Source organism: Stenotrophomonas maltophilia complex sp. Om-AH-Sm3, assembly GCF_059337855.1.
The window spans coordinates 1-56,532 of record NZ_JBYBLQ010000016.1; the positions used below are offsets into that span (position 1 = coordinate 1).

General features: G+C 66.0%; 53 protein-coding genes and 1 pseudogene (1 of these 54 only partly in view). 19 read left to right on the forward strand and 35 right to left on the reverse strand.

The genetic code is table 11. The annotated features are described in order from the left end of the window. Positions 1-194 precede the first annotated feature (194 nt). Positions 195-659 (reverse strand): Lrp/AsnC family transcriptional regulator, encoded by a 465-nt coding sequence (locus tag AC10QF_RS16605; protein ID WP_005413654.1) that lies wholly within the window; start codon positions 657-659, stop codon positions 195-197. A gap of 127 nt (positions 660-786) precedes the next feature. On the opposite strand from AC10QF_RS16605, the gene AC10QF_RS16610 reads away from it, so the two are divergent. Next, complete coding sequence (locus tag AC10QF_RS16610) at positions 787-1,518, forward strand: AzlC family ABC transporter permease (protein ID WP_494542529.1); 732 nt, start codon at positions 787-789, stop codon at positions 1,516-1,518. After that, positions 1,515-1,829 carry an AzlD family protein gene (locus AC10QF_RS16615; protein ID WP_069138383.1) on the forward strand — a complete coding sequence of 105 codons (315 nt, stop codon included), beginning with the start codon at positions 1,515-1,517 and terminating at the stop codon, positions 1,827-1,829. The genes AC10QF_RS16610 and AC10QF_RS16615 overlap by 4 nt, the downstream gene beginning before the upstream one ends. A gap of 52 nt (positions 1,830-1,881) precedes the next feature. On the opposite strand, the gene glgX is transcribed toward AC10QF_RS16615, so the two are convergent. The 7 genes from glgX to glgA are packed head-to-tail and all read right to left on the reverse strand — an operon-like array spanning position 1,882 to position 14,011. Continuing rightward, positions 1,882-4,002 carry a glycogen debranching protein GlgX gene (gene glgX, locus AC10QF_RS16620; RefSeq protein WP_329846680.1) on the reverse strand — a complete coding sequence of 707 codons (2,121 nt, stop codon included), beginning with the start codon at positions 4,000-4,002 and terminating at the stop codon, positions 1,882-1,884. Beyond that, on the reverse strand, positions 3,989-4,159 hold the full coding sequence (locus tag AC10QF_RS16625) for a DUF2934 domain-containing protein (RefSeq protein ID WP_072167575.1): 171 nt from the start codon (positions 4,157-4,159) through the stop codon (positions 3,989-3,991). The genes glgX and AC10QF_RS16625 overlap by 14 nt, the downstream gene beginning before the upstream one ends. Next, the gene (gene treY, locus AC10QF_RS16630) at positions 4,128-6,701 is read right to left on the reverse strand and encodes a malto-oligosyltrehalose synthase (RefSeq protein ID WP_494542530.1); all 2,574 of its coding nucleotides are present in this window, start codon (positions 6,699-6,701) and stop codon (positions 4,128-4,130) included. Before treY ends, AC10QF_RS16625 begins: the two co-directional genes overlap by 32 nt. Continuing rightward, complete coding sequence (locus AC10QF_RS16635; RefSeq protein ID WP_494542531.1) at positions 6,698-8,542, reverse strand: 4-alpha-glucanotransferase; 1,845 nt, start codon at positions 8,540-8,542, stop codon at positions 6,698-6,700. Before AC10QF_RS16635 ends, treY begins: the two co-directional genes overlap by 4 nt. After that, complete coding sequence (treZ, locus tag AC10QF_RS16640; RefSeq protein ID WP_494542532.1) at positions 8,539-10,257, reverse strand: malto-oligosyltrehalose trehalohydrolase; 1,719 nt, start codon at positions 10,255-10,257, stop codon at positions 8,539-8,541. The genes AC10QF_RS16635 and treZ overlap by 4 nt, the downstream gene beginning before the upstream one ends. Beyond that, entirely contained in the window at positions 10,254-12,488 is a 2,235-nt protein-coding gene (locus AC10QF_RS16645; RefSeq protein WP_494542533.1) for a 1,4-alpha-glucan branching enzyme, read from the reverse strand. The genes treZ and AC10QF_RS16645 overlap by 4 nt, the downstream gene beginning before the upstream one ends. Next, positions 12,485-14,011 carry a glycogen synthase GlgA gene (glgA, locus tag AC10QF_RS16650; protein WP_222523785.1) on the reverse strand — a complete coding sequence of 509 codons (1,527 nt, stop codon included), beginning with the start codon at positions 14,009-14,011 and terminating at the stop codon, positions 12,485-12,487. The genes AC10QF_RS16645 and glgA overlap by 4 nt, the downstream gene beginning before the upstream one ends. Positions 14,012-14,452: 441 nt before the next feature. Between glgA and AC10QF_RS16655 the strand changes: the two genes are divergently transcribed. Both AC10QF_RS16655 and AC10QF_RS16660 read left to right on the forward strand, forming a co-directional pair. Next, positions 14,453-14,881 carry a PAS domain-containing protein gene (locus AC10QF_RS16655; protein WP_069138376.1) on the forward strand — a complete coding sequence of 143 codons (429 nt, stop codon included), beginning with the start codon at positions 14,453-14,455 and terminating at the stop codon, positions 14,879-14,881. Then, a complete protein-coding gene (locus tag AC10QF_RS16660) occupies positions 14,878-16,407 on the forward strand; it encodes a diflavin oxidoreductase (protein WP_494542534.1) in 1,530 nt (509 codons plus the stop codon). Before AC10QF_RS16655 ends, AC10QF_RS16660 begins: the two co-directional genes overlap by 4 nt. 138 nt (positions 16,408-16,545) lie before the next feature. On the opposite strand, the gene AC10QF_RS16665 is transcribed toward AC10QF_RS16660, so the two are convergent. The 19 genes from AC10QF_RS16665 to moaA form a co-directional block, all read right to left on the reverse strand. Further along, the gene (locus tag AC10QF_RS16665) at positions 16,546-17,214 is read right to left on the reverse strand and encodes a sulfate/molybdate ABC transporter ATP-binding protein (protein WP_494542535.1); all 669 of its coding nucleotides are present in this window, start codon (positions 17,212-17,214) and stop codon (positions 16,546-16,548) included. After that, complete coding sequence (gene modB / locus AC10QF_RS16670; protein ID WP_494542536.1) at positions 17,204-17,887, reverse strand: molybdate ABC transporter permease subunit; 684 nt, start codon at positions 17,885-17,887, stop codon at positions 17,204-17,206. The genes AC10QF_RS16665 and modB overlap by 11 nt, the downstream gene beginning before the upstream one ends. 3 nt (positions 17,888-17,890) lie before the next feature. Beyond that, on the reverse strand, positions 17,891-18,634 hold the full coding sequence (gene modA, locus AC10QF_RS16675; protein WP_494542537.1) for a molybdate ABC transporter substrate-binding protein: 744 nt from the start codon (positions 18,632-18,634) through the stop codon (positions 17,891-17,893). A gap of 19 nt (positions 18,635-18,653) precedes the next feature. Then, entirely contained in the window at positions 18,654-19,430 is a 777-nt protein-coding gene (locus AC10QF_RS16680; RefSeq protein ID WP_005416832.1) for a helix-turn-helix domain-containing protein, read from the reverse strand. 11 nt (positions 19,431-19,441) lie between these two features. Next, positions 19,442-20,656, reverse strand: coding sequence for an oxygen-independent coproporphyrinogen III oxidase (locus AC10QF_RS16685; RefSeq protein WP_069138372.1), 1,215 nt, complete (start codon positions 20,654-20,656; stop codon positions 19,442-19,444). 195 nt (positions 20,657-20,851) lie between these two features. After that, a complete protein-coding gene (locus AC10QF_RS16690; RefSeq protein ID WP_005416836.1) occupies positions 20,852-22,183 on the reverse strand; it encodes an MFS transporter in 1,332 nt (443 codons plus the stop codon). 23 nt (positions 22,184-22,206) lie between these two features. Beyond that, positions 22,207-23,106, reverse strand: coding sequence for a peptidylprolyl isomerase (locus AC10QF_RS16695; RefSeq protein ID WP_065177653.1), 900 nt, complete (start codon positions 23,104-23,106; stop codon positions 22,207-22,209). A gap of 3 nt (positions 23,107-23,109) precedes the next feature. After that, positions 23,110-23,817, reverse strand: a complete 708-nt coding sequence (gene narI / locus AC10QF_RS16700) for a respiratory nitrate reductase subunit gamma (RefSeq protein WP_069138371.1) — start codon at positions 23,815-23,817, stop codon at positions 23,110-23,112. Continuing rightward, positions 23,814-24,494, reverse strand: a complete 681-nt coding sequence (gene narJ, locus AC10QF_RS16705; protein WP_005416842.1) for a nitrate reductase molybdenum cofactor assembly chaperone — start codon at positions 24,492-24,494, stop codon at positions 23,814-23,816. Before narJ ends, narI begins: the two co-directional genes overlap by 4 nt. Next, entirely contained in the window at positions 24,494-26,038 is a 1,545-nt protein-coding gene (gene narH / locus AC10QF_RS16710; RefSeq protein ID WP_111177115.1) for a nitrate reductase subunit beta, read from the reverse strand. Before narH ends, narJ begins: the two co-directional genes overlap by 1 nt. Continuing rightward, positions 26,038-29,781: a nitrate reductase subunit alpha gene (locus tag AC10QF_RS16715; protein ID WP_494542538.1), complete on the reverse strand. Its 3,744-nt coding sequence runs from the start codon at positions 29,779-29,781 to the stop codon at positions 26,038-26,040. The genes narH and AC10QF_RS16715 overlap by 1 nt, the downstream gene beginning before the upstream one ends. A 72-nt stretch (positions 29,782-29,853) precedes the next feature. After that, positions 29,854-31,272, reverse strand: a complete 1,419-nt coding sequence (locus AC10QF_RS16720; RefSeq protein ID WP_494542539.1) for a NarK family nitrate/nitrite MFS transporter — start codon at positions 31,270-31,272, stop codon at positions 29,854-29,856. 145 nt (positions 31,273-31,417) lie between these two features. Next, positions 31,418-31,783 (reverse strand): DUF7009 family protein, encoded by a 366-nt coding sequence (locus tag AC10QF_RS16725; protein WP_138951616.1) that lies wholly within the window; start codon positions 31,781-31,783, stop codon positions 31,418-31,420. Continuing rightward, positions 31,780-32,322 (reverse strand): molybdenum cofactor guanylyltransferase, encoded by a 543-nt coding sequence (mobA, locus tag AC10QF_RS16730; protein WP_069138367.1) that lies wholly within the window; start codon positions 32,320-32,322, stop codon positions 31,780-31,782. Before mobA ends, AC10QF_RS16725 begins: the two co-directional genes overlap by 4 nt. Before the next feature lie 36 nt (positions 32,323-32,358). After that, complete coding sequence (locus tag AC10QF_RS16735) at positions 32,359-32,859, reverse strand: molybdenum cofactor biosynthesis protein MoaE (protein WP_005416853.1); 501 nt, start codon at positions 32,857-32,859, stop codon at positions 32,359-32,361. Between the two features lie 3 nt (positions 32,860-32,862). After that, a complete protein-coding gene (locus AC10QF_RS16740) occupies positions 32,863-33,123 on the reverse strand; it encodes a MoaD/ThiS family protein (RefSeq protein ID WP_005416856.1) in 261 nt (86 codons plus the stop codon). Continuing rightward, positions 33,123-34,376, reverse strand: a complete 1,254-nt coding sequence (locus tag AC10QF_RS16745) for a molybdopterin molybdotransferase MoeA (RefSeq protein ID WP_494542540.1) — start codon at positions 34,374-34,376, stop codon at positions 33,123-33,125. The genes AC10QF_RS16740 and AC10QF_RS16745 overlap by 1 nt, the downstream gene beginning before the upstream one ends. Then, positions 34,376-35,371 carry a bifunctional molybdenum cofactor biosynthesis protein MoaC/MoaB gene (moaCB, locus tag AC10QF_RS16750; RefSeq protein ID WP_065177645.1) on the reverse strand — a complete coding sequence of 332 codons (996 nt, stop codon included), beginning with the start codon at positions 35,369-35,371 and terminating at the stop codon, positions 34,376-34,378. The genes AC10QF_RS16745 and moaCB overlap by 1 nt, the downstream gene beginning before the upstream one ends. A gap of 8 nt (positions 35,372-35,379) precedes the next feature. Next, positions 35,380-36,360 (reverse strand): GTP 3',8-cyclase MoaA, encoded by a 981-nt coding sequence (gene moaA / locus AC10QF_RS16755; RefSeq protein ID WP_494542541.1) that lies wholly within the window; start codon positions 36,358-36,360, stop codon positions 35,380-35,382. A gap of 194 nt (positions 36,361-36,554) precedes the next feature. On the opposite strand from moaA, the gene AC10QF_RS16760 reads away from it, so the two are divergent. Continuing rightward, positions 36,555-36,959: a ribonucleotide reductase subunit alpha gene (locus AC10QF_RS16760; protein WP_494542542.1), complete on the forward strand. Its 405-nt coding sequence runs from the start codon at positions 36,555-36,557 to the stop codon at positions 36,957-36,959. Here the strand turns inward: AC10QF_RS16760 and AC10QF_RS16765 are convergent. Beyond that, complete coding sequence (locus tag AC10QF_RS16765; protein WP_005416862.1) at positions 36,953-37,282, reverse strand: hypothetical protein; 330 nt, start codon at positions 37,280-37,282, stop codon at positions 36,953-36,955. The genes AC10QF_RS16760 and AC10QF_RS16765 overlap by 7 nt on opposite strands. A gap of 573 nt (positions 37,283-37,855) precedes the next feature. Between AC10QF_RS16765 and AC10QF_RS16770 the strand changes: the two genes are divergently transcribed. From AC10QF_RS16770 to AC10QF_RS16780, 3 genes are all read left to right on the forward strand, one after another. Beyond that, entirely contained in the window at positions 37,856-38,233 is a 378-nt protein-coding gene (locus AC10QF_RS16770; RefSeq protein WP_494542543.1) for a hypothetical protein, read from the forward strand. A 208-nt stretch (positions 38,234-38,441) separates the two neighbouring features. Then, a complete protein-coding gene (locus AC10QF_RS16775) occupies positions 38,442-38,939 on the forward strand; it encodes a hypothetical protein (RefSeq protein WP_069138362.1) in 498 nt (165 codons plus the stop codon). Further along, positions 38,936-39,751 (forward strand): hypothetical protein, encoded by an 816-nt coding sequence (locus tag AC10QF_RS16780; RefSeq protein ID WP_069138683.1) that lies wholly within the window; start codon positions 38,936-38,938, stop codon positions 39,749-39,751. Before AC10QF_RS16775 ends, AC10QF_RS16780 begins: the two co-directional genes overlap by 4 nt. A gap of 45 nt (positions 39,752-39,796) precedes the next feature. On the opposite strand, the gene AC10QF_RS16785 is transcribed toward AC10QF_RS16780, so the two are convergent. The 6 genes and pseudogenes from AC10QF_RS16785 to AC10QF_RS16810 form a co-directional block, all read right to left on the reverse strand. Further along, positions 39,797-40,132, reverse strand: a complete 336-nt coding sequence (locus AC10QF_RS16785) for a DUF6984 family protein (protein WP_069138361.1) — start codon at positions 40,130-40,132, stop codon at positions 39,797-39,799. A 364-nt stretch (positions 40,133-40,496) separates the two neighbouring features. After that, positions 40,497-41,126: a hypothetical protein gene (locus AC10QF_RS16790; protein WP_494542544.1), complete on the reverse strand. Its 630-nt coding sequence runs from the start codon at positions 41,124-41,126 to the stop codon at positions 40,497-40,499. A gap of 844 nt (positions 41,127-41,970) precedes the next feature. Continuing rightward, positions 41,971-43,041, reverse strand: a complete 1,071-nt coding sequence (locus AC10QF_RS16795) for a chymotrypsin family serine protease (RefSeq protein WP_494542545.1) — start codon at positions 43,039-43,041, stop codon at positions 41,971-41,973. Between the two features lie 784 nt (positions 43,042-43,825). Then, the gene (locus AC10QF_RS16800; RefSeq protein WP_494542546.1) at positions 43,826-44,176 is read right to left on the reverse strand and encodes a YbbD-related protein; all 351 of its coding nucleotides are present in this window, start codon (positions 44,174-44,176) and stop codon (positions 43,826-43,828) included. 157 nt (positions 44,177-44,333) lie between these two features. Then, a pseudogene (locus tag AC10QF_RS16805) lies at positions 44,334-45,323 on the reverse strand (RHS repeat-associated core domain-containing protein); the annotation flags it as partial. Positions 45,324-45,341: 18 nt separating this feature from the next. Beyond that, the gene (locus AC10QF_RS16810; protein ID WP_138952208.1) at positions 45,342-46,136 is read right to left on the reverse strand and encodes an AraC family transcriptional regulator; all 795 of its coding nucleotides are present in this window, start codon (positions 46,134-46,136) and stop codon (positions 45,342-45,344) included. 70 nt (positions 46,137-46,206) lie between these two features. Between AC10QF_RS16810 and AC10QF_RS16815 the strand changes: the two genes are divergently transcribed. From AC10QF_RS16815 to AC10QF_RS16835, 5 genes are all read left to right on the forward strand, one after another. Further along, the gene (locus AC10QF_RS16815) at positions 46,207-48,177 is read left to right on the forward strand and encodes an FUSC family protein (RefSeq protein WP_494542547.1); all 1,971 of its coding nucleotides are present in this window, start codon (positions 46,207-46,209) and stop codon (positions 48,175-48,177) included. Positions 48,178-48,181: 4 nt separating this feature from the next. Next, on the forward strand, positions 48,182-48,391 hold the full coding sequence (locus AC10QF_RS16820) for a DUF1656 domain-containing protein (RefSeq protein WP_005416886.1): 210 nt from the start codon (positions 48,182-48,184) through the stop codon (positions 48,389-48,391). Position 48,392: 1 nt separating this feature from the next. Beyond that, positions 48,393-49,277, forward strand: a complete 885-nt coding sequence (locus AC10QF_RS16825; protein WP_069138356.1) for an HlyD family secretion protein — start codon at positions 48,393-48,395, stop codon at positions 49,275-49,277. After that, on the forward strand, positions 49,274-50,710 hold the full coding sequence (locus AC10QF_RS16830; RefSeq protein WP_494542548.1) for an efflux transporter outer membrane subunit: 1,437 nt from the start codon (positions 49,274-49,276) through the stop codon (positions 50,708-50,710). Before AC10QF_RS16825 ends, AC10QF_RS16830 begins: the two co-directional genes overlap by 4 nt. 134 nt (positions 50,711-50,844) lie before the next feature. Next, the gene (locus AC10QF_RS16835; RefSeq protein ID WP_494542549.1) at positions 50,845-51,192 is read left to right on the forward strand and encodes an RcnB family protein; all 348 of its coding nucleotides are present in this window, start codon (positions 50,845-50,847) and stop codon (positions 51,190-51,192) included. A 49-nt stretch (positions 51,193-51,241) separates the two neighbouring features. On the opposite strand, the gene AC10QF_RS16840 is transcribed toward AC10QF_RS16835, so the two are convergent. Beyond that, a complete protein-coding gene (locus tag AC10QF_RS16840) occupies positions 51,242-51,559 on the reverse strand; it encodes a hypothetical protein (RefSeq protein WP_329915552.1) in 318 nt (105 codons plus the stop codon). 348 nt (positions 51,560-51,907) lie between these two features. Here AC10QF_RS16840 and AC10QF_RS16845 point away from each other — a divergent pair, with 348 nt between their 5' ends. The 6 genes from AC10QF_RS16845 to AC10QF_RS16870 form a co-directional block, all read left to right on the forward strand. Continuing rightward, the gene (locus AC10QF_RS16845; RefSeq protein ID WP_494542550.1) at positions 51,908-52,540 is read left to right on the forward strand and encodes a YbbD-related protein; all 633 of its coding nucleotides are present in this window, start codon (positions 51,908-51,910) and stop codon (positions 52,538-52,540) included. A gap of 36 nt (positions 52,541-52,576) precedes the next feature. Beyond that, entirely contained in the window at positions 52,577-53,107 is a 531-nt protein-coding gene (locus AC10QF_RS16850; RefSeq protein WP_494542551.1) for a nuclear transport factor 2 family protein, read from the forward strand. 100 nt (positions 53,108-53,207) lie between these two features. After that, complete coding sequence (locus tag AC10QF_RS16855; protein ID WP_005416896.1) at positions 53,208-53,882, forward strand: response regulator transcription factor; 675 nt, start codon at positions 53,208-53,210, stop codon at positions 53,880-53,882. Further along, complete coding sequence (locus AC10QF_RS16860; RefSeq protein WP_494542552.1) at positions 53,879-55,120, forward strand: sensor histidine kinase; 1,242 nt, start codon at positions 53,879-53,881, stop codon at positions 55,118-55,120. Before AC10QF_RS16855 ends, AC10QF_RS16860 begins: the two co-directional genes overlap by 4 nt. A 56-nt stretch (positions 55,121-55,176) precedes the next feature. Continuing rightward, on the forward strand, positions 55,177-55,563 hold the full coding sequence (locus tag AC10QF_RS16865) for a diacylglycerol kinase (RefSeq protein WP_005416899.1): 387 nt from the start codon (positions 55,177-55,179) through the stop codon (positions 55,561-55,563). A gap of 73 nt (positions 55,564-55,636) precedes the next feature. Then, on the forward strand, positions 55,637-56,532 hold the beginning of the coding sequence (locus AC10QF_RS16870; RefSeq protein ID WP_494542553.1) for a phosphoethanolamine transferase. The gene runs 916 nt beyond the window's last position; only the first 896 of its 1,812 coding nucleotides appear in the window; its start codon is at positions 55,637-55,639; the stop codon falls past the right edge of the window.

Genomic DNA, 56,532 nt, shown 5'->3' on the forward strand with positions numbered 1-56,532 from the left:
GTCCGGTTGCGGGGGCGTGAGCCGCATGGATGCGGCGACCGAGCTTACATGGACGTACTTGCAGCGTCCCCCGCAACCGGACCCACCCCGCCATCCCTCAGCAGGCCCGCTGTTGCCGTTGCTGTTGAGGTTGCCGGCCAGCGGCCGGCACTACCGGCGGGTGCCGGGTGCAACCCGGCCGCAAACCCCATCCCTCAAAGCGGCAGCTGGGTCGTCTGCTTGATCCGCTGCATCGGAATCTCGGTCTTGGTGTTCTGCACTCCGGCGATCCGGTTCAGGTGCTGCATCTGGAACTGCCGGTAGGCGTCGAGGTCGGCCACCGCCACCCGCAGCAGGAAATCGCAGTCACCGGCCATCAGATGGCATTCCAGCACTTCCGGGAAAGACTTGATGCTGTTGATGAAGTGATTGGTGGTGTCCTCGTCCTGCCCGCGCAGCCACACCCGCACGAACACGGTGAAGCCGCGGCCCACCTTGGCCTCGTTCAACAGCGCCACGTAGCGGTCGATGTAACCGCCCTCCTCCAGCAGCCGCACCCGGCGCAGGCAGGCCGACGGCGACAGCCCGACCAGACGGGCCAGCTCCAGGTTCTGCAGGCGGCCGTCGCGCTGCAGGGCGTCGAGGATGCGGCGATCAAGGTTGTCGAGCTGGTACTGCATGAAATTTCGTCCTGGTCGACTCTGGCCGCATGGAATATCAATCATCCAGAATCCAGTGGCATCAACGCAACCCGATTTCGTGATCGGACCGCTAGCATGGGCCACCCCCACCTCGTCGTGCCGTTCCATGGACGCCCGTACCACCCTCCCCCTGCCCGACACCTGCGATACCGCGCCGCGTGCCGAATTCCTGCGCGGCCTGCGCGCCGCCGTACCGGTGATGATCGGCTTCATTCCGTTCGCCCTGGTGCTCGGCGCGCAGGCGGCCCAGAAGGGCCTGAGCGCACTGGAAGTACCGCTGATGACCGGCCTCAACTTCGCTGGCGGTTCGGAGTTCGCCGCCGTCGAACTGTGGACCTCGCCACCGCACATCGCACTGATCGTGGCGATCACCGCGCTGGTCAACAGCCGCCACCTGCTGATGGGCGCCAGCCTGGCCCCGCTGCTGCAACACCTGCCGCGCCGCCGGGTGCTGCCAGCGCTGTTCTTCATGTGCGACGAAAGCTGGGCGATGGGCGTGGCTGATGCGCGCCGACGCGCACTTGGCTTCAGCCTGGCCTACTACCTGGGCGTATCGGCAGGCCTGTGCACGGTCTGGGTAGCCTGTACGGCACTCGGCGCGATCGTTGGCCCGATGCTGGGCGACATCCACGCCTATGGCTTCGACATGGCCTTCCCCGCCGTGTTCCTGGTGCTGCTGCGCGGCATGTGGCAAGGCATGAAGGCGGCGCGGCCGTGGCTGGTCAGCTTGGTGGTGGCCGCCGCCACCTACCTGCTGATCCCGGGCGCGTGGTACGTGGCCAGCGGCGCACTGGCCGGCCTGGCCGCAGCCTGGCTGCTGGCGGAGGACGCCGCATGACCTTCAACGGCCTGATCCACTGGACCTCGGTGCTGACCATCGTGCTGATGGCTGCCGCCACCTACCTGACCCGCATCGTCGGCTTCCTCGCGCTGCGCAACCGCACGTTGAGCAAACGCGCCGTGACGGTGATGGAAGCCGCGCCGGGCTGCGTGCTGATCTCGGTGATCGCCCCGGACTTCGTCGCCGACAAGCCGGCCGACCTGGCCGCACTGGCGATCACCCTGCTGGCCGCCACGCGGCTGTCGATGCTGCCGACGGTGCTGATCGGCGTGGTCTCGGCGGGTGTGCTGCGCTATCTGATGGGGTAGCTACCGGTACGCCGGGCAACGCCCGGCGCACTGTAGTGGTGCCGCAGTGCAATCACGCGCTGCTGCTTGCCGCCAGCAGGCACAGGCTGCGCGGCGGCAGCGTCCAGGCGCCTTCCTCATCCGGTTCCAGCGACGTTTCCTCTGTCTGCAGGAGTACGCGGCGGAACGACAACGCTTCATCCGATGCGCAGAACCGCTGCGGCTGGTCCCCGGCGTTCAACAGCAGGGCCAGGCTGACATGCCGCCCGGGCTCGCGCAGGCCGCTGTCCGGACTGCGACCGTCCAGCACGATCAGCAGCGCACGCAGTGCCGGGTCATGCCAGTCCGCCTCTTCCATGCTGCGGCCGTCAGGATGCCGCCAGTCGATATCGCGCAGACCCAGCGCTTCATCGTATTCACCGCGCAGGAACCGGTTCCGGCGCAGCAGGCCATAACGACGGCGCAGCGACAGCGCCCGCCGCACGAACGCCACCTGCGCCTGGGCTGCCGGCTGCGCCGCACGCTCCCAGTCGATCCAGCTCAGCGGGTTGTCCTGGCAGTAGGCGTTATTGTTGCCCTGCTGCGAATGGCCGAACTCATCGCCAGCAAGCAGCATGGGGGTGCCCTGCGCCAGCAGCAGCGTGGCCAGCAGGTTGCGCATCTGCCGCGCACGTACGGAGAGGATCGCCGGATCATCGGTGTCACCCTCCACCCCGTGGTTGCTGGAGAGGTTGTGCGAATGGCCATCACGGTTGTCTTCGCCGTTGGCCTCGTTGTGGCGGTCGTTGTAGCTCACCAGATCATGCAGCGTGAACCCATCATGCGCCGTCACCAGATTGATGCTGGCCGACGGACGCCGGCCGTGGTGTTCGAACAGGTCGGCCGAGCCGGTGAAGCGCGTGGCAAACTCCGCCAGCTGCCCGCCATCGCCGCGCCACAGCGCGCGCACCGTATCGCGGAAGCGGTCGTTCCATTCGGCCCAGCCCGGCGGAAACTGGCCCAGCTGATAGCCGCCCGGGCCGATGTCCCAGGGCTCGGCAATCAGCTTCACCTGGCTCAGGATCGGGTCCTGGCGTACCGCATCGAGGAAGCTGCCCGAAGCGTCGAAGCCATGCCGTTCGCGGCCGAGGATGGTTGCCAGGTCGAAGCGGAACCCATCCACCCGCATCTCGGTCACCCAGTAGCGCAGCGAGTCCATGACCATGCGCAGCGCACCGGCATTGGTCAGGTCGAACGTGTTTCCGGTGCCGGTATCGTTGATGTAGTAGCGGCGATCATCGGCCAGGCGGTAGTAGCTGGCGTTGTCGATGCCCTTGAAGGACAGCGTAGGGCCCAGCTCGTTGCCTTCGGCCGTGTGGTTGTAGACCACGTCCAGGATGACCTCGATGCCCGCGTTGTGCAGGCGCGCGACCATCTGCTTGAACTCGGCTACGGTGCCCAGCGACAGATAGCGTGCCTGCGGCGCGAAGAAGCCGATGGTGTTGTACCCCCAGTAGTTGCGCAGCCCGCGCTCGAGCAGCTGCTGGTCATCCACGTAGGCATGCACCGGCAGCAGCTCGATGGCGGTCACGCCCAGATGGCTGAGGTGGTCGACCACTGCGTCATGGCGCAGGGCAGACAAGGTGCCACGCTCGGCCTGCGGAACATCGGGGTGTTGCATGGTCAGCCCGCGCACGTGCGCTTCGTAGATCACGGTCCGGTCCCAGGGCGTGGCAGGTGCCCGCTCGGCACCCCAGCTGAAGGCCGGGTCGATCACGGCACAGCGCGGCATGTAGCTGGCGCTGTCGCGGCGGTCGAAGCTCAGGTCGCCATCGCGGTGGCCCAAGGTGTAGCCGAACAGGTGGGGGGCCCACTTCAGTTCGCCCACAATCTGCTTGGCGTAGGGGTCCAGCAGCAGCTTGTTGGGATTGAAGCGATGGCCTTCCTCCGGCGCATAGGGGCCATGCACCCGGTAGCCATAGCGCTGGCCGGGCCTCACGTCCGGCAGGTAGCCATGCCAGATCTCGTTGGTGTACTCGGGCAGCGCGATGCGTTCCACTTCGCGGTTGCGTGCATCGAACAGGCAGAGTTCCACCCGGGTGGCATGCCGCGAGTACAGCGCGAAGTTCACGCCCAGCCCGTCCCAGGTCGCCCCCAGCGGGAAGGGCCGGCCTTCGCGCACGCGCGAGGTCTGCGTCCACTTACGGCTCGCCATCGGTGCCCTCCTCCTCGCGCGCGGCGGCAATCTCGGCCTCCACCAGCCGCTCGGCCATGTGCCAGTGCCGTTGCTGCTGATCATCCGGGCGCCCTTCTGCCTCCCAGATCTGGTGGGCCAGTGCCTCAATCCGCTGCCGTCGTTCCCTGCTGTCCATCCCTACCTGCCTCCTCGTTGATCCATATCGCCAACGGGCTGCCAGCCAGAAGCCTGGCCACGTCCGTGGTTGCGTTGAAATGTTCGATACGCCCGTCAAGGACGTTGCGCATGGGGCCTGTCGGCACCCCACGCAGCGTCACATCGCTGCCGACGTCGCGCGGCGCATGCAGGCTTGGGCCAGGCACGGCGGTGGGCGAACCACGCCGCACGACCACCAGCAGCATCTGCGCCTGATGCCTGCGCGTGAACGCCAGCCACGGTGAGCGCACCGGCGCCGACAGCGGCTGCAGCGCGCCGTGCAGGAACAGGTCCGGGTGCCTGCGGCGGCACTCCAGCAAGCGCCTGAGCAGGAATGCCTTGATGCCACCGTCCCGCCAGTCCTCCAGCAGGGCGGACCAACCGCGCGTATCGCGCAGCCACGCCTGCCGCACTGGATAGTCCACGGCACGCCGGTTGTCCGGGTCCACCAGGCTCAGGTCCCAGCCTTCACCGCCCTGGTAGAGGTCGGGCACGCCGGGCAGGCAGTGCTGCAGGCACAGCTGTGCCAGGCCGTTGCAGGCGCCCGCCGGCGCAATGCGCGCCACGAACGTCGCCAGCGCCTCCCGCACCGGCTGCAACGGCGCTCCATCCAGCAGCGCGTGCAGCCACTGCGCGGTGGCCTCCTCCACCGCCAAGTCGGGATCGGACCAGCTGCTGACCCGTTTGCCCTCGCGCAACGCCTTGGTCATCCATTGCACCATCCTCGATGCGAAGCCTGCGCCGGGGGTACCGTGCATCGGCCACGCGGCGACGAGCGCCTGCCATAGCGCATAGGCCTCGGCACCCGGCAATGGCATTGGCGCGCCGGCGCGGGTCGCCATCCGGCCCCAGCGCCGCACCGCGTCCCGCCACTCGACCGTGCAGGTACTGAGAACCGCCAGCCGTGCCCGGCTGTCGGCCCCGCGCTTGTGATCGTGGGTGGCCAGCGCAAGCAGCGCTCTGGGATGGCGCCGCAGGCGCCCGGCTGCATGTTCCAGCAGCTCGCGCCCTTCCATGCCCAGCCGCTGCGGATCACTGCCGACTTCGTTGCGCGACAGCAGCCTGAAATAGCGATAGAACCCGGTATCTTCCACCGACTTGGCATTCAGCGGCGCGGCCAGCTGCCCGAACCATACACGCAGCTCGGTTTCAGCCGGCGCCTGGCCGGGAAGTGCCTGCAGCAGCAGATCCAGCGCGGCGCGTGCCGCACCGTCCAGCGCCTCGCGCGCAGCAGCTGCAGCGTCCACCAGCGCCTTTCGTTCACCCGCCCCCTGCAGCGAATAGGGCCGGTAGGTGCGGTAATGCCGCAGCAATGAAGCCAATGCGCGTGCCAGCGCAGCCACTCCGATATCGGCCTCGGCCAGCCGGGGCTGCAGGACCTGCTGCGCACTGCGCAGCAGCCGCTGGAAGTCTGCGTGAAGGCCCTGGCGCAACATCATGCCGCGAGCGTCCTGCTGAATCCGGTCAAAGCTGCGCGAGTCACCGCCCAGCGCCTGCCACGTGCGCGAGAGCGCGGGGGCAGCCGCCGGATCGTGCAACCAGGCACCGGTCTGGTCCATGAAGTCATAGCCGGTGGTACCGTCGCAGGCCCAGCTGTCGGGCAGCTGCTCGCCCTCGGCCAGTATCTTCTCCACATGCAGGCTCACCGCCTGCGGATCACGACCGCCGGCCGCACAGGCTGCGTCGAGCGATTCACGAAGGCGCCGCAGGTAGGCGCCCGGGGAGGACAGGCCATCCACATGATCGATACGCAGGCCGTCCACCCGTCCCTCGCGTACCAACCGCAGCGGCAGCGCATGCACCGCCTCGAACACGTCGTCGCGCTCCACCCGCAGCGCGGCCAGTTCATTGATATCGAAAAAGCGCCGGTAGTTCACCTGATCGCCCGCCGTGCGCCACCAGGCCAGCCGGTAGTGCTGCCGCTGCAGCAGCGTATGCAGCCGTTCAACGCTGCGGTTGCAGCGCTCGGCCCACGCCGGCCACTGCGCGGGGTCCAGTGGATGGCTGCGCGGCGACAAGGGCAACGCCAGACCATGGTGGCGCAGCACGGGACGCGCGTTGTCCACCACCACGCGCACTACGCCATCGCGCACCGCGTCGTGCAACGGCCGGTCCAGTGCAGGCAGCCAGAGCCGGCCCTCGCAGCCCGGCGCCTCCCAGTCGATGTCAAACCATTCTGCGTGCGGGCTTCGACGCCCGTGCATCAGCACATCGTTCCACCAATGGCTGTGCGGGGACGCCGCCAGATGGTTGGGTACGATGTCGAGGATCAGGCCCATGCCGTGCGCGCGCGTCGCTGTGGCCAGTTGCCGGAAGGCTTCTTCGCCGCCCAGTTCCGGATTGATGCGGGCCGGGTCGATGCCATCGTAGCCATGCGTAGATCCGGGCAGCGCAGCGGCGATCGGCGACAGGTAAAGATGGCTGACGCCCAGCGCGGCGTAGTACGGCAGCTGCGTCGCGGCGGCCTCGAGGTCGAAGCCTGCATGCAATTGCAGGCGTACGGTGGCACGCAATGGAGTCATCGCCGCTCCCTCCGCCGCGTGGCGCTGAACCTGGCAATACGCGCGTCAACCGCGTCCTGTTCCCACGCCAGCGGTAGCCGCCGGCGCCAGTTCGGATGGCCGTTGACGGTGCCCGGCAGGTTCACCTGCGCGCGGCTCCCCAGCGCATCTTCCAGCGGGAGCAGCGCCAACCGCGAAGGCGCGTGCGCGACCAGCGACAGCGCACGCGCCTCCAGCGTCGCGCCCTCGCCTCGCGCAACTGCGGACAGTCCCTGCACCTCACTGGCGCGCGCGTGCAACGCCGCTGCAAGCCCGGTCAGCTCACCCAGGCGGGCACGCCAGCGCAGGTCGCGCCCGTGCAGCCAGCCGGACAGCGGTGGCAGATCATGGGTGGAGGGCATGGCCACCGCATCGCGGCGCCACCGTGGCGCCGGCAGGAAGTGCTCACCCTTGCGGGCGAACGGCAGCACCTCGATGCCCAGGATGCCGCGGGCTGCCAGCCGCTGGCGAATGCCCGGCGGCACCACGCCCAGGTCTTCACCGATCAGCACGCAGCGATGCCGCCACGATTCCAGAACCAGCAGGTTGATCAGATCATCGAACGGATAGCGCAGGTACACGCCCTGCCCGGCGCCTGAGCCACAGGGAAGCACCCACAGCCGCTGCAGGCCGAGGATATGGTCGATGCGCAGCCCACCACGGCCGGCCATCACGGCGCGCAGCACGCGAATGAACGGCTCAAAGCCCTCGCGCTGCAGCGCCGAGGGTGACCAGCTGGTGATCCCCCAGGCCTGGCCCAGCGGATTGAACGCATCCGGCGGCGCGCCCAGCTCGAGACCCTGCAGCAGACGGTCGCCACCGGTCCGGGCCTCGACGCCCTGCGGCGCGCAACCCACCGCCAGATCTGCGATCAGCCCGATCGACGCGCCGTCGTCGCGCAATCCCGCCTGCACCTGCGCCCAGCCCTGCCGCGCCAACCACTGCGCAAACGAATGGTCGTCAGCGCTTCCAGTGAACCGGTCGGCGGCGTGCTGGCAATAGCGCAGCAGGGATTCGCCCTGCGCATCGCACCACGTCTGCATCTGTTCGTACTGAGCCGGCGCCTGCTGCCGCAGCCACTGGCGCACCTGGCGCAGCCAGCGCCACTTCACCGCCGCCGAGTGCGGCCAGTCGATGCGGCGCGCGGCGGTGGCGGCTGCAACCGCCGTCGCCAGTGCTTCGTCTTCAGCCAGCACGGCGTCGGCTGCTTCCGGCAGTACCTGCGGCAGGGAGGTCTGCAGCGGATCGAGCCAGCGCCGGTCGCTGGGCGAATAGGGACTGTAACCGGGCCCTGGTGGCAAGCCGGCATGCAGCGGGCTCAACGCCACTGCATCGCCGCCGTGACGGTGCAGCAGTTCGCTCCATCGCGCACAGCCGGCGCTGTCACCGATGCCGGCGTCGTTGCGAGCGCGCAGGCTGTAGACCTGCGCCGACAGGCCCCAGCCGCGCAGCATGCCCAGTGGCCACCAGGCACGCTGTGGCGCCGCCGCAATCGCCTGTTGCCGTCCGCCCTGGCGCCACTGCCAGTAGCCTGGCTGGTCCGGCACGCGCCAGCGCCCTTGCGCATCGGGGTGTGCCGGCAGCACTGCGCCCTGCTCATCCACCCAGCACGCTGCGCCTGCCGCCTGGGGCATCGCCAGCAGCTGTCCACAGCAGGCCGTGCGCAGGCCACCGTGCTCGGGCGCTGCATCGCCCTGCAGCGCCTCCAGCACCGCGCGCAGCACGTCCGGTGCGACCTCGCGCTCGACACCGGCCACGTCGGTCCAGCGGACCAGCAGGCCCGCGCGCCGTGCCGCCTCCAGAACCGCCGCATCGGTACTCATGCGGCGACCCAACAGGCAAACACGCCGCCGCCTGCGGGCAGCAACGTGGCAGCGTCCGGCGCTACAACGTACTCCCCAGCTGGCATCGCATGCACCACCGGCGACGGGCCGACATTGACCGCGATCCACCACTGGCCCGACGGCAGCTGCCAGCCTGCCTGCACCGCGCCTTCGCCCAGCACGCGCGCACCCAACGACCGAGCCTGCAGCAACCCGGGCTGCAGATAGCGCCTGCGCAGTGCCAGAAACCCGCTCGTGCAGCGCAGCCAGTGCTGCGACCAGGGATCATCGCCGGGCGGCGACGTGTAGGACGCCTGCAGGGTGGCCGGGTCGTTCGGGTCGGGAATACGCGCGCGCGAGGCTGCGTCGGCAAAGGCGCTGAAACCAGCGAACTCGCGGCGACGCCCTTCGCGTACCGCCTCGTCCAGCGGCGGCGCGTAGTCGGTGAAGAACAGGAACGGCGATTGCGCCTGCCACGGTTCGCCCATGAACAGCAGCGGGATCATCGGCGTCAGCAGGGTCAACGCCAGCGCCGCACGCAGCCGCGCCGGATCCACCAGCATCGACAAGCGCTCGCCGAAGGCACGGTTGCCTACCTGGTCGTGGTTCTGCGCGAACGCCACGAAACGCGCGGGAGACAGGTCGGCGCTGGGTTCGCCGCGAGGATCGCCGCGCAGGTCCGGCTCGCCCTGCCAGGCGAATCCTTCGGCCAGGCAGCGCGCCAGCAGTGCTTCGGCGCGACCGGCATAGGCCGCGTAATAGCCCTCCTGCTCGCCGGTCAGCATCACGTGCAGCGCATTGTGGAAGTCATCGTTCCACTGCCCCTGGTAGGCGCCGCGCAGCCACCGCGCCTGGTTGCGCTCGTTCTCCAGCACCAGGTGCGCGTGCGGGGCCACCGCACGTACCTCATCGGCCAGCTGCTGGAGGAAACGGTCATCGTCAATGGCGTGCACCGCGTCCAGGCGCAGCCCATCGAAGCCGTAGTCGCGCAACCACATCAGCGCGTTGTCGATGAAGAAGCGCCGCACCCAGGGCTGGCGGAAGTCGATGGCCTCGCCCCAAGGGGTGGTGCGGTCGTCACGGAAGAACCCCCGTGCATAGTCGCGCAGACGGTTCCCCTGCGGCCCGAAGTGGTTGTAGACCACATCCAGCAGCACCGAGAGACCTGCATCGTGCGCCGCGTCGACAAAGGCCTTCAGCGCGGACGGACCGCCATAGGCCTGCGCGGGTGCATACGGGAACACGCCGTCGTAGCCCCAGTTGCGGCCACCGGGAAACTGCGCGACCGGCATCAGTTCAATGGCGGTGATACCCAAGGCCGCCAGCATCGGCAGCTGCGCGGTCAACGCCGCGAACCCGCCGCCGGCCTCGATGTGCACTTCATAGATCACCAGGTCCTGCCAGGCATGCCCGCGCCACGTGGGTTGCACCATGTCCTTGTCCAGCACCACCGCGCTGTCGCCGTCGATGCCGTCCGGCTGCCAGCGCGAGGCCGGGTCGGGCACGTCCAGGCCGGAAGGAAGGCGAAAACGGTAGCGGTCGCCATGCGATGCCGGTGTTCGCAGCCAGTGGCAGCCGTCCGGGTCGCGTTGCATCGGTCGCTGCGTGCCGTTCAGGCTCAGCGCCATCGTCCTTGCTTCCGGTGCCCACACGCGGAACTCCACCCCGTCACCGGCCACAGGCCATGCGCCCAGGCGCGGCGTCACTGCCGTCATGCATCAACCTGCAGGTACAGCGTGGACAGCGGCGGCAGCGTGAGCCGCAGCGACTGGGCGTGCCCATGCATCGGCCGCGGCTCGGTAAGCGCCGCTCCGAGGTTGCCGCTATTGCCGCCACCGTAGTACGCGCTGTCGGTGTTGAGTCGTTCGGTCCAACGCCCCGGGTGCGGCACGCCGACCCGGTACGCCTCGCGCCGCACCGGGGTGAAGTTGCTCACCACCAGCAGGGTGCGGCCGCTGCCGGCAGGATCCCGGCGGATGAACGCGTAAACGCTGTTGCGGTTGTCATCGGCCACGCTCCAATCGAAACCGCGTTCGTCGCGCTCGTCGCGATGCAACGCGGGTTCGGCGCGGAGCACGCCGTTGAGGTCTCGCACCAGGCGCGACAGGCCCTGGCCCTCACTGGTGGCCGCCCGTGCCCAGTCCAGCGCCGCATCGTGCGACCATTCGTGGCCCTGGCCGAACTCGCCGCCCATGAACAGCAGTTTGCTGCCCGGGTGCGCCCACATGAAACCGTAGTACGCGCGGAGCTGGGCCAGCCGCTGCGCCGGCTCGCCGGCCATCTTGGCCAGCAGCGCTCCCTTGCCATGCACCACCTCGTCATGCGACAGCGGCAGCACGAACCGTTCGGAGAAGGCGTAGACCAGGCCGAAGCTGATCTCACTATGGTGATGCTGGCGATGGACCGGATCGCGCCCCAGGTACTGCAGGGTGTCGTGCATCCAGCCCATGTTCCATTTGTGGGTGAAGCCAAGCCCGCCCTCTTCCACCGGCGCGGTCACGCCCGGCCACGCGGTGGATTCCTCGGCGATCACCAGCACGTCCGGGAAGCGCTCGCGCAGCGTCTGGTTCATCCGCCGCAGGAACGCGACCGCCTGCAGATTCTCGCGTCCGCCCTGCTCGTTGGGTATCCACTCCCCCTCGGCACGGCTGTAATCCCGATACAGCATCGACGCCACGGCATCCACGCGCAGACCGTCTATGTGGAACCGCTCCACCCACTCCAAGGCACTGCCGATCAGGTAGGCAGCCACTTCGTTGCGGCCGTAGTTGTAGATCAGCGTGTCCCAGTCGGCGTGCACCCCTTCACGCGGGTCGGCGTGCTCGTACAGCGCGGTCCCATCGAACCCGGCCAGGCCATGGGCATCGTTGGGGAAGTGCGCGCTCACCCAGTCCACGATCACCCCGATGCCGGCCTGATGGCAGCGGTCCACGAAGCGCGCGAAGGCCTGCGGCGTGCCATGGCGCGCCGTCGGCGCGTAGATCCCCAGCGGCTGATAGCCCCAGGAGCCGCCAAAGGGATGCTCGCTGACCGGCAGCAGCTCGATGTGGGTGAAGCCCAGCCCGGCCACGTAGGGAATCAACCGGTCGGCCAGGGCGTCCCAGTCCAGCGGCGCGCCCTCGTCGCTGCGCTGCCAGGAGCCGGCATGCACTTCGTAGATGGACAGCGGTGCGCAGGTTCCGGCCTGGCGCCGGGCCTCCAACCAGGCGTCATCGTGCCACTGCATCGGCGCGGCCGAAGGCACCCGCGAGGCGGTGGCCGGTGGCAGCTCGGCCCAGCGCGCCATCGGGTCGAACTTGTCGGGCATCACCCGGCCGTCGGCGCCGACGATGCGGAATTTGTAGCGGGCACCGGCCTGCACGCCCGGCAGGAACAGTTCCCACACGCCGGCGGTGTGACGCAGCCGCATCGGATGGCGCCGGCCATCCCACCCGTTGAAATCGCCGACCACGGCAACCCTCCGTGCGTTGGGGGCCCACACCGCGAAGCGCACCCCGTCGATCCCCTGTACCTGCATCGGCACCGCCCCCAGCTGCCGCGCTGCATCGGCATCACCGGCATGGAACCGCTGCAGCAGGGCTTCGTCCAACAGTGGACCGAACGCATAGGCATCGTGCACCTGCTCCACACCCTGCTCGAAATGCAGGGCGAGCAGCGGCACGGGCGCTTCACCTGCTGCACCTTCGAACAGGCCGGGCAAGGGTCCCGGTTGCAGGTCCCAGCGCCGCCCGTCGTCTGCGATCACCTCAACGCGACGCGCTTGGGGCACCAGCACGCGCAGCTGGCGTCCGCCTTCTGGCTGGCGATGCGGGCCCAGCCAGGCGAATGCATCGGCCGGGCGCGCATGGACGAGGTCCTCCAGCGCCGGCGCGATGCGCTGATCCAATCCCGTCTCCGCGATCGTTTCATCCTCCAGGGCGGCCAGATGCAGGCTGTCGTGGCTCATGCGGCCACCTGGCAGGTCTGCTGGTACAACGCCAGGTAGGCGCGCCCCGCCGCATCCCAGCCACCTGGCCGCAGCATGGCCGCGCGGCGCATGGCCTGCAGCAGCCCCGGCAGGCGGAAGGTGCGCATCGCCCGTTCCACGCAGCGGCGCAGGCCATCGGCATTGGCGCCATGGAACAGGAAACCGGTCACGCCGTCCTCCACGGTATCCACCAGTCCGCCGGTCGCGTGTGCGATGGGCAGGCAGCCGAAGCGCTGCGCGTACATCTGGCTCAGCCCGCAGGGTTCGAAGCGTGAAGGCATCAGCAGGAAATCGGCGCCGGCAAACATCTGGCGGGCCAGCGCTTCCTCAAACCCGATGAAGGCGCCCACCCGCCCCGGGTAGCGGCGGGCCAGCGCCTGCACCTGGGCTTCCACCTGCGGCTCGCCACCGCCGATGATGACCAGCTGGCCGCCGGCCGCCACGATCTGGGGTGCCACGTCGCAGGTAATGTCCAGGCCCTTCTGGTGCACCAGCCGCGAGACCACCGCAAACAGCGGGCCGGTCGACGGCGCCAGGCCGAACGCCTTGCGCACCGCATGCGCGTTGGTGGCGCGCCCGGTCCACTCACCAATGCCGAAGTGGGCCTTGAGATGGATATCGCGGCGCGGGTCCCAGCTGGCATCGATACCGTTGACGATGCCACTCAGGTGCCCGCCGGCCGCCCTCCGTGCCAATAGGTCATGCAACCCGCAGCCATCATCCGGGGCGGTGATCTGCTGCGCGTAGCGCAGGCTGACCGTGTTCAGCCGCGTGGCATTGGTGATGCCGCCCTGCAGGAACGACATCTGACCGTGGAAGTGCAGCTCATCCAGGTGTTCAGCCGGCACGCCCAGCACAGGTGCCAGCGCGTACGGAAACAGCCCCTGGTAAGCCAGGTTGTGGATGGTCAGCAGGGTCGGCACGGCGGTCCGGTCCCAACGTACGTAGGCGGCCGCCATGGCCACCGGCCAGTCATTCAGGTGCAGCAGCTGCGGCGACCAGTCCAGCCCGGCACGCCCTGCCGCGATCTCCGCAGCCGCATGCGAAAGCGTCGCGAAGCGAACCGCGTTGTCCTTCCACTCCTGCCCCTGCCCGTCCACGTAGGGCGAGCCCTCACGCTCGTACAGCTCCGGCGACAGCAGCACGTAGATCGGAAGGCCGTCGGCCTGCACCGCCAAGCCGATCGTGCACGCCGGCAAGCCGGCCCGCGCGCTGACCTGCCCCACCCGCTGCAGCTGTGGCAGGCGCTGCAGTACCTCCGGGTAGCCGGGCAGCAGCACGCGCGAATCACACGCACCGCGCACCGCACGCGGCAGGGCCGCAGCGACGTCGCCCAAGCCACCGGCCTTGACGAAGTCCGCCATCTCGGTGGCAACGAACAACACGCGCTGCACCAGTTCCGGCAGATCCAACGGTTGCGAATGGCCGCGGCGGGTGCCGATCGGCACGGGCGTGACGGGAGAGATCGCAACGGATGAAGCGGACTGGGCGGCGCGGGCCATGGGGATGATCTCGGATGCTTCAGGCAGACAGACGCCAGCGGCGCCCGGACGGGCGCTGATGCTGGGAGGGAAGTCGACGCAGGACGTGGGGGACGCCAGCGAGAGGCTCAGGACGACAATAGCCCTGCATGCGATCAATCAACCGTGAAGCCATGGCGATTTCTTTGTGACAAGGCGTCATGAGCTCAGTACACATGACGTGCGCCCGCCTGCTGCCCGTGTCTCTCCTGTAGAGCCGAGCCCGCGCCCGGCTGCTGGCAATCCCGTTTGCCCCGTGAGCCGAGCATGGGCTCGGCTCTACAGAGATTCTTCCTGCGACACCCGGTCGCAGGCCATCGAGCGACGCGCTTGACCAATGTCAAACCGCCCGCTGCCACGCGGGCGTATTCCTATGCAGAACCCGAACACGCCGGCGCTGCCGGCCTCTACAAGGACCCTGCGATGAGCTACTCCCCCGACAACGCCCAGCTCGTGAATGCGCTGCAGAATGTCATGGTGATCTCCACCACCGACCTGCAGGGCAACATCACCTACGCCAATGACCTGTTCTGCACGCTCACCGGCTTCGCCCGCGAGGAACTGATCGGCCAGCCGCACAGCATCGTGCGCCACCCGGATGTGCCCAAGGCGGTCTACAAGGACATGTGGGACACCATCAAGGCCGGCAAGACCTGGACCGGCATCGTGCCCAACCTCGGCAAGGGCGGCGTGCTCTACGTAGTCGACACCACCGTGCAACCGCTGTTCGACGGCGACGGCAACATCACCTCCTACATCAGCATCCGCCGCGTGGTGAACGACCTGATGCAGAACTACGACCTGGTCGAGTTCAGCAAGGAAAAGTTCGACGACTTCTACGAGGCCGCGTGAACGCCCTCCCGACCAGTACGCCCTTCAGCCGCCTGCTGGTGGGTTTCGCGTCCGAGTCGGGCAATGCCCGCGCCCTGGCCCAGCGCTTGGGCGCGGACCTGCAGCCGCACGCGCCGCAGGTGCTCCCGTTCAACGACATCGACGTGGCCAGTCTCGGCCACGGCGATGTGCTGCTGGCGATTTCCAGCTCGTTCGGCGATGGAGAACCGCCGGCCAATGGCGAGCGGTTCTTCGAAACCCTGCGCCAGACCCCGACGCTGAGCGGCCTGCGCTATGCGGTGTTCGGCCTGGGTGACACCGGCTACCCCAGCTTCTGTGGCTTCACCAAGGCGCTGGATGCTGCGCTGAGCGAGCGCCAGGCGCAGCCGCTGCTGCACCGCGTGGACGCCGACCTGGGTTACGAGCAGTTCTTCCAGCAATGGCGGCCGGTGCTGGGCCAGGTGCTGGAGGGCGACCTCAACGCTGGCCACGACCTGCACCTGCAGGTCACCGCCTATGGCGAAGACAATGCCTTTGCCGCGCGCATTCTCGAACGTCGCCGCTTGAACAGCAGCGACCCCGCTGCCTGGCACCTGCAGCTGGACATTGCCGGCAGTGGCATGGCCTACCGCGCGGGTGACACCCTGCACGTGGTGCCGGAGAACGATCCTGCCCTGCTGCAGGCATTGGCTACCTGGTACGGCGACAGCACCGCCGTGGCCGCCCTGCACGACCGCGAGCTGCGCCTGCTGAGCAAGGGCGTACTGCGCGAACTGGCCAGGCTCGGCGGTAGCGAGGTACTGAAGGGCCTGTTGAAGGTCAGCCAGAAGCGCGAGCTGGACGCCTACCTGCACGGCCTGGACCTGCTGGACGTGCTGCAGGACCACACCACCCCGGACAGCGTTGCTCTGGCCCGGCTGCGCGGGCTGCTGTCACCGCGGCTGCCTCGCGCTTATTCCATCGCCTCTCACCCTTGCGACGACCAACTGAGCCTGTGCGTGCGCGAAGTGCGCTACACCCTGCGCGACCGCGAGCGTTTCGGCACCGCCACCGGCAGCCTGCTGCACGGCGGCGACCACGCCCGGGTGTACTGCCGTTCCAACCCCGGCTTCCACCTGCCCGATACCGGCCAGGCACCGCTGCTGCTGGTCGGCACCGGCACCGGCATCGCACCGTTGATGGGCCTGATGCAGGAACTGCAGGCCAACGCCTGCGAACGTGAAGTGCACCTGGTGTTCGGCGAGAAGCACCGCCAGCACGACTACCTGTACCGCGACCAGCTGCAGGACTGGCACACGCGAGGCGTGCTGGCCGGCCTGCATACCGCGTTCTCGCGCGATGGCGCCGAAAAGGTCTATGTGCAGCATGTGCTGCAGCAGCGTGCCGCCGAAGTGCGCGATGTCCTGGCCCGCGGTGGGCACCTGTACCTGTGCGGCAACAAGAGCCACCTGGAAGGCGCGGTGCGCGAGGCCATCGATGCCATCGGTGGTGAAGGATACTGGGACACACTGCGGGGCGAAGGCCGCACGCACTGCGAGTTGTACTGATCCATGACCACCGGACCGCACGGACCTTGAACCGGTAGAGCCGGCCGCTGGCCGGCTGCTCAGGATTCCGTGGTTGCCGGCCAGCGGCCGGCACTACCATCAGATGTGACCAACCATCGCCGGTGCGTCCATCACGGGTCAATCGCCGACGATGCGGCCGTCCACCACGCGCGCCACCTGCTGGCCGAACATGGCCACGTCCTGCGGGTCGTGGCTGATCAACAACAACGGGATCCCGGTCCGGTCCAGCACGGTTTCCAGCTCCTGGCGCAGGTGCTGGCGCAGGTCGTGGTCCAGTGCGGAGAACGGCTCATCCAGCAGCAGCGCCTGCGGCTGCGTCACCAGGGCGCGCGCCAATGCAGTGCGCTGGCGCTGGCCACCGGAGACCTGCGAGGGCAGCAGATCGCCCACCGTGTCGATGCGGAAGGCGTGCAGCCACTGCTCCACCGCATCGAAGCGCTGGCCCACGCGCGGATTCAACCACCCCTTCTCCAGCCCGAACGCCACGTTCTGGCGCACGCTCAGGTGCGGGAACAACGCGTAATCCTGGAACACATAGCCCAGCTGGCGGTGCTGCGGCGGCAGATCCACACCGGTGGCCGCATCGAACAGGGTCTGCCCCTGCACGCGCACATGACCCTGGCCCGGCCGCAGCAGCCCGGCCACCGCCTTCAAGGTCAGGCTCTTGCCCGCGCCCGAAGGCCCGAACAGCACCACCTGGCGCTGCGTGCACTGCAGCGATACATCCAGCACGAATTCCTGGCCGGCCGCGTGCAGGCGGCGCTGTACCTGCAGGTCAAGCCACATCGCGCAGCTCCCGGCGACGCCCGCCCACCAGCCGCGCGGCCAGCAACAGGATCACGATGCAGACCACCGAGGTCAGGATCACCAGCGCATTGGCCTTGCCGTCCTGGCCGGCCTGCACCGCCTCGTAGATGGCGATCGACAGCGTCTGCGTGCGGCCAGGAATGCTACCCGCCACCATCAGCGTCGCGCCGAATTCGCCCATCGCGCGCGCAAACGCCAGCAGCAGACCGGCAAGAATGCCACGCCACGCCAGTGGCAGCGTGATGCGGAAAAACACCGCCACTTCGGACACACCCAGCGTGCGTGCGGCCTGCTCCAGCTGCCTGTCCACTTCCTCGAACGCCGCGCGTGCCGGCTTGAACACCAGCGGCAACGAGGCCACCGCCGCAGCGATCACCGCGGCCTGCCAAGTGAATACCAGATTGATGCCGAACCACGACTGCAGCCACGCACCGATCGGGCCGTTGCGACCGATCAGCACCAGCAGGTAATAACCCAGTACCGTCGGTGGCAGCACCATCGGCAGGGTCAGCAGCGAATCCAGCAGCTCGCGCCCGGGGAAGCGACGGCGGGCCAGCAACGCGCCCAGCGCCACGCCCAGCACCAGATTGATCGCGGTGGCCCAGCCGGCCACCTTCAGCGACAACCCCAGCGCGGTCCAGTCCAGATCCATGCCTCAGGGCTTGCCGAACCCGTGCTTGGCCAGAATCGCCTGGCCCTGCGGCGAACGCACGAAGGCAGCGAAGCGCCGAGCCTCTGCCGGCTGCGTACTGGCCCTGGTCACCGCCAGCGGATACGCAATGCGCCCGGACACCGGCACCGCGAACGCACGGCGCACCCGGTCGGGCATCGCCTGCGCATCGGTGGCATAGACGAAGCCGGCATCCACTTCACCGCGCGCCACGTAATCCAGCGACTGACGCACGTTCTGCGTGGTGATGATCCTGCCCTGCATCGACGACCACAGGCCCGCCACTTCCAGCGCGCCCTTGGCATAGCGGCCGACCGGCACGCTGTCCGGGTTGCCCAGTGCGATGCGCTGCACACCGGCACCGGCCAGGTCCTTCAAGGTACGCGGCGCCGCCTTGGCCTGCGGCGGCACCACCACCCATAGCGCGTTCACTGCAAACACCTCGCGGGTGCCGGCCGCCAGCAGATCCTGCTGCTGGGCCTGGTCCATCGTGGTTTCGTCGGCCGAGGCGAACACATCCACCGGCGCACCGCGGCTGATCTGTTGCAGCAACACGCCGGACGCGGCGAAGTTGAAATCAACCTTGGTGCCCGGGTGTGCCTTCTCATAGGCATTGCCCAGTTCGCGGAAGCTCTCGGTCAGGCTCGATGCCGCCGAAACGGTCAGCGTGGCCGCCCAGGCCGGCACCGTGGCCAGCAGGCCCAGCAACAACAGTCCAGCTCGCTTCATCGTCGGCTCCCGGCCAGGTTCAGTTCGGATCGGATTCGTCGGCCACCGCCAGCGCGGCCAGGCGCTCGGGCTGCAGCAGCAGGATCTCACGCTGCTTCACCGCGATGATCCCATCATCGCTCAGGCGGCGCAGCACGCGGCTGGCGGTTTCCGGCGCCATCCGCAGGTAGTTGGCGATCTCGGTACGCGCCATCGTCAGGTTGAAGCGCGTGGCAGAAAAACCGCGCCGCGCGTAGCGCTCGGACATGTCCAGCAGGAATGCGGCCATGCGCTCTTCGGTACGGTGGTTGGCGGCCAGCGTGGCGACCTTGCCGATCTCCGCACTGAGCAGGCTGAACAGCTTGGCCTGCAGCCCGGGCATGCGCGTGGCCAGCGAGCTCAGCTTTGGGAACGAGATGCGGCACAGATGCACCGTATCCAGCGCCACCGCATTGCAGGGGAAGCGCGAACCGTGGATCGCATTCAGGCCGATCACTTCGCCCGGCAGGCTGAAGCCCAGCACCTGCTCGTTGCCCTGGCTGTCGTCGACGAAGGTCTTGACCATGCCGGCGCGCACCGCAGCAATCGAATCAAACGACTCGCCAGCGCGGAAGATGTAGTCACCCGCATGGAACGGACCGACGTGGTCGACCAGCACGTGCAGATCGCCCAGTGCGGTCTTGTCGTAGCCCTGCGACATGCAGGCGTCGGAAAACGCGCAGGTGCTGCAGAAGTGCAGCGCGTCGCCGTCATCGGCGGCGGCGGGGTTCGGGGTGGCCTGTCCAAGGCGGCCGTGCGAAGGCGGATTCGAAGACATCTGGGCAAGACTCAAGCGATGGCGGCCGCCGGCCGGAAGCATGCGGCCATCATACGCCACAGCAGGCGCCCTTCTTCGGCCAGCCGCAGCACGCGCGCATCCCAGTGCGCCCAGCCGCGCGCCAGCAACGGTGCCAATGCTGGCAGCTGCCCGGCGAAGCATTCTTCGAACGGTTCATCGTTGCGCCATTCGAAGGCAACCGCATCGAGCGCGTGATCGCAGGCGATACTCTGCGCCACCTCGGCCGCCAGTCGCTCGTCTTCGGACAGGATCAATCCGGCAGACACGCCCATATGCCCGGCCTGCAGCCGCGCACGCCATTCGCCCAGTTCGTCCTCCAGGCGGTAGAACACGTCGCCGATCTGGCTGCAGGCGGACAGCCCAAGCCCGATGAAATCGCTGCGGTCGCGGCGTGGCACGCCGGCCAGGTCACAATGACGCTGGCCATCGCCCGGGCCATGCGGGATCGGCAGGTCGCCGCGCTGGTAGTGGTCACCACCGATCGGTTCGTAGCCGGCTGCGCGCAGCAGGCGCCAACTCTGCAGCCATCGTGCCGCCGAGGGATGCTCTGGCAGCGCGCAAGGCGCCGGCAGCAGGATGCGCTCGGGCGCTTCGGCCAGCACCTCATGCAGTCGTTCGATGAAGCCGGTATCCGCGCTGCCGGGCACCCGCAACTGGTAGTAGCGCGCGGTAAAGCCCACCTGTCGCGCATGCGCCAGCAGCGTCGGCCCGGGTGCATCGGCGCGATCGATCACGTTCAGGCGGGTGCAGCCCACCGCACGCAGTTGTGCCGGCGCCAGCGCGCTGCCTGCGTCCAGCCGCACCTCCACCTGTGGCCGCGCCACGGTGCGCAAGTACTGCGGCACGGCATCCAGCAGCTGGCCCAGCTGCGGTGGCGGCAGCGTCTCGGCCAGCCCCAACTGCAGCACCATTGCCACCACCTCACGATCTTCAGCCAGCGCGCCGGCCTGCAGGCGCAGCGCCAGCAGCAGGGTGTCCAGATACGCCTGCGGTGGCACGTCGCGCCCGCCACGACCCGCCTGGAAGCCGAGCGTCAAACCACGCGGGATCAGGTGCTCGTTGCTGGCGCGCACGGCGGCGCGCCACCCGCTTTCGCCAAAGCCGGTACTGAACTGGTCAGCCGGCGGAAACAGCACGTGCCGTGGCTGCCGCAGCAATGCCGCCTGCAGCGCAGTGTCCTCGCTCTCGTCAACGTGGAAGCTCATGGCAGACATCTTCGGGCGTTCCTCTTTGCGTGGCCCTGATTGAAATCAAGCGTGGCGCATCTGATGGTTCCTGCCGGCCAGCGGCCGGTACTACCCTTTCACCCACCACTCGGTCGTGCCGGCCGCTGGTCGGCATCACCCCTTCACCCGCCGCGCATCGTCCTGGTAGTGCCGGCCGCTGGCCGGCAGCACCCTTCACCCGCCGCGCACCCGCTCGGCGGCGGCCGCGTCGATGGCTTCGGGCAGGTCGGTTTCGCGGTCGATCTGCGGGAAGTGGCGACGTTCCATGCGGCGGATCGCGAAATGCATCCACGCCAGTGCAGCCGCCACCAGCACGAACAGCAGCATGAAGCAGCTGCTCCAGATGCCCACCGCATCGTTCAACGCGCCAAACACGATCGGCAGGACGAAGCCACCGAGGCCGCCGATCATGCCGACCACGCCGCCCACCGCCCCCACATGCCTGGGGTAATACACCGGAATGTGCTTGTAGACCGCGGCCTTGCCCAGCGACATGAAGAAGCCCAGCACGAACACCAGCACGGTGAACATCACCACGCCGATGGCCAGATGGAAATGGAGCGGGCCGTGGATACCCTTCACCACATACTCGGTATCCGGGTAGGCCAGCAGGAAGGTGCAGATGGCCGACACGCCGAAGGTCCAGTACATCACCCGGCGCGCGCCCATCCGGTCCGACATCCAGCCACCGACCACACGGAACAGGCTGGCCGGGATCGAATAGCACGCCGCCAGCATGCCGGCGTGGCCCACGTCCATGCCATAGGCGCCAACCAGGTAGTGCGGCAGCCACAACGCCAGCGCCACGAAGCCGCCGAAGACGAAGAAGTAGTACAGCGAGAACCGCCATACCTGCAGGTTCTTCAGTGGTGCCATCTGCTCGGCGAACGGCACCGGCTTCACGCCTTCGCGGCGGCGCTGTTCCAGAGACGGGTCTTCCTTGCTGAAGAGGAAGAACAGCACCGCAGTGACCGCCAGCGCGACGGCCCAGACCTTGGCAACCATGGTCCAGCCGGCCGCCACCATCACCAGCGGCGCCAGCAGCTTGGTCACCGCCGAACCGATGTTGCCGGCACCGAAGATGCCCAGCGCAGTGCCCTGCTTGCTGGCCGGGAACCACTTCGAGACGTAGGCCACGCCCACCGAGAAGTTGCCGCCGGCGATACCCACGCACAGCGCGGCAACCAGGAACTGGCTGTAGGTCTGTGCGTAGGTCAGCATCCAGGTAGCGACTGCACCACACAGCATCACCAGCACCATCACCTTGCGGCCACCGAACTGGTCGGACCAGATGCCGAGGAAGACGCGGCTGACCGAGCCGGTCAGCACCGGCGTGGCGATCAACAGGCCGAACTGGGTGTCATTCAAGCCGAGCTGTTGACTGATCTGGATACCAATGATCGAGAAGATCATCCACACCGCAAAGCACACGGTGAAGGCGAACGTGCTCAGCCACAGCGCACGTTGCTGCTGCCCGGCACTGGCGGGGGCAAGGGCCTGGTTCATGAATTTTCCTCGTTCAAAGGGGTTCAGCCGATATCCGCTTCGGCTTCGATCTCATCCAGCCCGCGCACCGGGTAGCGTTCCTGCAACTGCAGCAGGTAGGCCTGCACCTCGCGCTGCCGCACCTGCAACTCCAGGTAGTCACGCAGCTGCGGCAGCACGGCCTCGAACGGCTGCGGCTGGCCTTCCTCGCGGGCATCGACGCAGACCACGTGGTAGCCCCAGCGCGATTCCACCGGGAAACCGGCCAGGCCTTCGCGCAGGCGGAACACCTGTCGGTCGAACTCCGGCGTGGTCTGCCCACGCTGCAGCCAGCCCAGGTCACCGCCTTCGCTGCTGGACGGGCAGCGCGAATGACGCAGGGCGAAATCGGCGAACAGGTGCGGCGACTCCTTCAGCAGTCCGACCAGCCGCTCGCCCTCGGTGCGTGCAGCGAAGCGCCCGGCCACGTCGTCGGCCGGTGCGGCCAGCAGGATATGGCGCAGGCGCACACGGTCGGGGGAGCGGAAGCGCTCCGGGTTCTGCTCGAAGTAGCGCCGGCAGTCTTCATCGGTCGGCACGCGGTCTTCGATCGCGTCTTCCAGCAGCTGCTGGATCAGCACTTCCTCGTCACTTACCCGGTTACCCTCCGGCGCCTGCAGGCCCAGCCGCTGCGCTTCCAGGCGCAGCAGTTCGCGCACCACCAGTGCGCGTGCCGCTTCGGCACGTGACTGTTGCGGGCGCATCGCCCGGTGGTGCTGCATCTCGCGGGCGATGTCGGCCTCGCTGATCGCGGTCTCGTCCACGAACAGCCGGCACGGTGCCGGCTGCCCGAGCGAACGCGGCCCCTGCGCCGCCGCGTCATGGTGGTGCGAATGCGCCTCAGCGGGAACCGGTGCGGCGGAGTCGATCACGGTAATCGGCAGGAATTTCGGCAGGCTGCGCATGGTTTACTCCCGCGGCCCATAGCGCAGCGTGGCCTGACGGCGGCGCACCACCTGGTAGGGCCGCCACAGGTAACTGATCGGAATGCTCCATACGTGCACCAGGCGGGTGAACGGCGCGATCAGGAACAGGGTCAGGCCCAGGAAGATATGCATCTTGTAGACCCAGCTGACGCCCTCGATGTAATCAGCGGCACCGGCACGGAAGGTCACGATGTGCTGCGCCCACTCGGCCAGCTGCACCATCACCCCGCCGTCCAGGTGACCGGACGAGACGCGGATGCTGTACAGGCCCAGGCACAGCTGCGCGAACAGCAGCACCAGCACCAGGGTGTCACCGAAGCTGCCGGTAGCCCGAACACGCGCATTGAACAGGCGGCGTACCAGCAGGATGCTGATGCCGATGAAGCACAGTGCGCCGAACACACCACCGACCACCATCGCCAGCATCTGCTTCTGCGAGGAGGTGATGAAGTGCTCGTACACCGCGTGCGGCGTCAGCAGCCCGACCAGGTGGCCGCCGAGGATGGCCAGGATGCCGATGTGGAAGCAGTTGCTGCCGAGCCGCATGCCCTTGTCCGACAGCATCTGACTGGAGCCGGTGCGCCAGGTGTACATGGCCTTGTCATAGCGGGCCCAGCTGCCGATCAGCAGCACTGCCACGGCGATGTACGGGTAGTACTGGAAGGCGAATTGATGCAGGAAGTAACTCATGGCTGTACCTCACGATGCGAAGGACGGGCCGGCGAACGCACGGGCGGCTTGCAGTCTTCGGCAGGGGCTTCGGCGCCGAAGCGCACCGCCTCCTCCTCCCACAAGCGGTCCATGGCCTCGGCGGTATCGTCGCGGACTTCCTCGCTGGCACGCTGGCGCAGCGCCTGCAGGTCGGCCTTGCCGTCACCGGCTTCGACCAGGATCTCGAACAGCACCCGGTGCGGCAGCTCACGCTCGGCGGCACGCGCGGCCAGCATCCCGGCGATATGGCCGATGTGGTGCAGCCACTCGCGGGCCTCGCTACCGGGGCGGTGGGCCAGGAACTCCAGCAGCAACGGCAGGTAATCCGGCAGCTCGCGGGCATCCAGTTCGAAGCCGTTGCGGCGGTAGGTTTCGACCAGATCGACCATGGCCTGGCCGCGGTCGCGCGACTCGCCATGGATGTGTTCGAAAAGCAACAGGCTCATCGAACGGCCGCGGTCGAAACTGGCCAGCCACGCCGCCTGTGCATCCAGCGCATCGGTGGCCAGCAGCTGCTGCACGAAGCTGCGCAGCTGCTGGCGGCGGGCGGGGTTCAGCGCCGGGTCGTCACAGGCGGCGAGCAGCTCCTCGCCGTGCTCCCACAGTTCCTCGCGGGGGTAGTCCAGCAACACCCCGACCAGCTTGAGCACGCTCATCACACCACCTCCTTGCGGCGGTGGTTCGGGCCCTTGTCCACCACGAAGGTGGTGGTCTTGCGCTGCCCGAACAGGTCCGCCGGGCTGTCACCATTGCAGCCGTTTCCGAAGGTGAAGCCGCAGCCGCCGCGCTCACCGAAGGCATCGTTGGCGTACTCGCGGTGGCCAGTCGGAATCACGAAACGGTCCTCGTAGTTGGCAATGGCCAGATAGCGGTACATCTCTTCCACCTGGGCGATGCTCAGCCCGGTCTGTTCCAGCACGGCGGTGTCTTCCACGCCGTCCACGTTCTTGGCCCGGCGCCAGGCACGCATCGCCATCAGCCGCTCCAGCGCGCGTACCACCGGCGCCTCGTCACCGGCCGTCAGCAGGTTGGCCAAATAGCGCATCGGGATGCGCAGCGACGCCACGTCCGGCAGCTCGCCGCTCATGCCCACGCGGCCACGCTCGGCGGCGGACTGGATCGGCGACAGCGGCGGCACATACCAGACCATCGGCAGCGTGCGGTATTCCGGGTGCAGCGGCAGCGCCAGCTTCCAGTCGATCGCCAGCTTGTACACCGGCGACTGCTTGGCCGCATCCAGCCAGCTGTCCGGGATGCCTTCCTTGCGCGCGGCGGCGATCACTGCCGGATCGTTCGGGTCCAGGAAGATGTCCAGGTGGGCCTGGTACAGGTCCTTCTCGGCGGCTACCGAAGCGGCCTCGGCGATGCGGTCGGCGTCGTACAGCATCACGCCCAGGTAGCGGATGCGGCCCACGCAGGTTTCCGAGCACACGGTTGGCTCACCCATCTCGATGCGCGGGTAGCAGAAGATGCACTTCTCCGACTTGCCGCTCTTCCAGTTGTAGTAGATCTTCTTGTACGGGCACGCCGACACGCACATGCGCCAGCCGCGGCACTTGTCCTGGTCGATCAGCACGATGCCGTCTTCCTCGCGCTTGTAGATCGCGCCGGAGGGGCACGCCGAGACGCACGCCGGGTTCAGGCAGTGCTCGCACAGGCGCGGCAGGTACATCATGAAGGTCTTTTCGAAGGCGCCGTAGATCTCCTTCTGCACCTGGTCGAAGTTGTAGTCGCGTGAGCGCTTGCTGAACTCCGAACCGAGGATCTCCTCCCAGTTCGGGCCCCACTCGATCTTCTGCATGCGCTCGCCACTGATCAGCGAACGCGGGCGTGCGGTGGGCTGGTGCTGGCTGTCCTTGGCGGTGTGCAGGTTCTGGTAGTCGAAATCGAACGGCTCGTAGTAGTCGTCGATCTGCGGCAGGTCCGGGTTGGCGAAGATCTTGGCCAGCATGCGCCAGCGGCCACCTGCGCGTGGCACCAGCTTGCCGGCGCGGCTGCGCACCCAGCCGCCGTTCCACTTGTCCTGGTTCTCCCATTCCTTCGGGTAGCCGATGCCCGGCTTGGTTTCCACGTTGTTGAACCAGGCGTACTCGACGCCCTCGCGCGAGGTCCAGACGTTCTTGCAGGTGATCGAGCAGGTATGGCAGCCGATGCACTTGTCCAGGTTCAGCACCATCGCGATCTGTGCACGGACCTTCATCACACCACCTCCTTTACAGCTGCAGGTACTGCCTCATCGTCCAGCCAATCGATCTTGTCCATCTTTCGCACGATCACGAACTCGTCGCGGTTGGTTCCGCAGGTGCCGTAGTAGTTGAAGCCATAGGCCAGCTGCGCGTAGCCGCCGATCATGTGGGTCGGCTTGAGCACGATGCGGGTCACCGAGTTGTGGATGCCGCCGCGGGTGCCGGAAATCTCCGAGCCCGGCACGTTGATGATGCGTTCCTGCGCGTGGTACATCATCGCCATGCCCGGCATCACGCGCTGGCTGACCACCGCACGCGCGGCGATCGCACCGTTGACGTTGAACAGCTCGATCCAGTCGTTGTCGACGATGCCGGCACTGCGCGCGTCGTCCTCGCTGATCCACACGATCGGACCACCGCGCGACAGCGTCTGCATGATCAGGTTGTCGCTGTAGGTGCTGTGGATGCCCCACTTCTGGTGCGGGGTGATCCAGTTCAGCACGATCTCCTTGTTGCCGTTCGGGCGCTGGTTCAGCAGCGGCTCCACCGTGCGCGTGTTGACGGGCGGGCGATAGCTCATGAAGGCCTCGCCGAAGTCGATCATCCATTCGTGGTCCTGGTAGAACTGCTGGCGACCGGTCACCGTGCGCCACGGAATCAGCTCGTGCACGTTGGTATAGCCGGCGTTGTAGCTGACGTTGTCGTCTTCCAGTCCCGACCAGATCGGCGAAGAGATGATCTTGCGCGGCTGCGCCTGGATGTCACGGAAGCGGATCGCCTCGTGCTCCTTGCCCACCGCCAGATGCGTATGCTCGCGACCGGTGAAGGCGCCCAGCGATTCCCAGGCCTTCACCGCCACGTGGCCGTTGGTTTCCGGCGCCAGGTGCAGGATTACTTCGGCCGCGTCGATCGCGGTCGAGATGGCCGGGCGCCCCTGGCTTATGCCTTCTTCGTGCACGGTGCGGTTCAACTTGCCGAGGAAATCGACCTCGTGCTTCGTGTCCCAGCTCATGCCCTTGCCGCCGTTGCCCTGCTTGTCCAGCAGTGGGCCGAGCGAGGTGAACTTGCGGTACAGGTTCGGGTAGTCACGCTCCACCACCGTCATCGACGGCATGGTCTGGCCCGGAATGGCCTCGCACTCGCCCTTCTTCCAGTCGGCTACGCCGAACGGCATGCCCAGCTCGTTGGGGGTGTCGTGCAGGGTCGGCACCAGCACCAGGTCCTTCTCCACGCCCAGCACGCCCGATGCCATCTCGCTCACGGTGCGGGCCACCTCCTTGAAGATGTCCCAGTCGCTGCGCGATTCCCACGCAGGGTCCACCGCCTTGGACAGCGGGTGGATGAACGGGTGCATGTCCGAGGTGTTGAGGTCGTCCTTCTCGTACCAGGTTGCCGTCGGCAGCACGATGTCCGAGTACAGCGCGGTGGTGCACATGCGGAAGTCGAGCGTGACCAGCAGGTCCAGCTTGCCTTCCGGCGCGTCGTCGCGCCACTTCACCTCCTGCGGCTTCATTGCGCCCATTTCACCCAGGTCCTTGCCCTGCAGCCCGTGGCGCGTACCCAGCAGGTGCCGCAGCATGTACTCGTGGCCCTTGCCCGAGGAACCGAGCAGGTTCGAGCGCCAGATGAACATCATGCGCGGGTGGTTCTGGCTGGCGTCCGGGTCGGCGAAGGCGAAGTCCAGCGAGCCATCCTTGAACTTGCCCAGCGCGTAGTCCGCCGGGGCCACGCCGGCCGCTTCGGCCTCGCGTACCAGCTGCAGCGGGTTGCGGTCCAGCTGCGGGGTGCTCGGCAGCCAGCCCATGCGCACCGCGCGCAGGTTCAGGTCGGCCAGGCTGCCGCTGTACTTGCGGGCATCGGCCAGCGGCGACAGCAGCTCGTCCACCCGCAGCTTCTCGTAACGCCACTGCCCGGTGTTGAAATAGAAGAACGAGGTGCCGTTCATGTGGCGCGGCGGCTTGCTCCAGTCCAGGCCGAACGCGAGCGGCTGCCAGCCGGTCTGCGGGCGCAGCTTCTCCTGGCCCACGTAATGCGCCCAGCCGCCGCCGGTCTGGCCCACGCAACCACACATGATCAGCATGTTGATCAGGCCGCGGTAGTTCATGTCGTTGTGGAACCAGTGGTTCATGCCCGCGCCGACGATGATCATCGAGCGGCCGTGGGTCTTGTCGGCGGTACGCGCGAACTCGCGGGCGATCTCGATCACCTCGGCGCGCGACACGCCGGTGATGCGCTCCTGCCACGCCGGCGTGCCCGGCACCCTGTCATCGAAGCTCGATGCCACGTTGCCGCCGCCAAAGCCACGGTCCACGCCGTACTGGGCCAGCAGCAGATCGTAGACCGTGGCCACCAGCGTCTCGCCGCCGTCGACCGTGGCCAGGCGGCGCACCGGAATGTTGCGGTCCAGTACGTCTTCGGCCGGTGCGGCGGTCCAGCCATCGCTTTCAATGCCACCGAAGTACGGGAAGCTCACCGCCTCGATGCCGTCGTTGGCGTCGGACAAGCTCAGGCGCAGGCGCGTGTCGGCGCCATTGCTGGCCTTCTCTTCGATGTTCCAGCGGCCCTTTTCACCCCAGCGGAAACCGATCGAGCCATTGGGCACCACGATCTGGCCGCTGTTCTCGTCGTAGGCCAGGGTCTTCCAGTCCGGGTTGTTGGCTTCACCCAGCCCGCCCAGCTCACTGGCGCGCAGGAAGCGGCCCGCCACCAGGCGGCCATCGTCGCGGCGCTCCAGGCGCACCAGCATCGGCATGTCCGAGTACTGGCGGCAGTAGTCCTGGAAATACTGCGAGGGCGAATCGACATGGAACTCACGCAGGATCACATGGCCGAACGCAAACGCCAGCGCAGCGTCGGTGCCCTGCTTGGGGTGCAGCCAGTGGTCGGTCAGCTTGGCCAGCTCGGAATAGTCCGGGCAGATCGCCACCGTCTTGGTGCCGTTGTAGCGCGCTTCGGTGAAGAAGTGCGCATCGGGCGTACGCGTCTGCGGCACGTTCGAGCCCCAGGCGATGATGTAGCGGCTGTTGTACCAGTCGGCCGATTCGGGCACGTCGGTCTGCTCGCCCCAGATCTGCGGCGAGGCCGGCGGCAGATCGCAGTACCAGTCGTAGAACGACAGGCAGGCGCCGCCCAGCAGCGACAGGTAACGCGCGCCGGCGGCGTAGGACACCATCGACATCGCCGGAATCGGCGAGAAGCCGACCACGCGGTCCGGGCCGTACTGCTTCACCGTGTACAGATTGGAAGCGGCGATGATCTCGTTGGCCTCTTCCCACTGCAGGCGCACGAAGCCGCCCATGCCGCGGCGGGTCTTGTACGAACGCGCCTTCTCCTTGTCTTCAACAATGCTGGCCCAGGCATCGACCGGGGCCTTGCTCCTGCGCGCTTCGCGCCACAGGCGCAGCAGCGTGCCGCGGATCAGCGGGTACTTCAGCCGGTTGGCGCTGTACAGGTACCAGGAGTAGCTGGCGCCACGCGGGCAGCCACGCGGTTCATGGTTGGGCAGGTCCGGACGCGTGCGCGGGTAATCGGTCTGCTGGGTTTCCCAGGTGACCAGGCCGTTCTTGACGTAGATCTTCCAGCTGCAGGAGCCGGTGCAGTTCACCCCATGGGTGGACCGCACGATCTTGTCGTACTGCCAGCGGGCGCGGTAACTGTTTTCCCAGTCGCGGCCCTCGCTCTTGGCAAATCCATGGCCATCGGCAAAGGTCTGGGGGTCACGCTTGAAGAACTGCAAGCGATCGAGGAAATAACTCATCGGGGATCTCCCTTTGCGGACATCGGCATCGTGGCTGTGTGTGTCATCTGGCTGCGGTGCGTTTTCATGTCGTCAGCAGGGTGTCTCGGCACCGCGCCGGTAGTACCACCACCAGGTCACGGCCAGGCAGGTGACATAGAAAACAACGAATCCGTACAGCGCCATGTCGGGGCTGCCGGTCAACGTAATGGACGAGCCGTAGCTCTTGGGAATGAAGAAACCGCCGTAGGCGCCAATCGCACCGGAAAAGCCGACCACCGCAGCCGACTCGATGCTGGCCTGGTGCGCGGCGGTAGCCTTGCCCTCGGCGTTGTCGTTGGCCGACCAGCGCTCATGCAGCGTGCGGAAGATCACCGGGATCATGCGGAAGGTCGTGCCGTTGCCGATGCCACTGAGCACGAACAGCGCCATGAAGCTGAGCAGGAAGCCATGGAAGTTGCCGCCCTGGCCATCGCTGGGCAGGAAGTGCAACACACCGAACACCGCGGCGATCATCAGCGCGAACACCCAGAAGGTCAGGCGTGCGCCACCCCAGCGGTCGGCCATGCTGCCACCCACCGAGCGCATCAGTGCGCCCAGCAGCGGGCCGATGAAGGCGTAGGCCAGCGGGTTCACGTCCGGGAACTGGCTCTTCACCAGCATCGGGAAGCCGGCCGAGAAACCGATGTAGGAACCGAAGGTACCGATGTACAACCAGCACATCAGCCAGTTGTGCTTGCGGCGGAAGATCACCGCCTGCTCGGAGAACGACGAGCGGGCGCTGGTCAGGTCGTTCATGCCGAACCAGGCCGCGATGGCGCACAGCGCGATGGCCGGCACCCAGATGAAGCCGGCGTTCTGCAGGAACAGTGATGCCCCACCCTCCACCGTGGGCTGCGGTGCACCACCCAGCGCACCGAACACGCCTACGGTGATGACCAGCGGGATCACCGCCTGCGCCACCGACACGCCCACATTGCCCAGGCCAGCGTTCAGGCCCAGCGCCAGGCCCTGCTTCTGCTTGGGATAGAAGAAGGAGATGTTGGACATCGACGATGAGAAGTTCGCGCCACCGAAGCCGCACAGGATCGCGATGGCCACGAACACCCAGTACGGCGTGGCCGGGTCCTGCACCGCAAAGCCGAGCCAGAGCGTCGGCGCCAGCAGCGAGGCGGTCGACAGCGCGGTCCAGCGGCGGCCGCCGAAGATCGGGATCACGAACGAATAGAAGATGCGCAGGGTCGCGCCGGACAGGCTGGGCAGCGCCACCAGCCAGAACAGCTGGTCGGTGCTGAAGTTGAAGCCGATCTTCGGCAGGCTGATCGACACCGCCGAGAACAGCACCCAGACCGAGAAGGCCAGCAGCAGCGAGGGGATCGAGATGACCAGGTTGCGGGTAGCGACCCGCTTGGCGGTGCGCTCCCAATAGCCGGGGTCCTCCGGCGTCCAGTCGCTGATGACGCGACCCGGACGGGCAGTGCTGCGGACAACAGGATCGCTACCGACGGTCATACATGGCTCCAAGGCTGTGAAATGACGTGGGTACTGCGTTTCAAGTTGTGACCCGTCGTCATGCAGCCATTAGGCCGCGCAGCAACAACGACGGGGTTGATCTGGATCAATCAGGGGCCGCTTTCCACCCTGCCCCTGACAAATGTCAAACCGATGAAGCGGTGCTGCGGCGGGTCACCCCGCGCTGGCGCACGCTGTCGCGCACGTCTACATCGAACTGCAGCTGAAGCTGGCTGCCATCTTCCAGGGCAATGTCGAATGGCAGGCCATCCCGGCACGGCAGCCGTCCTGCCAAGGCCTCGACGGCCGAGCGCGGCAGTACCAGGCGGCAGAAGGTGCCGCCATCGAGCAGCACCGGCTGCTCGCCGCCATGCAGCGACACCGCCATGCCCCAGCCCTCGATACCGCCGAAGCGGGTCATGTTCTCGACCGATTCACCGGCCAGCAGGCGCGCCAGTTCGGCCTCGTCCAGGCGAAGCCGTACCGATTGGTCCTGCAACTGCACTTTCATGACGCAACATCCTCCCATTGTTCGGGGGTATTGCAGTTGACCAGCCCGGCCTCGTCAATCGGCGCCAGGGCCACGGAATTCACGCCAAGACGGCGCTGCAGGGCCTGCAGCGAGCGCGGGCCGTCCGGGTCATCCAGCATCGATCCAAGTACGTTGCGGCAAGCATCGTCTATATCCACCAGCATGGGCAGGGGGTGGCCCGCAAAGATCGTGCATGGACCGCGATGGCCGTCACGCAATTGCTGTAGCAATCGCGGCGGCAGCAGCGGTGTATCCACCGGCACCACCCAGGCCGGGCCATCGGGCATGCGCGTCGCCACGCTGTAGAGCCCGCCCAGCGGCCCGCAACGTGCCACGCGGTCCGGTATGCCGCCGAACGCCGGGTAATTTCCGCTGACCCAGACCTCGCGTGCGCCAGCCTGCATCAACAGGCCTCGCATGTGTTCCAGCAGCGTGCGCCCCTGCCACGGCAGCAGCGCCTTGTCGCGGCCCATCCGGGTGGACAGGCCACCGGCCAGCACGATGCCGGTGATGCTCATCGCAGTAGAGCCACGCCATGCGTGGCTGCGCCGGCATCAATGTTGATGATCGTGCGCATGGTCATGGGCATGTGCAGGTTCACTGTCCGCGTGGCAGAGGCTGCAGCCCTCGCTCCACGCGCTGTCGCCGTCTTCGTAATGTTCCTGCTTCCAGATCGGGCACTGGTGCTTGACCACCTCGATCAATTGCCGGCAGGCCCGGAATGCCTCGTCTCGATGCGGGCTGCCGGCGGCCACTACCACCGCCACATCACCAATGCCCAACCGGCCCTTGGCATGGGCCACATACAGCTTCAGCTTCGGGCCAAACGTCGCCTCGACCTCGGCGGCCAACCGCTTGAACTCGTTCAACACCAGCGGCTCGAACAGGTCGTAGGTGATCCCGGTCACCGGCCGGCCGATGTTGACGTCGCGCACCTTGCCGATGAACACATCGATGCCACCGAAGCCCGGATCGGAGACCGCCGCGATGCCCTCGGCCGGATCGATCGCCGCCTGCGCGCGGTCCACCACCTTGGCAATGATCGTCTCGCTCATCGCTCAGCCCCCGCTCACCGGCGGCAGGATCGCCACCCGGCCATCGTCGGGCAGCGCCTCGTGGTCGCGCAGCACGCGTTGCTGATCGGCGAATGCCGAGTAATCCAGCAGGCCGGCACGGAAACCCGGCCAACGCAGTGGCAGCAGCTCGCGCAGCGCCTGGCGCAGATCGGCCACGGTGCCACCGGCCACCTCCACCGCGATTTCACGGCTGGCATCCAGATCGGAAAACGCACCGAACAACTGCAGATTCACCTGTTTCATCATGACTCCTGGCTCACCAGCTGCACCGGTTCGTGGTGACCCCAGCCCTGCACCCGCACGTAGGTGCCCGCGCTGGCCTGGTCTCCCTCGGCTTCCAGCACCACCCAGGCGTTGGCCTGCAGCATGGACTTCAAACGGAATGATTCCTGCCCGGACAGCACGCGCGCACTCAGGCGCCCCTGCGCGTCCACTTCCACCCGCGCCCGCGCATGGAAACGCAGGCCCGGCGGCGTGCGCACGTCGGCCTGCAGCGGCAGCGTCAGCACCGGCTCCGGCGCCAGCCCCAGCAGGCGGCGCAGCACCGGCTCGACGAAGAAACGCTGGCCCACGGCCGCCGAGACCGGGTTGCCCGGCAGGCCGAAATACAGCGCGCCATTGGGCAGCACCGCAAACAGCAACGGCTTGCCGGGGCGGATCGCCACCTTGTGGAACACGATGCGCGCACCCCGTCCGCGCAGCGCGTCGGGAACGAAATCGTAGCGGCCGGCCGACACCGCGCCGGTGCTGATCAACAGCTGCGCGCCCGCAGCCAGCGCTTCATCCAGCACCGCATTGAACGCGGCCACGTCGTCGCCGACCGTGCCCTGCCAGACCACCTCGGCACCGGCGGCCTGCAGGCGACTGACCAGGTACGGCCGGTTGCTGTCACGGATCTGCCCGGATTCCAGCGCCTGCGCCGCCTCGGTCACCAGCTCCTTGCCGGTGGCGATCACTGCCGCCTTTGGCTGCGCCACCACCGACACCTGGCCCACGCCGATCGCATGCAGTAGAGTGCGCGCGTTGATATCCAGCACCTGGCCGGCCTGCAGTACGCGCTCGCCGTCGCTCACATCCTCGCCACGCAGGCGCACGTTCTGGCCCGGCTTCACCAATGCCTTCAGGGCAATGCGGGTCGGGCGGCCGTCCTCGCTGGCGAGGATCTCCACGTTCTCGACCGGTACCACCGTATCCAGCCCAACCGGCATGCGCGCACCGGTCATGATTTCCCAGGCACCCTCGCCGCCTTCGGCGCCAGCATCGCCGGCCGCCTGCCAGCCCTGCACCCCGAATTCGGTACCGGCTTCGAATGCCACGCCGTTGGCGCGCAGCGCGAAGCCGTCCATCGCCGAATTGTCGAACGGCGGCAGCGACTGTGCGCTGTGGATGTCACGCGCCAGCGTGCGGCCCGCGGCCTCGTGCAGCGGCAGGCGTTCGGCCGGCAGCGGCGTGGCCGCGTCCAGCAGGTGCTGCAAGGCTTCGCTATAGGCAATCATCAGTGGCCACCACCCTCGACCATTGCCAGTGCGTGGCCCAGTACCGGCGCCAGGATGTCCAGGCACTGCGCCGCCGCCTTCGGGCTGCCCGGCAATGCAAACACCAGCATGTTGCCCAGCTGCACCACCTCGGCGCGGCTCAGCCAGGCCATCGGCGTGTGCTGTGCGCTGAGTGCCCGCACCATCTGCGCCAGGCCATGCACCGGCCGCGCGTTCAAGGAACGCAACGCCTCCGGGGTCAGGTCACGCGGGCCCAGCCCGGTACCACCGGTACACAGGCACAGGCGCACGCCCTCGGCGGCCAAGGCCTGCAGGCGGCCCGCCAACGGCTCGATGCCATCGGGCAGTACCTCGGCGGCTACCACCTCGCCCCCCAGCTTCTTCAGCCCGGTCACCAGGGTCGGGCCAGAGATATCCTCATAGGTGCCTTCGCTGGCGCGATCGCTCAGCGTAATCACCGCGCAGGCCGCGCCCTGCAGCCCCTTCGGCGCACGCGGCTTGAACCGCTCGCGCTCGGCCTCGTCCATGCCATCCGGGTGCAGCCAGACACCGCGCTTGCCGCCTTCCTTGAACAGCAGGCGGATACCTTCGATGCGCAGCGCCGGTTCCACCGGCTTGCTCAGGTCGTACAGGGTCAGCAGCGCCGCGTTGACGCCGGCCAGTGCCTCCATCTCCACGCCGGTGCGCGCCTCGCTGGCGCACTCGCACCACACGCGGATCGCCTGCCTTTCCGGCACAGGTGCGCAGAACACCTGCACCAGTTCCAGCGGCAGCGGGTGGCACAGCGGCATCAGCATCGAGGCCATCTTGGCGCCCTGCAGGCCGGCAATCTCGGCCATCACCAGCGCATCACCCTTGGGCAGGCGGCGCTCGACGATCAGCGGATAGGCCACTGGACCGGCATGCAACTCGCCCACCGCCACCGCACGGCGGCGGGTGATGCGCTTGTCACGGACATCGGCCATATGGAAGGCCGCATTCAATTCCCCACTCATCGTGTTGCTCATCCTCCGATGGAGGCCAGGTGCGGGGTCAGCCCGGTCTGGCCCTGGTGCAGTCCATGCCCGGCCGCTTTCAGGCCAAGCTGGGTGGTGATGCGTGCCAGCAGCGCGTCTTGGTCTTCGTCGCGCTGCAGCAGCGGGCGCAGCGGCACCCCGAACTCGCCAAACAGGCACAGCCGCAGGTCGCCCTTGGCGGTCACCCGCAGGCGGTTGCAGCCCTTGCAGAAGTCACGCGAATACGGCGCGATGATGCCGATGCTGCCGCGATGGTCGGGGTGGCCGAACTCGCGCGCCGGGCCGGCATCGGCCGCGCGCGGGCGCTCGTGCCAGCCCGCGGCCAGCAGCTGCTCGATCACCCGATCGGCGCGCAGGTGGTGGCGCTGGAAATAGGCTTCGTTGTCGCCGGTGCGCATCAGCTCGATGAAGCGCACGCTGAAGGGGCGGTTGCGCAGGTAGTCCATCCACTGCGGCAGCTCGTCGTCGTTCAGGCCACGCAGCAGCACCGCGTTGAGCTTGATCGCCGGCAGGCCCAACGCCTGCGCCAGGGCCAGGCCCTGCTGGATCTCCGGCAGGCGGTCATGGCCGGTGATGGTCTTGAAGCGTTCGCGCTGCAGGCTGTCCATGCTCACGTTCAGCGCAGTCAGGCCCGCCCGGTGCCAGCCCGGCAGGCGCCGCGGCAGCAGCGTGCCGTTGGTAGTGATGGCCACCTTGCGGATGCCCGGCACCGCCGCCACGGTGGCGATGATCTCGTCCAGGTCCTTGCGCAGGCTGGGCTCACCGCCGGTCAGGCGGATCTTGCTCATCCCCAGCGCCGCAAAGGCCCGCACCAGGCGGCCAATCTCCTCCACCTGCAGGAAGCGCGGGCGGCCATCGGCCTGGTAACCGTCGGGCAGGCAGTAGCTGCAACGGAAGTTGCAGGCTTCGGTCAACGACAGGCGCAGGTACGGAAAGCTGCGTCCGAAACCGTCGGTGAGTTGGCTCATGGCTGGTCCACCTTGTTGCTCCACCGTCTTGCCTGTGCCCGGAACGGCCCGGATACCCTCGCCTGCTGGAACGATTGCCAGAGTACGCGGCCTTCAGTTCCATCGGCATGACTTAAATCAATCGCGTTCGGCCCCGCGCGGCAGGCGTTGTGGCAGCATGCGGCTTTCCGTGCAGCGGGCGTGTGACAACCCTCATGATGATGAACGATTTCCAGCAACTGCTGCACGCCGCCGGCGAGCAGGCTGAACCGCAACGCCTGCTGTTCGTGTTCGTGCGCGCCGAGCTGCCCGAATCGCCCACCAGCGACCAGCGCGACCGGCATGACCGCCGCGAGGGCGGCACCCTGTCGCCGGTGCTGTGCGTGGACAAGCTGCCGGCCGAGGTGCCCAGCTTCCAGGCGCTGGCGGCCGAATCGACCACCACCGGCATCGACTGGGACCTGGTGTTCGTAGCGGCGCTGGATGGCCGTGGCGGTTTCGCGCCGAACAGCGACGAAGCCGCGCGCCCGTTGCGGCTGATGGTCAACGCCATCCATGGCGGTCAGGTCGGCCGCTTCGCCGCCTTCGACCGTGGCGGCGAGCCCGTTCAGTTCTATTGAGCCACCAGCTGCAGGGTCAGGAAGAAGATCACCAGCACAGTGTTCAGCCCCCAGGCCACGGTCAGCCCGCGCGCCGCCACGCCCAGGTTGGGGTTGTGCGCGGTGGGCGCCGCCCGCCAGACCGCCGGGATGATCCAGCCGGTATAGAGCAGCAGCACGGCAAATACCCCCAGCAGCAGCGTGGTGCGCTGGTTGGCCAGCGCCCAGAGGGCCACCGCCCACAGAATGTTGCTGGGAATGACGCCCTGCAGCCAGAACACACTCCACAGGCGGGAACGGCCTTGGGTGTCGGGGGTGGGGTGCAGCGAAGCGGTGGCGGTCATAAGTCTCCTTCTGTTTAGGAAACGTGCTGAGCAAGCCTGCGCTTGGTGGCTGGGAACGTCAACCCGAGTCGCACGTCGCGCTTTGGCGCCTGTAGACGCGGGCCGTGCTCGACACAGGTCGCTCCCCGCAGAGCCTGTCGTCATCGCCCCTCCGCCCCTTGTTCCCTAACGCCCCCCAACCTCGACATCTGTCGCAGATTGCACGGTGCGGGCGGACCGCCGCGCCAGCCAGCGCTGGCAGTGCTTAACAGCATGGGAGAATGCCGAAAGCGTCGCCAATCGAGTGATGTTTGCAACTCTTCTGATTGGCATTGCACAGCGCCAGGGGCTCAGATGGCGTGCCACCGGAAAAGGGTGGCCGGGTTTCGAATCCCGAGTTGGTCCTGAGTGATTGCGCTTGCCAGTCGGCGTCCACATTCCGTGGCGCCGGCTGGCAATCCGTCTGCCGGCTATGGCGGGCGGTGCGTGGGGGCGTTCGCGCCCACCGGCTTGGGACCAACCCGGATTCGAACCACGTACCGCCCGCCACTTTTATGGGTGGCGGCTACCGATTGCCCTGCACGGAGCCTTGCCATGAACGAGTCGGACTTCCCGCATCTGCACGCCTACCGCAGCACCGCCCCTGACGACGGTTCGCGACCGGCTTCGCCTGCGATTGACCGGAACACCTTCATTGCCAACCTCCACCGCATCGGCTCCGGTGCGGCGGCCGACGGGCAGCCCTGGCCGGAGCGTCACCAGCTGCCCGGCCGCTGCCTCGCCCTGGCCGACGCCGATTGCGCATTGACCGGGTTGCGGGTGGTGCTGGAAATGCTGCTGGCGGCCGAACGCACCCGGCAGAACGGCGAACCCGGGCAGTACGTGGGCGACCGGGTGATGGAGGGGTTGGTCATGGCTTGTCAGTCGCTGTGCGCCCAGGCGGTGGGGCGGTTGCAGGTGGGTGAGCAGTAGCCTCTATCGATGTCGCCATTGCCCCCTTTTCGCCCCGGCGTTCGCCCGCACAAATGCGACGCCCTTCGCCTTACTCGCCCTGTGATGGCCGCTCCAGACTGGCGCGCGCCACCATTCCTCTGACGACACGACCATGCTGGCAAGGGTGATCAGGGCAATTGAATCACTCGCCCTTTCAGCGTTGGGCAGACGGAGGCATCAGAAACCAATGCAGAATTTCAAAAGCACCTTGGCGTTGCTCGTGGCCGCCGGCTGCTGCGTGGCCCCAGACATGGCGCACGCGTTCCAGCTGATCAGGGAAGAGGCAGATATCAGGCTTGTGGATGGCACACCCGCGATCTGCATCCCGGAAAAAGCGAAGGGTTCGTTCCCAGTGGCCAACCTGCTACTGCTGGAGTACTACACGCTCGAATCCGAAAGCTGGGCCATCAGCCTGAAGGACGATGCCAAGCCAATGAAGCTAAAGCCAGGCAATTGCATTGCATACGGCTCAATACCAGACGGCTACGAGCGGGATGGGCCCGACAACAGGGAGAATTCTCAACTGAAATTGAACAAAACCTACTACTTTCAAGCAATTCGACAAATTCCAAATCTCTGGTATCTGCGTACCGCAATCTATGAAGCCACATTCTGTCTCAAGACGGATGCCAATGGAGCCCTCAGCATTCAGAAGAAATCAGCATGCCCCGACTTCAGCCGATGAAACTTCCCATCCCCGCAACAATCCTCGCCCTCCTGCTTCTGAGCAGCTGCGGCCACACCCCGGGCCGGGAGTTGCCGGGCCGAGGCCTATCTCCCAGCACCGACGCAGGCGTGGTCAATGTGGCCATCAAAGTCCCTACTGAGCTCGAAACGATGGACGTGCGAGTCGTGTACCGCTCAAAGACTTGCACCATCACCAGCTACTCTGCCTCCGGAATTCCCTATGATCGTGATGGCTATCAGCGGATGGACTTGAAGCCCATCCAGCAGCGAGAGAGCAGACTGTTCGAGGCCAAAGTGCCGGTGAATGGAGGTGGCACCTGCAACTGGCAACTGAGCAATATCACCTTCGGCGCGGAGTACAAAGACACCTCCGCGTTTGGCGAGGGCATTCAATCCGGCCGTCCCGCCGGCATGATTGTCATTTTTGATGACAACAATTCGCCCCACGGCGGGTGGGATGTCAAGGTTGACGGAGATTTGGCAATCACGCGGGACTACTACCCCTGGCTCAATGAATCATTTCTTGGAGGGCATGTAAGATTCATCAACCTATTCACAGGCAGATATATATTTATTACCTACAAAGCAACTAATGCCCGCAACGTATACTTCGAACCCATTCTTCATTCGACGCTTTTAACTCAATCAATTCAGCCAAAGGCAAAGCACCCAGAGAGCCAAGCCACTTTTCACTACCCGGATGGAAGCAGCTCGCTCGAACGTGACGTCGAACCTAGCTTCCAGAAACTGCAGGCAATCCGGATGGCAACCGAAGCGCGGCGCCAGGCCCTGTCCAATTCCGAAGGGTGAATGCCATGCGCAACGCCCTTCAGCGAGGACCGCTTTCAGCAGGCGTCAGTGCTCGCTGAAAGCGCTCCTCAGATCGACGCCGATGATCGGCGAGAAGTCCACCTTCCACAGCTCCAGCTCGAAGAGCTGATCGTGATTGTCCAGGCACAAGGTGACTCTCACCGGCACGCCGTCGGCATCGGCAAGCATCGCCGTGGCAATGTCGCTTCCGAAGACCTGGGTCGTGCTGGACAGGAACACCACGCCTCCGAATCCGACGACCTCCACGTCCTCCACCTGGGCGAGCGCCAGATCCTTCAACAACCGTTCGGACAGCTCGGTCGTCTCGGGCAGCAGCCTGTGGATGAGGGAGACCTCGTCAGGGGTGAGGAATCTGGGCACGGAATGTCCTTCAGGGCACTGCATCCGCCATCGGCAGATGCTCGATCCGCCATGTTCTGGCGTAGATGAGAATGACGCTTCCGGTCGAGGTTGTCTCGATACGGAAACATTTCAGGCCGGACAACGGATAGCCGACCGCCTTCCAACGATCAACCAGGTCGACGAGCCTCGGCCTGTCATCGTCGACCTGGGCGAACTCAGTTCTCAGATGGTCGCCACCAGCAACGACCCCTTGCCCCGCTCAAGGCTCCCGAAGCTCCCCAGTACTGAGTTACCCAGCAATAACAGCTGCGGCATACCTCACCTTGGGCTCTCCCCTCTTCTTGCGCCGCTCGTCTTGAACTCACTTACATTCGCAGCTGCTTCATTGCTCGGCCGCTAGCGGCCTGCCCGCCCGACATGCCAGCGGCGCAGCGCCCCTGTCCGGTGGAATCCCGAGTACATTCCAGCGCTCGGCCAAGGTGCGTTCGACGCGGAAAGAAAATGACCGTGCCTCGGCGGGCATCTTCCCTTCAGAGAAGCCGATAGCTATCTCGAAACGATCCAATCCGAGGTTCCCCGCCTCCAGTCCTGAGCCATCTTCCCGCTTCACTCCGACGTAGACGACAGGGCGCTTCACGTCCACCTTTGACCTGGCAAGCTGGCGATCCAATTCAGCGCTGCCATCGAAGTACTGCATTCCTTCGCCCTTGGCGATAGAGCTGAGGGTCTGCTTGAACCGATTCACGCCCTCCTGGTCATGCACGCAGAACTGGATCATCTTGAAGGGCCGCTTTCCTACAGCCCATGCGCCGCCAGAGAATCCAAGTCCGACTCCAATCAGAAGTAGTGCTGTCAGGATCCTCACCATCATCAAGGCCCCAGTTTGCAGAGTGTGGCGGCCAACGTCGCCGCAGGGCCAAAAATCATGACCCCAAGCACATCTCCGCTCGGTCTTCTCATGCGCCTCCCGCCGGATGAGGGAGACCTTGTCGGGGGTGAGGAATCTGGGCACGGAATGTCCTTCAGCGCACTGCACCCGCCATCGGCAGATGCTCGATCCGCCATGTCCTGGCGTAGATGAGAATTATGCTTCCGGTCGAGGTGGTCTCGATACGGAAACACTTCAGGCCGGACAACGGCTAGCCGACCGCCTTCCAACGGTCAAGAAGATCAGCAAGTCCCGGCTCGTTATCGTCAACCTTGGCGAACTCAATTCGCTCTCCATCCAGTAAAACTGGCAGAGCGTTCTGCGCGAGCAGACATCCTGTGCAGCATGAGCCGGATAGGAAACAGCCATGACAACGCATCGATGGAGAACTTCTTCCAGCGACAGTAGCGGGAAACATACAAAGCCGAGGATCTAAAGCAATCACGACGAGACACGCGCAAACGCCGCCCTGCACATCGAGATGTTCTAGAACCCAAGACAGCGCCACCGCGCCAGCGACGAGCCGCCCCAATAAAGTTCGACACGCGGCATGCACTTGGCGGCTGATGGCTACCCAGGAAACACTGGACGATTAACCTTTGAATCAGACCCCGCCCAGCTTCTTAACATTCTTCTCCTTCACCACGTCCAGCATCGATCTGACCGCCTCAACTCCAGAGGGACCGGGCGTGCTCACTTAATCAATTAAAAAGAGTCGATCGCGGATATCCGGTTGAGGATGCAAAGCCAGCATCCTCAGCCGGACGTTTCGTTGTAGCGACTAACCGCCTGCCTCCAGCCCTAATGCGCTGACTGCGCCCCAAGGCATTGCGGAGACTCCCTTGCAACTTCCGTCTTTCAGGCTTGCCTTAGCGACAATGCCGTATCCATTGTCTCCGAAGAAGATAGCGGCACCGCTATCTCCAAATCAGCACGCCAACGACGATCCTTCGATGCGTATCCACGCGTCCGCACAGGGAAGGTTTCCGGTTGGACCGCATGCGAGCTCGGGCCTGTGCTTGATGCTCACGACTGTTCCGCAGGTGTATTGGCTGGTGACGCCTCTGAAGCACATGCTCTGGCCTTGAGTAGCGTTGGTCCACATGTACATGATGCGGCGCCTACTGTAATCCGAAGTAGAGGTGGCATACACCTCCCGTAGCGGTGTGTGTGACCCCACCGTATGCCACTGAACGTCGTGGCTCGCATCATTGATCTGGTCCACGAACGTCAGCGGCACGGTGTACTTCCCTGCGCCGGTTGCGTAGTTGCCATAGATTAGATTGTCGGGGCAATGCGCCGCAGTGGTGATACCCCTTCGTCCAGTGGCCTTATGAATAACCGGAAATCCTGAGGTGCAGTAGCTATTGTTGGATTGGAGGGGGGCGCCGCCAACAACATACTCCGCGTTGACTGACTTCGGCATGTTGGGGCGGACTTCAATCTTGAGACCGGTGACTCTTTCAAGCTTCTTGATTGTATCCTTCAACTCTTCTGCTTGGCGGCTGTCGCCGTTTATGTCAATCAGCACCCGTTCTTCGCCTGGGAACCCAGTCGTCCCCGTGATGCCTGGTATGGCGCTGTGAAGAAGAGGTCTGTGCTGAGCAAGGAGCGCGTAAAATTCGTCCTGGGTGTACTTGTGCCGAACCTCGAACACCACACGGGTCGTCCCGCTCTCGGTGGTAATCGTTCGATCCGCGACTGGATCTGGCCCCTTGAGTTGAACCAGGATGTGTTGATCTGGCGCGTCTTTTATCGACAGTTCCGTTAGACGATCTGCGAACTCGATACGCAACGCTTCAATATCCGACATCACCTCACCTTGTACCGCTAGGCGCGTGATTGCTTCGTCTATCGAGACCGTGGGGTGTTCACTCATATAGCTGTGAATCTGAATCTGCATCTCCTTGCCTTCTTGCGTGTCAGCGTCAGGCACCTGCGCCAAAGCACAGGTGGATACAAGAAGTGCTGCGGAGCATCCTAGAACCTTCCATTTCATGCGACATCTCCAGAGCTTGTAACAAATCATCGAGGCTTTCACATGCCTCGATGCGCGAACCTAGCACTGTCTACCCTCCGACACCGCGACCTAGCTCACAAGTCTCAGTGGAATTATTGTGCACCCTGATGTCTGTATTGTGGTGGTGTTCGTTCGCGCATCTTTAGATGAGTTTAAGCACTTCATGGATTAGGCGATTGGTTCCTTGCCTGAGAATTTCGTACACACCCAGCCGCTCCTGCTGTGTGCAAAACAGCTCAATCATCCGTTCCACTTCGTTCCGGTTGTATGAGCTGTACTTCCTGATCCAGGCCACTGTCCACATAGTATTGGTCATAGAAGCCAGTTGGCGACAGCGCCTCTCTTTCTCTCATTTTGTCTTTCATTTCCATTCGCCTCCATCCGCCGCCTGCGCTGCAACCACAATAGGCCATGGAGCCGATATCACAGAACCCCTCCCATACAGTCGTCACCACGGCCACGCGTCCCAGGACCTGCCGGAACCTGCGATGCTCTGACAGCGCCTTCCCATTCGCGAACATGGCCAGTGGCGAGGTCGATGTGACCCATGCCCGACCTCGACGCTCGGCCGGAAAGTAGCGAACCAGGCACCGGGAAAGGAGATCGCCAAGTGCCAGCCACGCATTTCGCTTCCCAGGCGAGACCGCCCAGCCACTTATAGCGCTATTCGGCTGTAAACAAGGCCCTGTTCTTCATCGCGCATGACCCAGCGACCAGCATCACCCTCCGGGCACAGATAGAACATCCCGGAGTAGCTTGATTCTCATGACCACGCGCTGCGAGCAAACTGTGGAAATCTCCGCATGACTCGCGCGCCGGACAACTCCGGCCTGCTCACCAGCCTACATTCTTCGGGCAAAGCAAGAGCCCCGCTGGTCAGGCGGAAAACCAGCCACGATTCATTTGTGTCAATGTCGTGCGACTCGCGTATATTGACTGCATCCTCTGGCAACCATGAAGGCAACCATTTGGATTCACCGATTGCTTGCCTTGAGACGGCTTGATTGCGGTCTGCATACTCGGTGCTGGCAACTTCCATGCAACCAGAAAGTGCGATTGACAGCGTCACGATTGGGAGCAGCTTGGGAGCGTACATCTGAGGCATCCGAGTCATCAGTAAGGGAAGTTTCCACCGGGTCGATAGCTCCCGCACATCTGCGAGCAACTCCGCGTACGGTTCATTTGTCCAGATGATCGTCCGAGGCGGTTTGCCAGCTGATCCGCAGCGGAGTCAGCGCTGGAGTCGCCCTTGATGTTTTGATCGAACCACTATAGTTGTAGAACAACCCGCTCGCATCCGTGGCCTGCTGGCCCGGAAAGCGCAACGCCAGTTCGAACGCCACACCATCGCCATCCGGATCGGCACTCGGAATCTGGTTGCCGAATACCTCGCTCTTGTTGCTCCACTCCCAGATCGAGACATTCCGTACCCGATCGAACACCACGCGCGGCGTACCTAGGTGATCCGACTGGACGTAGGCCAGCTCCGGCACACCAGTGCTTGGCACATTAATCAGTGCCACCGGGTAGTTGTCCAGCCAGATGGCCTGCTGCTGGGCCTCGCCCGTGGCGGAATAACTGCCCAGCCACTGTCCGGCCTCATCGTACAGCGTGATCTGAGCTGCGCCACCGGCTGGAGTACGCAGCACGCGCTCGCCGCGATGGTTGTAACCGTAGCTTTCCAGCACGGCATCACCCTGCCTCACCGCGTTCATGCGGTTCGCATCGTTGTAGATGAACGTCTTGCTGCCGATGCTGGTGGTGTTGCCCACCGCGTCCTGGGTGCGCGCTTCGCCATCCACGGCGGTCAGCCGGTGGCTGGTTGCGGGATAGGTGTAGCTGGCGGTGCCTGCCGAGGTGGTCAGCGCGGTCCGATTGCCCGTGGCGTCGTAGGCATAGGTTTCGATCGGCGCGCCGGTCGCGCCGTCCTGAGTCTGGGTCAGGCGACCCAGCGTGTCGTAGGCGTACTTGGCCAGCACCGTCGAGCCCGTGCCGTTCTTCAGCTCGGTGACCGAGCCGACCGGATCATAGCCGTAGCCCAGCGATAGGCCGCCTGCCGCCGGGTCGTGCACCGCCTGCGGGCGATGGTCGAGGTCCAGCGGGCGCTGCAACTGGCGGCCGTTGCCATAAGTCCAACCGGTCGCCGGTCCGAAGGCCGCATAGGTCACGTTGTTCACCACGATCTGGCGGGCTTGGCCGGGCCGGGTCAGGCCGATCTGGCTGATGCGGCCCTGGATATCGCGCACGTTCCAGGCAACGGCTTCCCCCGTTGTTCCCCGCTACTGCCCGCGCAGGCGCACCGCGAAGTACCGCGCCGGGGAAAGGCCAAGCGCTTTCTTGAACATCGTGATGAAGGCCGTCACCGACTCATAGCCCAGCGTCTCGGAAACGCGTTGTACCGGTGCACCGGCGGCGAGTTCCCGAATGGCGATGAGCAGGTGCAGCTGCTGCCGCCAGCGCCCGAAGGACAAGCCCGTTTCCCGTTCGATGAGCCGGGTCAATGTGCGCTCGCCCAGGGCCAGGCGCACCGCCCACTGGCTGATGGTGCTGCGATCTGCCGGATCCGCCGACAGCGCCGCCGCCAACGCCCGCACCTTCGGGTGATGGCTGACCGGCAGCGACAGATGCTCGGCCGGCATCTGCACCAGTTCGTCCAGCAGCACCCGCGCCAACCGGTCGGTGTGGCTGCCATGCGGGTAGTCCAGCGGCGCGTCGGCCAGGTGCAGGATCATCTCGCGCAGCATCGAGGAGATCGCCAGCGTGACGCACTGCGCCGGCAGGTCGACGATGCCGGGTTCGACGAACAGATAGCACAGGCGCGCGTTGGCGGTGGCGCGGTTGCTGTGGGGCATGCCGCCCGGAATCCAGACGCCACACTGGGGCGGCACGATCCACAACGCGTTGGCCACTTCGCAGGTCACCGCCCCATGCAGCGCAAGAATCAGTTGGCCCTTGCGGTGCTCATGCACGGGAATTTCCGCGTCGTGCTCGGCCACCTGCAGGCGGCTGGCGACCGCCGGGCGATCGGTCTCGTCCGGGTCGAGGTCAAAGCCGGGGAGCGAAATGCGAGCCATTCTCACATTGACCGGTTTCAGCGATTGGTTGTCATTCTAGCGAAATTCGCTGGTGCGGCCGATCACTAGCATGAGCCGCATGCACTCCCCCACTCCTGCCCGTCCCCACGTGTTCCAGGCATTCGCCCGGTTGAAAAGCCCTGCCCTCAGGACCGACCAGGAAGCAGTGCTGTTCTCGCTCAAATGCCTGCTCGCCGCGTCGCTGGGGCTGTATGTCTCTCTGCGGATCGGCCTGAATCGCCCGTTCTGGGTGATCGGCACGGTCTATCTGGTGTCGCAGCCCCTTTCCGGGGCAACACTGAGCCGCGGCCTGTTTCGCCTGCTCGGTACCGTGGGCGGGGCCGTCGCCACCTTCGCGCTGGTGCCACGCTTCGCCAATGCACCCCTGGTGCTGAGCGCCGCGCTCGCCACCTGGATGTCGCTTTGCCTGTATCTGGCAATGCTCGACCGCACGCCACGTGCCTATGCGTTCCTGCTGGCCGGCTATACCACCAGCCTGATCGGGTTTCCTGCGGTGATGGTGCCGGCAGACGTGTTCACCATTGCCATCACGCGGGTGCAGGAAATCGCCATCGGCATCCTGGCCGCAACGCTGGTCCATGGGCTGGTGCTGCCGCGCCGGGTTTCGTCGCGCGTGCACGCACGGGTTGCTGCCGTGCTGGATGACGCGGAACGATGGACACGGGACATGCGCGCCGGCGCATCGGACACGGTGCTGGCGACGGACCGCTCGAAAGTGGCCGCCGACCTGCTCGAGTTGCATGTACTGTCGATCCACCTGCCCTACGACAGCGCCCACGGCGTGGCGCAGGTGCAGATCCTGCGCGCCCTGCACGACCGGATGCTGGACGTGCTGATGCTGTCCAGCGCGGTGGAAGATTCCATCGACCGGCTGCGCTCACCCCAGGCCCGCGCGATGGATTCGCCTGGCTGGCGCGAGCTGATGCAGACCGGCCTTGCCGTGCAACAGGCCGAGCTCGACCTGGCCCACGCCGACTGCCGCGTGCTGCAGGCACAACTGCACATTGCCCGCCCCGACTGGCGTCGGCATGTACCTGCCCGCCTTGCGCGACATGTGCAGGGTGCGGTACTTCACCGGGATCATCGGCTTGCCCTGCGCAGCGCGCTGGGCGCGTTCGTCGGCATCCTGCTGAGCTGCGTTCTGTGGATCGCTACCGGCTGGTCGGACGGCGCCACGGCGGTGTCCATCATCGGCACGGCGTGCGTGCTGTTCGGCACGATCGAAGCGCCAGCGCCGCATGTCATGCGCTACCTGGTCGGCTCCGCCATCGGTGTCGCCGTCGGTCTTGTGTACGCCCTGGTGATCATTCCTTCGCTGTCGGGTATCGCCGGCCTGGTCGCCGCGCTGGCGCCTGCGCTGCTGCTGTGCGGATCGTTCCTGGCCCGGCCTCCCTTCATCATGGCTGCGCTGGGCGTGGTGCTGACGTTTCCGCTCATCGCGGGACTGGGCGCGACCAATACGGTCAACATCGTCGGCGCACTCAACAACAGCGTTGCGTTGTTCGTCGGTACGACGGTGGCACTGTGCAGCATGCAGCTGTTCCAGACCGCCGATGCGGGCCGCAACCGCGCTCGGCTGGAGCGTTCGATCCGCCGGGACATCGCACGACACGCCGCCGGACAAGGTGATGTGACACGCGCCTGGCTCAGCCGCATGCTGGATCGAATCGGGCTGCTCGCTCCCAGGCTGCAGGGCCGTTCCAGCGCAGGCCACGACCTGCGGGCATTGTTTGCGGATGTTCGTGCGGCACGTGCATCCAGCCAACTCCGCGCACTGGAAAGGTGCTTGGACAATCCGCAGGTCCGGGCGCTTCATGCACTGCTGATCGAACGCATCGCCGAGCATTTCAGGGTTCGTGCCCACCCGCCGCGCCGTATCGACACCCATCTTCTGGAAGTGCTGGACCGAATGCGCGAAGCAGTGGTTACCAGCAGTGGGGCTGATCGGGAGCATCTGTCGCACCTGCTCTGCGGGTTGCGCCGCGACCTTCTCGTACCTTTGTTCACCCACCGGCGCTGACCTCATGCTTCCTGATCTTTCGATTGACGGCGTGCTGATTCCCGGCCTGCTTGCAGTGGCCGTCGCCGCGCTGGCGCTGTCGGTACTGACCTCACGTTTCCTCGCCAGCCTCGGTCTGTACCGGTTGTTCGCCGCGTGGCCACTGGTGGGCCTGTCCCTGTTCGTGATCCTGGCGGAGCTGATGATCCGGCTCGCGCCCCTGTTCGAGAAATGAAATGAAACACCTGCTTGCCGTCATCGGGCGCTGGAGCGCTACGCTGGTTGTATTCGCGATTGCTGTCGTTGCCGCACTGTCCATCTGGAAGCGTTACGAAACACGCCCGTGGACGCGCGATGGGCGGGTGCGCGCCGACGTGGTGCGCGTTGCGTCGGACATGGGGGGATTGGTCACCCAGGTGCTGGTGCACGACAACCAGCGGGTGAGCGCCGGACAGCTGCTGCTGGTGCTGGACCAGCCGCGCTTCGCTGCCGCACTTGAGAAGGCCGACGCAGCGGCCAGCAGCGCACGCGCCACGCTGGCACTGGCCCGCCGCGAATCGACGCGGGACAACGTACTGGGCAACCTGGTCGCTTCGGAAACCCGCGAACGCAATGCCGCCAAGGTCGATACCGAGCTGGCCGCCCTGGCGCAGGCGCGGGCCGAACAGCGCGTTGCCCGGCTCAATGTGCAACGCACCGAGGTGCGTGCGACCACCGATGGCATCGTCACCAACCTGGACCTGCATGCGGGCGATTACCTGCAACCGGGCGCGCAGGCGCTGGCGCTGATCGACACCGGCAGCCTGCGTATCGAGGGCTACTTCGAGGAAACCAAACTGGGCTGCATCACCGAGGGCGATGCCGCGGTGGCGCGGCTGATGGGCGACAGCCGCGATGTCCGCGGACACGTGGAGACCATCGCCGCCGGCATCGCCGACGATCAGCGCTCAAGCACGCACAACCTGCTGCCTGCCGTGGCACCGACCTATACCTGGGTCAGGCTGGCCCAGCGCATCCCGGTACGCATCCGTATCGACGATGCGCCGGCGGATACCCGCCTGATCGTGGGTCGCACCGCGAGTGTCACCATCACGCCCTCGGTACAGGGAGCCTGCAAGTGAGCGTGCGAACAGTGCGTGGTGGGCTGCTTGCCCTGCTGCTGCCGATGACGGCCTGCGTCTCCGGCCCCGACTATCACCTGCCTGCGAATGCCGTCGCTGCCTCCACACGCGCGGCGCAGCCGTTCGTCTCGGGCAAGGAGGCATCGTTCAGCCACGACGCGCCACCCGATCGGTGGTGGCAACTGTATGGCGACCCCCAGCTTGACGGCTACGTGCGCGAAGCACTGGCGGCCAACACCGACCTGCGCGCCGCCGATGCCAACCTTCGGCGCGCCAGCGCTACCGTGCTGGAGTACCGCGCGCGCGGTGCCGTGCAGGCCGACGTGGATGCATCGGGCACGCTCACCCATGCCGGTGGTTACACCCAGGCGTCGGCCGCGCCGCAGTCCTATGCGCTGGGCCTTCACCTCTCCTATCCACTGGATCTTGCAGGCGGCATCCGCCGCGGCATCGAAGCCGCCAACGCGGACGCGGAGGCTGTCGCTGCAGCACGCGACCAGGTCCGCGTGGTCGTCGCTGCGGCTGTCACCCGTGCCTATCTCCAGATCTGCACAAGCAATCACACGCTCGCTGCAACCCGGCAGGTGCTGGCGATACAGCGCGCCACGCTGGAGGCAACCCGTCGCCTGGCTGCAGGCGGGCGTGGAACGGACTTCGATGTCAGCCGTGCCGGAGCCGCGGTCAACCGCAGCGCGGCGGCGGTACCGCACCTGCTGGCAGAACGCCAGGCCGCACTGTTCGAACTGGCCGCACTGATGGGCAAAGTCCCGGCAGACTATCCCAAGGAAGCAGGAGGGTGCCCACAGCCCCCTGAGCTGCAGCAGGCATTGCCGGTCGGTGACGGCTGGCAGCTGCTCCAGCGGCGCCCTGACGTACGCGCAGCCGAACGCAGCCTGGCCGCCGCGACTGCAATGATCGGTGTCGAGACGGCGGGTCTCTATCCGCAGATCACCTTGGGCGCCTCTTCGGGCGTGGCTGGCACACCGGCGCATCTGCTTTCCGCCGACAGTTTCGGGGCGAGCGTCGGGCCGCTGCTGTCATGGCACTGGCCCAACCGCCGCGTGGCCAAGGCCCGCATCGCAGCGGCCGGTGCCAATGCAGATGCGGCTCTTGCTTCCTTTGACGGCGCGGTGCTGCAGGCACTTCGCCAGACCGAGACTGCGCTTTCTGCCTGCACGCAGGCGCTTGAACGCGAGCGCAGCCTGGCACAGGCGCATGGGGACGCAGCGCGGGCCGCGGGACAGGCGCAGCAGCTCTACCGTTTCGGCAGGATCGATTTTCTCGATGTGCTTTCGGCCCAGGCCGCGCTGGCAGATGCGGAGTCCGCATTGGCCGCATCGCGCGCGGACCGGGTCGATCGCCAGATGGATCTGTTCCTGTCACTGGGCGGCGGCTGGGGCGCATTGGGTCCGGCCCCGGACGGGGCCCGTTGATCCGTTCCGGGGCGGCGACTGCACGTCACGCTGTGTGTTCAGGAAAGTGCCGCGCACACCCGTATTCATTCACGCTGTCTGCCCTATATTCCCGCCACAGCGCCGCATGCTGCGGCCATGACGGAGGCACATCCATGAAGACCACAAGTTTGCTTGCCATCGCTTTGACCACCGCCACCGCGTTGGCTGCGGCCCCCGCCTTCGCCGATCCGCCGCACCACGCCCGCGGCAACGGCCCGCCGCCGCATGCAGGTGGCCCGCACAACCGCGATGCGCCGCCGCCGGGCTGGCAGAAGAAGGCCTGGCGTCGTGGCGACCGCCTGCCTTGGGCCGAAGTGGACCGCCGCTACTGGGTGGACGACTACGCGCGCTATGACCTGCGCGAGCCGGGCCGCGACCGGCGCTGGGTCCGGCAGTCCGATAACGAGTACCTGTTGGTGGAGATCGCCACCGGGCTGATCATCGACGCGCTGCATCGCTGACACCTCGTGCGGTGTCCCTCCGCGCGGCAGAACGCCGCGCGGAGGGACTTCACGATCTGGGCTGTGACGATCGGCGGCGCTTATGCCCCCGACGCTGTACCTGCCTTCGCGGCCGCCCGGAATGCATGCCCTCCCGCAGTGCGATATACGCGCACATCAGCGCTGTGGCAAACAGTCCCATCGCCACCAGCAGTTCGAATCCCCGATCACCGAAGAGCAGGCGGAGGGAGACCTCCAGTGAGCACAGCCTGCCACAGCGCAGGCCCTGCTCGTTGAAGCCATGGATGAGCACCAGCACGCCCATCAGCCCGCACAACGCCATCAGGGCCAGGCTTGCGATGAAGATGAAAGGTCGATGGATGCGCATGCGTTCGTCGCGGTCTTCTAGGGTGACGTCAAGCGCGACGTTGTGAGCACGCGATCGGAAGCATCCAGCTCCACCGACCAGGCTTCGGTATCCAGGCCCAGCCGGTTCTCATACCACCATCGCTGCGCACAGCGACCACTGCATCCACGGCTGGCATAGCGGGTAAAGGGAGCACCGGCGTGCTCCACCACGTCAGGTTGCCCCATTGACAGATCCCCTCCTGCGCCGCGCGCCCGCGCATCATCCGCGCAGACCTTCCTCAACGTCAAACCGGCCTGTTGCGGCGCCCGTCATCCGTGCTAGCGTGCGCCGACCGATGATTCAGGATGAACACAGGGACGCCCGTCGATGGCAGGCAAGAGCCGGAAGGACAGGATCGCGCAGGAGATCGGCCTGTTCATGCAGCAGTACGCGCGCAAGGCGCAGCGCCATGCAGAACACTGCGACCGGCCGTACGACCGGGGCTGGAAGCGCGGCTCAAGCGCTTGCCGCCCTAAGAAGTGGGTAGGCTGCTTTCCGCGGAGCATGACGAGGATGACCAGCCCCGTTGCATGGGCCAGGCGCGCCATTGTCGTGACGTTCTGTATCGCGCTATGCGCCTGCGGTATGGTGCTGGACAGTTCGTTCGACACCCTGCAGGAGGCGCTTGACTCCGACAGGGTGAACAAGGGGTGGATTCCCGGCTGGGTGCCGCAAGCGGCGACCGATCTGCGCGAGTTCCATGACCTCGACTCCAACACCAGCGCGCTGGCCTTCACCAAGCCCCCTGCGATACCACTGCAGCTGCCTGCGGATTGCCAGGCGACCACATTCAACAACAGTGATCCTGTTGCATTCAATCGATACTGGTGGCCTGGCAACGCGACGCTCAGTGCGTCGTACCGTGTCTTTCGCTGCGCGCCCGAATCCGGAAAATCCGTCTTCGTCGCCGTCAACACGGCCGAAGACCACGTGCTTTTCTGGCGAACCTACGCGCGCTGATGCGCGAGCGCCACCTCACTCCTCCCCAGGACCCCCATGATGCCCAACGCACGTGCACGCTCCGCCGCCCTCGCCCTTCTGCTCCCGGCGTGGCTGCCAGTCTTAGCCGCGCAGAACGCCCCTGCCGACGTCAAGGCCATCGAACAGGTGGTCGAATCGTTCCGCACCTCGCTGATCAACAAGGACAAGCCGACCTACATGAGCCTGTTCTTCTCTGACAAGCCGGAAGATATCGGCTGGCAGTTCGTTTCCGAGGACGCGCGCCTGCAGGACATCCGCAAGGCCAAGCCCGATGCGATCAAGGCACGGCAGATTCCCGCCAACAACTTCATCGCACTGATCGACGGGGCGGTGGCCTCGCCGAAGCTGAAAGAAGAGACATTCTCCAACACGAAGATCGAGACGGATGGCGATGTGGCCTCGGTGTCGTTCGACTACAGCTTTTACGACGATGGGGTGAAGACCAACTGGGGCAAGGAAATGTGGCAGCTGATCCGGACCGAGCAGGGCTGGAAGATCTTTTCGGTGATCTATTCGATCCGCGATTCACGCAGCCCGGCCGAATGAAGCTGGATGGCGCCGAGCGCCGATTGCGATCCATTCAGCCAGGGCATTGGCATCCGGCAAGGGATCGGGCAGAGTTCGGCCACGCGCAAGGACGCTCGCAATGACCCGCCTGCTGATCATCGAAGACAACCCCGAACTGGTTGCCAACCTGTACGCCTTCTTTGAGCCACTCGGCTATGTGCTGGACGACGCCCGTGACGGCGCCAGTGGCCTGCGTCGGGCCACGCAGAACGACTACGATGCCATCCTGCTGGACCTGATGCTGCCACGCCTGGACGGGATGGCGCTGTGCCGGAAGCTGCGCCAGGAGTTCCAGAATCCGGTGCCGATCCTGATGCTGACGGCGCGCGATCCGGTCGAAGACCGCGTGCAGGGCCTGGCGCTGGGCGCGGATGACTATCTGGTCAAGCCCTTCTCGCTGAAGGAGCTGGATGCGCGGATCAAGGCCCTGGTGCGACGCGCCCAGGGCCGCCAGGTCGACAGCGTACTGGCGTGGAAGGACCTGCAGGTCGATACGCGGTCGCCGCAGGCCTGGCGGCAGGGACGCTGCATTGCGCTGACGCCCACCTCGCACAAGCTCCTGTTGTGCCTGGTACGCGCGGCACCCGCCGTGGTCCGCAAGCAGGAGATGGAATACCTGGTCTGGGGCGACGAGCCACCGGACGGCGGCGCGCTGCGTACCCACATCCATGAGCTGCGCCTGCAGGTGGACCGCAGTTTCGACACCACGCTGATCGCCACAGTGCACAGCGTCGGCTGGCGCATGCCGGCGTGACCCCCGCCGCTCTCTACCGGCGCCTGACCCTGCGCACCCGCATCACGATTTCGTTCGTGCTGCTGATGGCCGGCGCCATGGGCTTCATCGTTCTGGCCGAACAGGTGGACTACGACCAGGTACGGGCCGCCGTCGTTGGACGCACCCAGGACAGCCAAGTAAGCCGCCTGCAGGACGAACTGGCTCGTGGCCAACGCCCCGCCCTGCCCTCCGGCAGCGCACTGTACGATGCCCGGAACGTACCTGTGGTGCTGCGCCAGTATGGCCTGGGCTACCACGGCGAAGCAGCACCCAACGAGTGGCACCTGCGCGTGTTCGACAGTGGCGGACAGCGCTACTACCTGCTGCAGGACGCGGCGCCTTATGGCTATCTGGAGTACCTGATCAACGCCTTTGCAGCGCTGGTCATTTCGATCTGCGTGCTCGGCGCCTTCCTGATCGGTCGCAAGGTGGCGTCGCACGTCATCGCGCCCATCACGCAGTTGGCCGATGCCGTGCAGAGCGGGCGGAAGCCCTTTCCCTGCCAGGACGCACGCGACGAGATCGGTGTTCTGGCCCGCGCCTTTGCCCGGCACAGTGATGAACTGGAGCGTTTCCTTCACCGCGAGCAATGCTTCAGCGGCGATGCCAGCCATGAGCTGCGTACGCCGCTGGCCATCATCGGCGGCGCTGCGGAAACCCTTGCCTGCCAGCTTCCTCCTGACAGCCATCTGGTTCCCAGCGCGGAGCGCATCCTGCGTACTACCCAGGAGATGCAGCGCCAGTTGTCCTGCCTGCTGTTGCTCTCACGTTCCCCCGGCTCAGTCCCGCGCAGCGAGGTGGCTTTGCGTCCGTTGATCGAGTCCTGCGTGGAGCGCTGCCAGCCCTGGCTGGCCGGCAAGCCGGTCGGCATCACCGTTGATCCCGGTCGCGAGGTAACGATGCACACCAATCCGGACCTGGTACACAGCGTGATCTGGAACCTGACGCGCAACGCCTGCCAATACACCGAACAGGGCAAGGTCCGGATCACCCTGGACACCACCGCACTGATCATCGCAGACACCGGCCCCGGCCTGCCCTCCAGCATCGACCCGCAGCAGTTCCAACGATTCGTGCCCGGGGCACCGCACAGCGGCGAAGGATTGGGACTGTCCATCGTGCAGCGCATCGTCGAACACCTTGGCTGGACAATGACGGTACAGTCCTCGGAGCGCGGCTGCCGGTTCGCCCTGCACTGGCCTGCGGCCCGCATCTGACGTATTCCTGACAGCGGCGTGCACATGCTCGGGGTTGTCCCAACCTCGAGAACGGCATGCAGCACCCCAAGCACAGCGGCAAGTATCCGCACGGCAAGACCGGCCTGAGCCGCATCTTGCACACCCTGGTCCATTCGCGCGATGGCTTCATCGCGACCTTCCGCGGCGAGGCCGCCTTTCGCCAGCTGCTGCTGCTGCACGCGCTGTTGATCACTGCGGCGTTCGTGCTGGACATCAGTACAACCGAGCGCGCGTTGGTGCTGGCGGTCTGCTTCATCAGCCTGCTGGTGGAACTGCTCAACTCGGCAATCGAGGCCGTGGTTGATCGCATCTCGCTGGAGCAGCACCCGCTGTCGAAGAACGCCAAGGACATGGGCAGCGCCGCACAGACCACCGCGTTGTTGATGGTCGGCGCGGTGTGGGGCGTGATCCTGCTGGGCTAGGCCGGCAATCCTGACAACTTCCTGATAAGGCCGTTTCGATACTGCGCGCACTCCTGTTCCGCGGACCCTGCTCGTGCGTCAATGCCTCCGTTTTCCACGGCCCCATCCGATCATCCTGGTCTGGGCCGCAGCGTTTTTCTTCACCACGATTGGAAACATCGCCCTCTGGAAGTCGCTGTGGGAACTGACCGATCTCAACGGTGTGCGCAGCATCCTGTTCCTGGCCAGCCTGCCGCTGGTGTTGTTCTGCCTGTTCAATCTGCTGCTGACGCCATTGCTGGCACTACCCTTCGTGCGCAAGCCGGTGCTGGCCGTACTCATCGTCACCAGCGCCGCCTGCAGCTATTTCATGCTGCACTACAACGTGCTGATCGATCGCAGCATGGTGCAGAACGTGTTCGAGACCAATCAGGCCGAACTGAACGCCTATCTCTCGCTGCCGCTGCTGTTGACCCTGCTGGCGCTGGGCGCGATGCCCGCTGCAGCGCTTGCCCTGGTGCGCACCGCCAGCGGAGCGGGTTCGATACGGTCGCTGCTGGTGTGGCCGGCCAACGTTCTGGCGTCACTGGTGATGCTGCTGGTGATCGGCTTTGCGTTCTACAAGGACTACTCCTCACTGCTGCGCAATAACCGCTACATCCGCGACCAGGTACTGCCGTTGAACGTGATGCGCCATACCCACGGTTACCTGAAAAGCCTCCATAGCACCCGCCAGCAACCGCTGCGCCCGATCGGCATGGACGCGCGGCGCATACCCGGCCCGCGCCCGAAGCTGGTGGTCATGGTCGTCGGCGAGACCGCGCGGTCACAGAACTTCCAGCTCAACGGCTACCCACGCGCAACCAATCCCCGGCTCTCACGCACGGAAGGCGTCATCAGCTTCAGTGATGTCTCCTCGTGCGGAACGGCAACGGCCATCTCGGTGCCGTGCATGTTCTCGCAGATGACCCGCCAGCAATACGACGACGT

Coding starts and splice junctions, on each gene's coding strand:
- narH (WP_111177115.1), bottom strand. CDS start 26,038: ATGAAGGTCCGTGCACAGATCGCGATGGTGCTGAACCTGGACAAGTGC.
- AC10QF_RS16720 (WP_494542539.1), bottom strand. CDS start 31,272: ATGACCGTCGGTAGCGATCCTGTTGTCCGCAGCACTGCCCGTCCGGGT.
- AC10QF_RS16795 (WP_494542545.1), bottom strand. CDS start 43,041: ATGAAATGGAAGGTTCTAGGATGCTCCGCAGCACTTCTTGTATCCACC.
- AC10QF_RS16855 (WP_005416896.1), top strand. CDS start 53,208: ATGACCCGCCTGCTGATCATCGAAGACAACCCCGAACTGGTTGCCAAC.
- glgX (WP_329846680.1), bottom strand. CDS start 4,002: ATGGCGAGCCGTAAGTGGACGCAGACCTCGCGCGTGCGCGAAGGCCGG.
- narI (WP_069138371.1), bottom strand. CDS start 23,817: ATGAGTTACTTCCTGCATCAATTCGCCTTCCAGTACTACCCGTACATC.
- narJ (WP_005416842.1), bottom strand. CDS start 24,494: ATGAGCGTGCTCAAGCTGGTCGGGGTGTTGCTGGACTACCCCCGCGAG.
- moaA (WP_494542541.1), bottom strand. CDS start 36,360: ATGAGCCAACTCACCGACGGTTTCGGACGCAGCTTTCCGTACCTGCGC.
- AC10QF_RS16610 (WP_494542529.1), top strand. CDS start 787: ATGGACGCCCGTACCACCCTCCCCCTGCCCGACACCTGCGATACCGCG.
- AC10QF_RS16845 (WP_494542550.1), top strand. CDS start 51,908: ATGGCAGGCAAGAGCCGGAAGGACAGGATCGCGCAGGAGATCGGCCTG.
- mobA (WP_069138367.1), bottom strand. CDS start 32,322: ATGAGCATCACCGGCATCGTGCTGGCCGGTGGCCTGTCCACCCGGATG.
- modB (WP_494542536.1), bottom strand. CDS start 17,887: ATGGATCTGGACTGGACCGCGCTGGGGTTGTCGCTGAAGGTGGCCGGC.
- AC10QF_RS16715 (WP_494542538.1), bottom strand. CDS start 29,781: ATGAGTTATTTCCTCGATCGCTTGCAGTTCTTCAAGCGTGACCCCCAG.
- AC10QF_RS16850 (WP_494542551.1), top strand. CDS start 52,577: ATGATGCCCAACGCACGTGCACGCTCCGCCGCCCTCGCCCTTCTGCTC.
- AC10QF_RS16635 (WP_494542531.1), bottom strand. CDS start 8,542: ATGAGTACCGATGCGGCGGTTCTGGAGGCGGCACGGCGCGCGGGCCTG.
- AC10QF_RS16815 (WP_494542547.1), top strand. CDS start 46,207: ATGAGCCGCATGCACTCCCCCACTCCTGCCCGTCCCCACGTGTTCCAG.
- modA (WP_494542537.1), bottom strand. CDS start 18,634: ATGAAGCGAGCTGGACTGTTGTTGCTGGGCCTGCTGGCCACGGTGCCG.
- AC10QF_RS16665 (WP_494542535.1), bottom strand. CDS start 17,214: ATGTGGCTTGACCTGCAGGTACAGCGCCGCCTGCACGCGGCCGGCCAG.
- AC10QF_RS16775 (WP_069138362.1), top strand. CDS start 38,442: ATGCAGAATTTCAAAAGCACCTTGGCGTTGCTCGTGGCCGCCGGCTGC.
- AC10QF_RS16615 (WP_069138383.1), top strand. CDS start 1,515: ATGACCTTCAACGGCCTGATCCACTGGACCTCGGTGCTGACCATCGTG.
- treZ (WP_494542532.1), bottom strand. CDS start 10,257: ATGACGGCAGTGACGCCGCGCCTGGGCGCATGGCCTGTGGCCGGTGAC.
- AC10QF_RS16645 (WP_494542533.1), bottom strand. CDS start 12,488: ATGAGCCACGACAGCCTGCATCTGGCCGCCCTGGAGGATGAAACGATC.
- AC10QF_RS16725 (WP_138951616.1), bottom strand. CDS start 31,783: ATGAAAGTGCAGTTGCAGGACCAATCGGTACGGCTTCGCCTGGACGAG.
- AC10QF_RS16825 (WP_069138356.1), top strand. CDS start 48,393: ATGAAACACCTGCTTGCCGTCATCGGGCGCTGGAGCGCTACGCTGGTT.
- AC10QF_RS16810 (WP_138952208.1), bottom strand. CDS start 46,136: ATGGCTCGCATTTCGCTCCCCGGCTTTGACCTCGACCCGGACGAGACC.
- AC10QF_RS16695 (WP_065177653.1), bottom strand. CDS start 23,106: ATGCGCAGCCTGCCGAAATTCCTGCCGATTACCGTGATCGACTCCGCC.
- AC10QF_RS16690 (WP_005416836.1), bottom strand. CDS start 22,183: ATGAACCAGGCCCTTGCCCCCGCCAGTGCCGGGCAGCAGCAACGTGCG.
- AC10QF_RS16760 (WP_494542542.1), top strand. CDS start 36,555: ATGATGATGAACGATTTCCAGCAACTGCTGCACGCCGCCGGCGAGCAG.
- AC10QF_RS16835 (WP_494542549.1), top strand. CDS start 50,845: ATGAAGACCACAAGTTTGCTTGCCATCGCTTTGACCACCGCCACCGCG.
- moaCB (WP_065177645.1), bottom strand. CDS start 35,371: ATGAGTGGGGAATTGAATGCGGCCTTCCATATGGCCGATGTCCGTGAC.
- AC10QF_RS16765 (WP_005416862.1), bottom strand. CDS start 37,282: ATGACCGCCACCGCTTCGCTGCACCCCACCCCCGACACCCAAGGCCGT.
- AC10QF_RS16680 (WP_005416832.1), bottom strand. CDS start 19,430: ATGTCTTCGAATCCGCCTTCGCACGGCCGCCTTGGACAGGCCACCCCG.
- AC10QF_RS16770 (WP_494542543.1), top strand. CDS start 37,856: ATGAACGAGTCGGACTTCCCGCATCTGCACGCCTACCGCAGCACCGCC.
- AC10QF_RS16745 (WP_494542540.1), bottom strand. CDS start 34,376: ATGATTGCCTATAGCGAAGCCTTGCAGCACCTGCTGGACGCGGCCACG.
- AC10QF_RS16780 (WP_069138683.1), top strand. CDS start 38,936: ATGAAACTTCCCATCCCCGCAACAATCCTCGCCCTCCTGCTTCTGAGC.
- AC10QF_RS16840 (WP_329915552.1), bottom strand. CDS start 51,559: ATGCGCATCCATCGACCTTTCATCTTCATCGCAAGCCTGGCCCTGATG.
- AC10QF_RS16740 (WP_005416856.1), bottom strand. CDS start 33,123: ATGAAACAGGTGAATCTGCAGTTGTTCGGTGCGTTTTCCGATCTGGAT.
- treY (WP_494542530.1), bottom strand. CDS start 6,701: ATGACTCCATTGCGTGCCACCGTACGCCTGCAATTGCATGCAGGCTTC.
- AC10QF_RS16820 (WP_005416886.1), top strand. CDS start 48,182: ATGCTTCCTGATCTTTCGATTGACGGCGTGCTGATTCCCGGCCTGCTT.
- AC10QF_RS16625 (WP_072167575.1), bottom strand. CDS start 4,159: ATGGACAGCAGGGAACGACGGCAGCGGATTGAGGCACTGGCCCACCAG.
- AC10QF_RS16605 (WP_005413654.1), bottom strand. CDS start 659: ATGCAGTACCAGCTCGACAACCTTGATCGCCGCATCCTCGACGCCCTG.
- AC10QF_RS16865 (WP_005416899.1), top strand. CDS start 55,177: ATGCAGCACCCCAAGCACAGCGGCAAGTATCCGCACGGCAAGACCGGC.
- AC10QF_RS16735 (WP_005416853.1), bottom strand. CDS start 32,859: ATGAGCGAGACGATCATTGCCAAGGTGGTGGACCGCGCGCAGGCGGCG.
- AC10QF_RS16655 (WP_069138376.1), top strand. CDS start 14,453: ATGAGCTACTCCCCCGACAACGCCCAGCTCGTGAATGCGCTGCAGAAT.
- glgA (WP_222523785.1), bottom strand. CDS start 14,011: ATGGCCCGCGCCGCCCAGTCCGCTTCATCCGTTGCGATCTCTCCCGTC.
- AC10QF_RS16685 (WP_069138372.1), bottom strand. CDS start 20,656: ATGAGCTTCCACGTTGACGAGAGCGAGGACACTGCGCTGCAGGCGGCA.
- AC10QF_RS16800 (WP_494542546.1), bottom strand. CDS start 44,176: ATGACTCGGATGCCTCAGATGTACGCTCCCAAGCTGCTCCCAATCGTG.